General features: G+C 59.8%; 51 protein-coding genes and 4 tRNA genes. 22 read left to right on the top strand and 33 right to left on the bottom strand.

Going from position 1 to position 56,606, the window contains the following annotated elements; translation table 11 throughout:
* The first annotated feature begins 840 nt into the window (after positions 1–840).
* A complete protein-coding gene (locus KGA96_RS24570) occupies positions 841–1,164 on the top strand; it encodes a hypothetical protein (protein ID WP_080925238.1) in 324 nt (107 codons plus the stop codon).
* 175 nt (positions 1,165–1,339) lie between these two features.
* On the top strand, positions 1,340–2,704 hold the full coding sequence (rmuC, locus tag KGA96_RS24565; RefSeq protein ID WP_162252406.1) for a DNA recombination protein RmuC: 1,365 nt from the start codon (positions 1,340–1,342) through the stop codon (positions 2,702–2,704).
* 52 nt (positions 2,705–2,756) lie between these two features.
* Here the strand turns inward: rmuC and KGA96_RS24560 are convergent, their stop codons facing one another.
* Together KGA96_RS24560 and KGA96_RS24555 are read right to left on the bottom strand one after the other, a co-directional pair.
* On the bottom strand, positions 2,757–6,227 hold the full coding sequence (locus tag KGA96_RS24560; protein WP_223467116.1) for a PAS domain-containing hybrid sensor histidine kinase/response regulator: 3,471 nt from the start codon (positions 6,225–6,227) through the stop codon (positions 2,757–2,759).
* Positions 6,228–6,457: 230 nt separating this feature from the next.
* Positions 6,458–6,994, bottom strand: a complete 537-nt coding sequence (locus tag KGA96_RS24555; RefSeq protein ID WP_223467114.1) for a TetR/AcrR family transcriptional regulator — start codon at positions 6,992–6,994, stop codon at positions 6,458–6,460.
* A 148-nt stretch (positions 6,995–7,142) separates the two neighbouring features.
* Here KGA96_RS24555 and KGA96_RS24550 point away from each other — a divergent pair, with 148 nt between their 5' ends.
* The 4 genes from KGA96_RS24550 to KGA96_RS24535 all read left to right on the top strand — a co-directional run bounded on the left by KGA96_RS24550 (position 7,143) and on the right by KGA96_RS24535 (position 11,920).
* Positions 7,143–8,333 carry an MFS transporter gene (locus tag KGA96_RS24550; RefSeq protein WP_046037610.1) on the top strand — a complete coding sequence of 397 codons (1,191 nt, stop codon included), beginning with the start codon at positions 7,143–7,145 and terminating at the stop codon, positions 8,331–8,333.
* A 47-nt stretch (positions 8,334–8,380) separates the two neighbouring features.
* Entirely contained in the window at positions 8,381–8,692 is a 312-nt protein-coding gene (locus tag KGA96_RS24545) for a cupin domain-containing protein (RefSeq protein WP_046037609.1), read from the top strand.
* A 105-nt stretch (positions 8,693–8,797) separates the two neighbouring features.
* Positions 8,798–9,949 (top strand): TDT family transporter, encoded by a 1,152-nt coding sequence (locus KGA96_RS24540; RefSeq protein ID WP_223467112.1) that lies wholly within the window; start codon positions 8,798–8,800, stop codon positions 9,947–9,949.
* A gap of 96 nt (positions 9,950–10,045) precedes the next feature.
* A complete protein-coding gene (locus KGA96_RS24535) occupies positions 10,046–11,920 on the top strand; it encodes an MFS transporter (RefSeq protein ID WP_223467110.1) in 1,875 nt (624 codons plus the stop codon).
* Positions 11,921–12,057: 137 nt separating this feature from the next.
* Here the strand turns inward: KGA96_RS24535 and sugE are convergent, their stop codons facing one another.
* From sugE to rdgC, 3 genes are all read right to left on the bottom strand, one after another.
* Positions 12,058–12,372: a quaternary ammonium compound efflux SMR transporter SugE gene (gene sugE, locus KGA96_RS24530; RefSeq protein WP_007977599.1), complete on the bottom strand. Its 315-nt coding sequence runs from the start codon at positions 12,370–12,372 to the stop codon at positions 12,058–12,060.
* Positions 12,373–12,529: 157 nt separating this feature from the next.
* Entirely contained in the window at positions 12,530–13,495 is a 966-nt protein-coding gene (locus tag KGA96_RS24525; protein WP_223467108.1) for a bile acid:sodium symporter family protein, read from the bottom strand.
* A gap of 144 nt (positions 13,496–13,639) precedes the next feature.
* Entirely contained in the window at positions 13,640–14,560 is a 921-nt protein-coding gene (rdgC, locus tag KGA96_RS24520) for a recombination-associated protein RdgC (RefSeq protein ID WP_110662726.1), read from the bottom strand.
* 159 nt (positions 14,561–14,719) lie between these two features.
* Here rdgC and KGA96_RS24515 point away from each other — a divergent pair.
* From KGA96_RS24515 to KGA96_RS24500, 4 genes are all read left to right on the top strand, one after another.
* A tRNA-Val gene (locus KGA96_RS24515) sits at positions 14,720–14,795 on the top strand.
* 19 nt (positions 14,796–14,814) lie between these two features.
* A tRNA-Asp gene (locus KGA96_RS24510) sits at positions 14,815–14,891 on the top strand.
* Between the two features lie 199 nt (positions 14,892–15,090).
* A tRNA-Val gene (locus KGA96_RS24505) sits at positions 15,091–15,166 on the top strand.
* Positions 15,167–15,185: 19 nt separating this feature from the next.
* Positions 15,186–15,262, top strand: a tRNA-Asp gene (locus KGA96_RS24500).
* 128 nt (positions 15,263–15,390) lie between these two features.
* Here the strand turns inward: KGA96_RS24500 and KGA96_RS24495 are convergent.
* Positions 15,391–16,527 carry a catalase family protein gene (locus KGA96_RS24495; RefSeq protein WP_046037605.1) on the bottom strand — a complete coding sequence of 379 codons (1,137 nt, stop codon included), beginning with the start codon at positions 16,525–16,527 and terminating at the stop codon, positions 15,391–15,393.
* A gap of 28 nt (positions 16,528–16,555) precedes the next feature.
* Positions 16,556–18,358: a di-heme-cytochrome C peroxidase gene (locus tag KGA96_RS24490; protein WP_223515189.1), complete on the bottom strand. Its 1,803-nt coding sequence runs from the start codon at positions 18,356–18,358 to the stop codon at positions 16,556–16,558.
* Between the two features lie 268 nt (positions 18,359–18,626).
* Between KGA96_RS24490 and KGA96_RS24485 the strand changes: the two genes are divergently transcribed.
* From KGA96_RS24485 to KGA96_RS24465, 5 genes are all read left to right on the top strand, one after another.
* On the top strand, positions 18,627–19,343 hold the full coding sequence (locus tag KGA96_RS24485; RefSeq protein WP_046037603.1) for an FKBP-type peptidyl-prolyl cis-trans isomerase: 717 nt from the start codon (positions 18,627–18,629) through the stop codon (positions 19,341–19,343).
* Between the two features lie 293 nt (positions 19,344–19,636).
* Complete coding sequence (locus tag KGA96_RS24480) at positions 19,637–20,092, top strand: YkvA family protein (RefSeq protein ID WP_046037602.1); 456 nt, start codon at positions 19,637–19,639, stop codon at positions 20,090–20,092.
* 114 nt (positions 20,093–20,206) lie between these two features.
* On the top strand, positions 20,207–20,548 hold the full coding sequence (locus KGA96_RS24475; protein WP_046037760.1) for a helix-turn-helix transcriptional regulator: 342 nt from the start codon (positions 20,207–20,209) through the stop codon (positions 20,546–20,548).
* Entirely contained in the window at positions 20,545–20,916 is a 372-nt protein-coding gene (locus KGA96_RS24470; RefSeq protein WP_007898892.1) for a hypothetical protein, read from the top strand. The genes KGA96_RS24475 and KGA96_RS24470 overlap by 4 nt, the downstream gene beginning before the upstream one ends.
* The gene (locus KGA96_RS24465; protein ID WP_046037601.1) at positions 20,917–21,324 is read left to right on the top strand and encodes a hypothetical protein; all 408 of its coding nucleotides are present in this window, start codon (positions 20,917–20,919) and stop codon (positions 21,322–21,324) included.
* A 24-nt stretch (positions 21,325–21,348) separates the two neighbouring features.
* Here the strand turns inward: KGA96_RS24465 and KGA96_RS24460 are convergent, their stop codons facing one another.
* Complete coding sequence (locus KGA96_RS24460; RefSeq protein WP_046037600.1) at positions 21,349–23,139, bottom strand: bifunctional diguanylate cyclase/phosphodiesterase; 1,791 nt, start codon at positions 23,137–23,139, stop codon at positions 21,349–21,351.
* Positions 23,140–23,284: 145 nt separating this feature from the next.
* Positions 23,285–25,366 (bottom strand): carboxy terminal-processing peptidase, encoded by a 2,082-nt coding sequence (locus KGA96_RS24455; RefSeq protein ID WP_185754729.1) that lies wholly within the window; start codon positions 25,364–25,366, stop codon positions 23,285–23,287.
* A 138-nt stretch (positions 25,367–25,504) separates the two neighbouring features.
* On the opposite strand from KGA96_RS24455, the gene KGA96_RS24450 reads away from it, so the two are divergent.
* Entirely contained in the window at positions 25,505–26,467 is a 963-nt protein-coding gene (locus KGA96_RS24450) for a zinc-binding dehydrogenase (RefSeq protein ID WP_223467097.1), read from the top strand.
* 170 nt (positions 26,468–26,637) lie between these two features.
* On the opposite strand, the gene KGA96_RS24445 is transcribed toward KGA96_RS24450, so the two are convergent.
* The 6 genes from KGA96_RS24445 to KGA96_RS24420 form a co-directional block, all read right to left on the bottom strand.
* Positions 26,638–27,291 carry an HAD family hydrolase gene (locus tag KGA96_RS24445; protein WP_223467095.1) on the bottom strand — a complete coding sequence of 218 codons (654 nt, stop codon included), beginning with the start codon at positions 27,289–27,291 and terminating at the stop codon, positions 26,638–26,640.
* Positions 27,292–27,403: 112 nt separating this feature from the next.
* Complete coding sequence (locus tag KGA96_RS24440) at positions 27,404–28,393, bottom strand: ABC transporter ATP-binding protein (protein WP_046037596.1); 990 nt, start codon at positions 28,391–28,393, stop codon at positions 27,404–27,406.
* Positions 28,390–29,190: an ABC transporter permease gene (locus tag KGA96_RS24435; protein WP_046037595.1), complete on the bottom strand. Its 801-nt coding sequence runs from the start codon at positions 29,188–29,190 to the stop codon at positions 28,390–28,392. The genes KGA96_RS24440 and KGA96_RS24435 overlap by 4 nt, the downstream gene beginning before the upstream one ends.
* The gene (locus KGA96_RS24430) at positions 29,177–30,022 is read right to left on the bottom strand and encodes an ABC transporter permease (protein ID WP_046037594.1); all 846 of its coding nucleotides are present in this window, start codon (positions 30,020–30,022) and stop codon (positions 29,177–29,179) included. The genes KGA96_RS24435 and KGA96_RS24430 overlap by 14 nt, the downstream gene beginning before the upstream one ends.
* Positions 30,019–30,825 (bottom strand): alkaline phosphatase family protein, encoded by an 807-nt coding sequence (locus KGA96_RS24425; protein ID WP_046037593.1) that lies wholly within the window; start codon positions 30,823–30,825, stop codon positions 30,019–30,021. Before KGA96_RS24425 ends, KGA96_RS24430 begins: the two co-directional genes overlap by 4 nt.
* A 179-nt stretch (positions 30,826–31,004) precedes the next feature.
* The gene (locus KGA96_RS24420; protein ID WP_046037592.1) at positions 31,005–32,069 is read right to left on the bottom strand and encodes an ABC transporter substrate-binding protein; all 1,065 of its coding nucleotides are present in this window, start codon (positions 32,067–32,069) and stop codon (positions 31,005–31,007) included.
* A 362-nt stretch (positions 32,070–32,431) separates the two neighbouring features.
* Here KGA96_RS24420 and KGA96_RS24415 point away from each other — a divergent pair, with 362 nt between their 5' ends.
* Entirely contained in the window at positions 32,432–33,145 is a 714-nt protein-coding gene (locus KGA96_RS24415) for a UTRA domain-containing protein (protein WP_046037591.1), read from the top strand.
* A 203-nt stretch (positions 33,146–33,348) separates the two neighbouring features.
* Positions 33,349–33,891: a hypothetical protein gene (locus KGA96_RS24410; RefSeq protein ID WP_046037590.1), complete on the top strand. Its 543-nt coding sequence runs from the start codon at positions 33,349–33,351 to the stop codon at positions 33,889–33,891.
* Between the two features lie 45 nt (positions 33,892–33,936).
* Here the strand turns inward: KGA96_RS24410 and KGA96_RS24405 are convergent, their stop codons facing one another.
* The 7 genes from KGA96_RS24405 to minC all read right to left on the bottom strand — a co-directional run bounded on the left by KGA96_RS24405 (position 33,937) and on the right by minC (position 40,834).
* The gene (locus KGA96_RS24405) at positions 33,937–36,051 is read right to left on the bottom strand and encodes a mechanosensitive ion channel family protein (RefSeq protein ID WP_223515186.1); all 2,115 of its coding nucleotides are present in this window, start codon (positions 36,049–36,051) and stop codon (positions 33,937–33,939) included.
* Between the two features lie 126 nt (positions 36,052–36,177).
* Positions 36,178–36,354, bottom strand: a complete 177-nt coding sequence (locus tag KGA96_RS24400) for a hypothetical protein (protein ID WP_008048365.1) — start codon at positions 36,352–36,354, stop codon at positions 36,178–36,180.
* Between the two features lie 266 nt (positions 36,355–36,620).
* Positions 36,621–37,910, bottom strand: coding sequence for a M18 family aminopeptidase (locus KGA96_RS24395; protein WP_007974949.1), 1,290 nt, complete (start codon positions 37,908–37,910; stop codon positions 36,621–36,623).
* 186 nt (positions 37,911–38,096) lie between these two features.
* Complete coding sequence (locus KGA96_RS24390; RefSeq protein WP_046037585.1) at positions 38,097–38,732, bottom strand: RluA family pseudouridine synthase; 636 nt, start codon at positions 38,730–38,732, stop codon at positions 38,097–38,099.
* Between the two features lie 91 nt (positions 38,733–38,823).
* Entirely contained in the window at positions 38,824–39,078 is a 255-nt protein-coding gene (minE, locus tag KGA96_RS24385; protein ID WP_007974947.1) for a cell division topological specificity factor MinE, read from the bottom strand.
* A gap of 3 nt (positions 39,079–39,081) precedes the next feature.
* Entirely contained in the window at positions 39,082–39,894 is an 813-nt protein-coding gene (gene minD, locus KGA96_RS24380) for a septum site-determining protein MinD (RefSeq protein WP_007974946.1), read from the bottom strand.
* Between the two features lie 202 nt (positions 39,895–40,096).
* On the bottom strand, positions 40,097–40,834 hold the full coding sequence (gene minC / locus KGA96_RS24375) for a septum site-determining protein MinC (protein WP_046037759.1): 738 nt from the start codon (positions 40,832–40,834) through the stop codon (positions 40,097–40,099).
* A 118-nt stretch (positions 40,835–40,952) separates the two neighbouring features.
* On the opposite strand from minC, the gene KGA96_RS24370 reads away from it, so the two are divergent.
* Positions 40,953–41,885 (top strand): lipid A biosynthesis lauroyl acyltransferase, encoded by a 933-nt coding sequence (locus tag KGA96_RS24370; protein WP_223467085.1) that lies wholly within the window; start codon positions 40,953–40,955, stop codon positions 41,883–41,885.
* 34 nt (positions 41,886–41,919) lie between these two features.
* Positions 41,920–43,092, top strand: a complete 1,173-nt coding sequence (locus KGA96_RS24365; protein ID WP_223515183.1) for a patatin-like phospholipase family protein — start codon at positions 41,920–41,922, stop codon at positions 43,090–43,092.
* Between the two features lie 132 nt (positions 43,093–43,224).
* Here KGA96_RS24365 and KGA96_RS24360 read toward each other — a convergent pair whose 3' ends face one another.
* From KGA96_RS24360 to puuE, 8 genes are all read right to left on the bottom strand, one after another.
* Positions 43,225–44,010, bottom strand: coding sequence for an outer membrane protein OmpK (locus KGA96_RS24360; protein ID WP_046037576.1), 786 nt, complete (start codon positions 44,008–44,010; stop codon positions 43,225–43,227).
* A 377-nt stretch (positions 44,011–44,387) separates the two neighbouring features.
* Positions 44,388–45,173 (bottom strand): outer membrane protein OmpK, encoded by a 786-nt coding sequence (locus tag KGA96_RS24355; protein ID WP_046037573.1) that lies wholly within the window; start codon positions 45,171–45,173, stop codon positions 44,388–44,390.
* Positions 45,174–45,260: 87 nt separating this feature from the next.
* Complete coding sequence (locus KGA96_RS24350) at positions 45,261–46,619, bottom strand: nucleobase:cation symporter-2 family protein (protein WP_046037571.1); 1,359 nt, start codon at positions 46,617–46,619, stop codon at positions 45,261–45,263.
* 164 nt (positions 46,620–46,783) lie between these two features.
* Positions 46,784–48,085, bottom strand: a complete 1,302-nt coding sequence (locus KGA96_RS24345; protein ID WP_046037569.1) for a urate hydroxylase PuuD — start codon at positions 48,083–48,085, stop codon at positions 46,784–46,786.
* A gap of 50 nt (positions 48,086–48,135) precedes the next feature.
* Positions 48,136–48,639, bottom strand: a complete 504-nt coding sequence (locus KGA96_RS24340; RefSeq protein ID WP_007993087.1) for an ureidoglycolate lyase — start codon at positions 48,637–48,639, stop codon at positions 48,136–48,138.
* A gap of 143 nt (positions 48,640–48,782) precedes the next feature.
* On the bottom strand, positions 48,783–49,778 hold the full coding sequence (alc, locus tag KGA96_RS24335) for an allantoicase (protein WP_046037564.1): 996 nt from the start codon (positions 49,776–49,778) through the stop codon (positions 48,783–48,785).
* A gap of 88 nt (positions 49,779–49,866) precedes the next feature.
* On the bottom strand, positions 49,867–50,382 hold the full coding sequence (uraD, locus tag KGA96_RS24330; protein ID WP_046037561.1) for a 2-oxo-4-hydroxy-4-carboxy-5-ureidoimidazoline decarboxylase: 516 nt from the start codon (positions 50,380–50,382) through the stop codon (positions 49,867–49,869).
* Positions 50,379–51,305, bottom strand: a complete 927-nt coding sequence (gene puuE / locus KGA96_RS24325; protein WP_223515180.1) for an allantoinase PuuE — start codon at positions 51,303–51,305, stop codon at positions 50,379–50,381. Before puuE ends, uraD begins: the two co-directional genes overlap by 4 nt.
* Positions 51,306–51,739: 434 nt before the next feature.
* Between puuE and uraH the strand changes: the two genes are divergently transcribed.
* On the top strand, positions 51,740–52,093 hold the full coding sequence (uraH, locus tag KGA96_RS24320) for a hydroxyisourate hydrolase (RefSeq protein ID WP_007974925.1): 354 nt from the start codon (positions 51,740–51,742) through the stop codon (positions 52,091–52,093).
* Between the two features lie 192 nt (positions 52,094–52,285).
* Here uraH and KGA96_RS24315 read toward each other — a convergent pair whose 3' ends face one another.
* The 3 genes from KGA96_RS24315 to KGA96_RS24305 all read right to left on the bottom strand — a co-directional run bounded on the left by KGA96_RS24315 (position 52,286) and on the right by KGA96_RS24305 (position 55,126).
* Positions 52,286–52,912, bottom strand: coding sequence for a LysE family translocator (locus tag KGA96_RS24315; protein ID WP_046037555.1), 627 nt, complete (start codon positions 52,910–52,912; stop codon positions 52,286–52,288).
* Positions 52,913–52,984: 72 nt separating this feature from the next.
* Complete coding sequence (locus tag KGA96_RS24310) at positions 52,985–54,334, bottom strand: NCS2 family permease (protein WP_008048392.1); 1,350 nt, start codon at positions 54,332–54,334, stop codon at positions 52,985–52,987.
* Between the two features lie 345 nt (positions 54,335–54,679).
* Positions 54,680–55,126, bottom strand: coding sequence for a MarR family winged helix-turn-helix transcriptional regulator (locus KGA96_RS24305; RefSeq protein ID WP_046037543.1), 447 nt, complete (start codon positions 55,124–55,126; stop codon positions 54,680–54,682).
* A gap of 82 nt (positions 55,127–55,208) precedes the next feature.
* Between KGA96_RS24305 and KGA96_RS24300 the strand changes: the two genes are divergently transcribed.
* Positions 55,209–56,375, top strand: coding sequence for a PLP-dependent aminotransferase family protein (locus tag KGA96_RS24300; protein WP_223515177.1), 1,167 nt, complete (start codon positions 55,209–55,211; stop codon positions 56,373–56,375).
* The last annotated feature ends 231 nt before the right edge of the window (positions 56,376–56,606 follow it).

Below are 56,606 nucleotides of genomic sequence, written 5' to 3'. Positions count from 1 at the left end.
AGGCAACACATCAAGGGCAAAGGTTCTGGGCCCGGGGTGAAGATCCTGATCAATTTGCAGGTTGGTTCGAGCAGAGTAGACAGGCGGAGCAACACCCTTTGCTTTCGATTCAAAGGTTGTGTTGGCGCAAGATTTACCTGGAAACCATCGAGGTGGTCGATCCCGCTTGTTCGGTGGAGGCTTCCGTTGGGAAGGCTGACCGGGGGGATTTGTTCGACCAGAATTGACTTTCAGCTTGGTACTAACGCCGCGGATACTAACGGATTGAACTGGCCAATGGAAGTGTGTTAGCGAAAAGAATTTCCCGGTAGGTGCCTGATCGGGCTGTTTTGCCTTCGTAGAGGTGCGTACAAAGCTACGCGGCCCGGGATTGATACGCCCTGTTTCGGGACACAAACCGACCACTGGTCATCGAAGTTTGTAGCAACGCAGCCGTCCAGGCACCGGGTTTGCCAAGGCTTATCCCCAGGCACGACAAAAATATGCGCCGAAAAAGGGCGTCGATATAACCATCGCAAAGGCACTTGTGCACATTAGTTGCGCGGTCTGTCACCCTGCTGTCATCTCACGTTCAAGCGTAATGGCTGCCTGTAACCAAAATTTAAGTCAATGAAAAACATCGCTTTTTTTTACTGGTGAAAAAATCGTCAGTTTGACTGCGAGCCCCATTCCACAGGGCTTTGAGCGGGTTCGAAGGCGGTTGTCCACTGAGTTATCCACAGCTTCTGTGGATTGTCCCGAGCGCTTGCTCTAGGACGGGCGTGCCGGGATATTTTCAGCTTTACCTGTAAGAAAAAGAGAGTAAAGTTGCGCGCCTTCTGATCTGCCCCACAGTGCTTTATGAAGTTTCGCTCAGCCTCTGTTTCCTCTTCCTCCACACCGCCCTCTGTTGCCCCTACCAAGCGCTTTTCCATGCGCGTGGCGGAGTGGCTGTTGGACAGTCCGCATCTGGGCGAAAACCGTAACGTCAAACACATCGCCGGACGTCTGCTCAAGCAACCGGCCCGTGAAGGCGTGGTGGCTGCGCAAAGCCGTCTTGGCCAGTTGATGTGCCGCGAATGCGGGAATGCCCGGGACCGCCGGATCGGTCAGGACCTGTTGCGTCAGGCCGCTCGGGCAGGCGATCACCGCGCTCAACAGGAACTGGGGCTGATCGAAGACTGAGCTGTCCAAGACCGGACCTCTTGGTTAACCTTCAGGCTTTATCCGAATGGCAGGAATGGCTATGGCAATGGACTTGACCAGCATATTGCTGGGTCTGGCAGGGGCAGCGTTGCCGTTGCTGGTATTGGCCTGGCAACTGCAGCGTCGGGCCAGCACCACGCAAGCCGATGTCGCGCTGCTGCAAGAACGTCTGGCCATGGCGCAACTGGCGCAGGACGGCTTGAATGCCCAGCTCGAATCCAGCCGCGATGAAGCGGCTGACCTGACCCAGGCCAACGCCGCCAAACAGGCTGACCTGGCTGCGCTGCGTCGTGAAGTCGAATTGCTGCAGATCGAGCGCGACGACGCCCGGGATGCGGCCCATGCGTGGAATATCGAACGCGCCGGCAAAGAAGCCGAATTGCGCCGTCTGGATGCCCAGGCAGCGTCGCTCAACGCCGAATTGCGCGAGCAACAGGACAGCCATCAGCAGCGCCTCAACGACCTGCAAGGTTCGCGGGACGAGTTGCGCGCGCAGTTCGCCGAGCTGGCGGGGAAAATTTTCGATGAGCGCGAGCAGCGCTTTGCCGAAACCAGCCAGCAGCGTCTGGGGCAGTTGCTCGATCCACTCAAGGAACGCATCCAGTCCTTCGAAAAACGAGTCGAGGAAAGCTATCAGAACGAGGCCCGTGAGCGTTTCTCCTTGGCCAAGGAGCTGGAGCGCCTTCAACAGCTGAATTTGCGCCTGAGCGATGAAGCCACCAACTTGACCCGCGCCTTGAAAGGGCAGAAGACCCAGGGCAATTGGGGCGAACTGATCCTTGAGCGCGTGCTTGAGCATGCAGGGCTGGAGAAGGGCCGCGAGTACCAGACTCAGGTCAATCTCAAGGGACCGGACGGCGAGCGCTTCCAGCCGGACGTGATCATTTATCTGCCGGGCGACAAGCAGGTGGTGGTCGATTCCAAGGTCAGCCTGACGGCCTATCAGCAATACGTCGCGGCCGAAGACGAGGCCATCGGCCAGATCGCCATCAAGCAGCACGTGCTGTCGTTGCGCAATCACGTCAAAGGCTTGGCCGGCAAGGATTACAAGCGCCTCGATGGCTTGCACAGCCTGGATTTCGTGTTGCTCTTCGTGCCGATCGAGGCGGCGTTTTCTGCCGCGTTGCAGGCTGAGCCGACGCTGTTCCAAGAGGCGTTCGATCGCAACATCGTGATCGTCAGCCCCACCACATTGTTGGCGACCCTGCGTGTCATCGACAGCCTGTGGAAGCAGGAGCGCCAGAGCCAGAATGCCCGGGAAATCGCCGAGCGGGCCGGGTGGCTGTACGACAAGTTCGTGCTGTTCATTCAGGATCTGGACGAAGTCGGCAATCGCCTGCAGCAACTGGACAAGGCCTACAGTTCGGCACGCAACAAGCTGACAGAGGGGCGCGGCAACCTGGTCAGTCGCAGTGAACAACTCAAGCTGCTGGGCGCGCGGGCGAGCAAGAGCCTGCCGGCGGACTTGCTGGAGCGGGCGATGACTGATGTGGATGGGTTGGTCGAGTTGCCGGAATAGCCCCGGTCGACTGCTTATTACTGTGGCGAGGGGGCAAGCGTTAGCTGCCGCGCTACAACGGTATGTACCGGCTCAACAACGCCCGCAACGCCGCCGGTTTCACCGGTTTGGCCAGGTAATCCAGCCCCGCGGCATGCACCAGGTCGACCGTCTCTGGCCGGCCATCGGCGCTGATCACCACCCCCGGAACCGGCTCGCCCATTTGCGTGCGCAACCACGCCATCAAATCGGTTCCGGTCTCGCCGTGATCGAGGTGGTAATCCACCAGCGCCAATTGCGGGCGCATGCCTTCGCCGAGCAACGCGGCGCATTCCTCGCGATTGCGCGCGGTCCAGACCTGGCAACCCCAGCGGCTGAGCAGGCTGTTCATGCCGATCAGGATGCTGTCTTCATTGTCGATACACAGCACCTGCGCGCCATTGAGCAATTTGCCATTGAGTTCGGCGACCTTGACCGGTGCTGCGGTTTGCGCCCGGGCCAGCGGCACGCTGACGCTGAACACGCTACCGCGTCCCGGCCAGGAGCGTACGCGCAAGGTATGACCGAGCACGCGACATAGCCCGTCGGCAATCGCCAGCCCCAGGCCGAGGCCTTTTTCGGCCCGTGTCTGGTGGCTGTCGAGGCGCTTGAACTCTTCGAAAATCACCTGCAGTTTATCTTCCGGAATACCTGGCCCACGGTCCCAGACTTCCAGGCACAGTTGGTCCTGGTGTCGGCGAACCCCCAGCAGCACCGGCCCTTTGCCGTAGCGGAAAGCGTTGGTCAGGAAGTTCTGCAGGATCCGCCGCAACAGTTTGATGTCGCTGTCGACCCGCAACGTGCTTGCGCGAACCCGGAACTCCAGTTTTTGTTCTCGCGCCAACACCTTGAACTCTGTACCGAGGGTGTCGAACAGTTCGTTGAGGGCGAATGGCTGGCGATTAGGGTTGATCTTGCCGTTTTCCAGGCGGGAAATGTCCAGCAGGTCGCTGATCAAGTCCTCGGCCGAGCGCAGCGAGCTGTCCAGGTGCCCGACCAGTTTCTGCGCTTCGCCGGACAACCCATCGTCTTGATGGGAGAGGGCGGCGGAGAACAGCCGTGCCGCATTCAACGGTTGCATCAAGTCATGGCTGACGGCTGCGAGGAAACGGGTCTTCGACTGGTTGGCCGCCTCGGCGGTGCCCTTGGCTTCGGTCAGGGCAACGTTGAGCTGCGACAATTCGTGGGTCCGTTCGGTGACCCGTCGCTCCAGGCCTTCGTTGGCTTCGGTCAGCGCCTGCTCTGCTTCGCGGAACGCGGTGATGTCGGTGAAACTCATGACGAAGCCGCCGCCCGGCATCGGGTTGCCGATCAGCTCGATCACCCGACCATTGGGGAACAGGCGCTCGGAGGTATGCGCGCGGCCCTGACGCATCCAGTGCAGGCGACGCGCGACGTGCACTTCGGCTTCGCCGGGGCCACACAGTCCGCGCTCGGCATTGTGGCGAATAATGTCGGCGATGGGCCGGCCGACGCTGATCAGGCCGTCCGGGTAGTTGAACAGCTCCAGGTATCGGCGATTCCAGGCCACCAGCTTCAGCGACTGGTCGACGACGCTGATGCCCTGGGTGATGTTCTCGATGGCGCCTTGCAGCAAGGCACGGTTGAATTGCAGTACCTCCGAGGCTTCGTCGGCGATGCGCACGACGTCCTCCAGTTGCATCTCCCGGCCTTCAATGGCGGCCTTTACCACCGCGCGGGTCGAGGAAGCACCGAGCACGCCGGCCAGCAAGCGTTCGGTATGGGCGATCCATTCACTGTCGGCGTTCTGGTTCGGGTTGAAGCCCTTGCCCTGGCGATAGGCAAAGCGGATAAAGCTTTGACGGGCACGTTCTTCGCCGACGAAGCGTGCCGCCAGTTGCAGCAGGTCGTCGATCTGCACTGAAAGCATCGAGCGTGCGCTGGGGCGAGCGCTGATTTCCTGGCCGATGAAGCGGCCCGCCTGCCAGTGCTCGGAAACCCGGGTGCGCGACAGCACCGAGACCCAGGCGAACAGCGTGAAGTTGCCTGCCAGCGACAGCACCACGCCCTGGGTCAGCGGGGTGATCGGCAGGTTCAGTGGATTGCTGTGCAGCCAGGCCAGCCCCGGGAACGTGCTCAAGGACACACCGAGGCTAAGGGCGGCAATCGGCAGGATCAAGGTGTAGAACCACAGGAAGGTGCCTGCGGCGAGGCCAGCGAAAACACCGCGGCGGTTGGCCTGTTTCCAGTACAGCGCACCGAGCATGGCGGGGGCCAACTGGGTTACGGCGGCGAAGGCGATCTGGCCAATGGTCGCCAGGCTGGCGGTCGAGCCCAGCAGGCGATAACTGACGTAGGCCAGCAGCAGAATGACCACGATACTGACGCGGCGCACCGACAGCATCCACTGGCGGAACACTTCGAACGGGCGCTCGGCGTTGTTGCGACGCAGCAGCCAGGGCAGCAGCATATCGTTGGACACCATGGTCGACAGCGCCACGCTGGCCACGATCACCATGCCGGTGGCCGCCGATGCGCCACCGATAAATGCCAGCAGGGCCAACGCCGGATGCGCCTGGGCCAGGGGCAGGCTGATGACGAACGAGTCCGGCAACACCGAGCTGGGCAGCATCATCTGGCCGGCCAGGGCGATCGGCACGACAAACAAAGCGGCGAGGGCGAGGTAGGCCGGGAATACCCACTTGGCCAGGCGCAGATCCTGAGGGTCGATGTTCTCGACAACGGTCACGTGGAACTGCCGTGGCAGGCAAATGATCGCCATCATCGCCACACCGGTCTGCACCACCATCGACGGCCAGTTGATGGTTTCCTTCCAGTACTGTTCGAGTCGCGGCGCCAACATGGCCTGGTCAAAGAGGTCGTCGAAACCGTCGTACAGGCCGTAGGTCACGAAGGCGCCGACGGCGAGAAACGCGAACAGCTTCACCAATGATTCGAAGGCGATGGCCAGCACCATGCCGCGGTGGTGCTCCGTGGCGTCGAGGTTGCGGGTACCGAAGACTATGGTGAACAGCGCCAGCACCAGCGACACGATCAGCGCGGTGTCCTGGGCACGGGTGCCCATGGCGTCGGCGCCGGCACCGATCAGCAGGTTCACACCGAGCACGATGCCTTTGAGCTGCAGCGCAATGTATGGCAACACACCAACCAGGCAAATCAGCGCCACTACCACCGCCAGCGACTGGGATTTGCCATAGCGCGCGGCGATGAAGTCGGCGATCGAGGTGATGTTTTCCTGTTTGCTGATCATCACCATTTTTTGCAGGACCCACGGCGCGCCGACCAGCAACAGGATCGGCCCGAGGTAGATCGGCAGGAACGACCAGAGCTGTTCGGCGGCCTGGCCCACCGCGCCGAAAAAGGTCCAGCTGGTGCAATAGACCGCCAGCGACAGGCTGTACACCCAGGCCCGCACACGCGGCGGCAAGGGCGCGCTGCGACGGTCGCCATAGAAGGCGATGGCGAACATGATGGCCATATAGGCCAGGGCGACGACGGCAATCAGCCCGGTGGACAGCGACATGGGGACTCCAGACAAAAGGCTCCCGGGCCTCCCGCCCGGACAAACAGTCTCGCACGACCGCCAGCGTTAGTCAGTGTCGACCAAGGTCGTGGCGTGGTGGGGTGTCGCAGGAGGATTTGCAGTGCCTGAACCGGCCCCATCGCGAGCAAGCTCGCTCCCACATTTGCCCTTTGTTCGCCGTCCCCTGTGGGAGCGAGCTTGGTCCGGGCGGCGTTCCGACGATGGGGGCCTCACTGACTGAATGCGAGCTCGATCAACCGGTGCAATTCCTCAACCTCCAGCGGCGCCTCGGAAAACAGGATGCGAAACACCGTTGGCGCGGCGATCAGATTGATCAGGTGATCGACACCGGGCTTGGGCTCATTTGGATAGCGATCCAGAATCGTCTGAAGTTGCCCGCCAATAATGGTCGCGCAATAACTCGGCTTCAGCGCCGCCTGCACGTCGCACAGCATGTTGCGGCCGGGCTCGGAGCTCATCTCGTCCAGGTACTGCTCGGCCCACGCCCGCACGTCACCGTGAAGGCTGCCGGTATTGGCCGGCTCGTTGTCGGGCTGCATGCGGGCGAGGGCGACGTCGGCCAGCAGCGCCGACACATCGCCCCAGCGTCGATAGATGGTGGACGGGGTGACACCCGCGCGCGCCGCAATTTGCGGCACCGTCACGCTGGCGCGGTCCTGTTCCTCGAGGAGTTGGCGCACGGCCGAATGAATCGACTCTTGTACCCGGGCGCTACGGCCACCGGGGCGTAATGTGGGAGCTGTCATCTTGTGTTTCCTGTATTGCACCGGGTCTTGCGGCTGGCACCCGGTCCTGAAAGTCATGTTTCGGACCTTAACACAAAGAATTTGCTTTAAGAGGGATCCAGTAGCACACTCCGCAAAAGCGAAAAGTTAGCTTTTGCGGAGTGTGCCCATGTCCAGTTCTCATTCAAACCGAGCCAGCCTGTGGTTTCTGGCCGTTACCTTGCTCAGTTTCCTGGCGGCCTCCACTGCGCCGACGCCGCTGTATCACCTGTATCAGGAACAGATGCAGTTTTCGGCAGCGACCCTGACCCTGATTTTCGGCGTGTACGCCCTCAGCCTGTTGGCGGCGTTGCTGACGGTCGGCTCGCTGTCGGATTACCTGGGGCGCAAACCGGTGATCTTTACGGCGGTGCTGCTGAACATCCTGGCGATGTTGCTGTTTATCTACGCCGACAGCGTTGCGTGGCTGATCAGTGCCCGGGTCCTGCAAGGGTTTGCCACCGGCATGGCAACCGCCGTGTTGAGTGCAACCTTGCTGGACACCGATCGCCAGCAAGGCCCACTGGTCAATAGCGTCGCGCCCTTGCTCGGCATGGCCCTGGGTGGAATGGGCTGCGGTTTGCTGGCCGAGTTTGCCCCGGCGCCGTTGCACCTGACCTATTGGCTGTTACTTGTTCTGTTCGCGATGCAGGCCGTATTTGTCTGGCGTTTGCCGGAGAGCGTCACGCGCCAGTCCGGAGCTTGGGCATCATTGCGACCCACCCTGCATGTGCCTGTCCAGGCGCGCGCAACGTTGTGGCGGGTGTTGCCGCTCAACACGGCGACCTGGGCGCTGGGCGGATTCTACGCGTCGCTGGCACCTTCACTGGTGCGTACGGCGACCGGTTCAACCTCGAACCTGATTGGCGGGGCGACCGTCGCCGCATTGACGGTGACCGGCGCCCTGATGATTTACACCCTGCGCAATCAGGCGGCGACCAAGGCGCTGCAACTGGGCGCCAGTTCGTTGCCGGCGGGAGTTGTCCTGATTCTACTGGGTGTGCACAGCGCCAGCTTGCCGCTGTTTTTCCTCGGCACGCTGGTCGCCGGTTGTGGCTTCGGCGCCGGTTTCCTCGGGGCGGTGCGCAGTCTGGTGCCGCTGGCCTTGCCCCATGAGCGCGCCGGGTTGATGTCGGCGTATTACGCGCTGAGTTATCTGGCGTTCTGCCTGCCGGCGCTGCTGGCCGGCAACCTGGCGCGGACCTTTGGTCTGGTGGCAACGACCGATGGTTATTGTGCGGTGCTGATGGTGCTGGCCCTCAGTGCAATGGCGGGTTTACTGCGATCACGTTCGGTCAGGGCCTGCGAGGCCAACCGGTAAAATTGAGTTAGCCTTGGCCCCTCTCAGCTCACTCGAAGGATCGGACCATGAAAATCATCCGCAGCAAATCGTTCACTGGCGAGCGTGCCTGGGCCGCGCTGGACATCGCCAGCATGAACGGCATCACCACGCGGCTGCACTGGACCGATCAGCCCTACAAGTGGCACGTCAACGATGGCGAGGAAGTGTTCGTGGTGCTCGATGGCCAGGTGCAGATGCGTTATCGCGAAGATGGGGTGGAGCGGGAAGCTTTGCTGGAGGTCGGTGACATTTTTTATGCCTCGGTTGGCACTGAGCATGTGGCGCATCCGGTAGGGCCGGCTCGGATATTGGTGGTCGAATCGGAAGGAAGTGTCTGATCGCATATAGGCAATATCGATAAGATATAGAGATATTACCCGTTATATAGATATTCTATTCAGATCTAACATGGGCTCTACCTCACGAGAGGACAGGAGTTCGCCATGACATGCGCCAATAGCATCAAGCCCGGAATCAAACCTTTCAGTCACTTGCAACATCCCCGCGAGGTGATCCGCCAGTTCACCCCCAACTGGTTCGCGGCCACCATGGGCACCGGCGTGCTGGCGTTGGCACTGGCGCAATTGCCGGTCGCCATGCCTGCCTTGCACGCCTTTGCCGAAGCCCTCTGGCTGTTCAATATCGCTCTGTTCCTGCTGTTTACGGCGGTATACACGGCGCGTTGGGTACTGTTTTTCGACGAAGCGCGGCGGATTTTCGGCCACTCCACGGTTTCGATGTTTTTCGGCACCATCCCCATGGGCCTGGCGACCATCATCAATGGCTTCCTGGTGTTTGGCCTGCCGCGCTGGGGCGAAGGTGTGATTCACGTCGCCGAGGTGCTGTGGTGGCTGGATGTGGCCATGTCGCTGGCCTGCGGCGTGCTGATTCCCTACATGATGTTCACCCGTCAGGAGCACAGCATCGACCAGATGACAGCGGTCTGGCTGTTGCCGGTGGTCGCGGCAGAAGTGGCGGCCGCCAGCGGGGGGCTGTTGGCGCCGCACTTGGCCGACGCTCATTCGCAACTGGTGGTGCTGGTGACCAGCTACGTGCTCTGGGCGTTTTCCCTGCCGGTGGCCTTCAGCATCCTGACCATTCTGTTGCTGCGCATGGCTCTGCATAAGTTGCCTCACGAAAACATGGCCGCCTCGAGCTGGCTGGCCCTTGGCCCGATCGGCACCGGTGCGCTGGGCATGCTGGTACTGGGCGGCGACGCACCGCTGATTTTCGCGGCCAACGGTATGCCGGGAGTCGGAGAGATTGCTGCAGGACTGGGTCTGGTAGCCGGCATCACCCTGTGGGGTTTCGGCTTGTGGTGGATGCTGATGGCGTTGCTGATCACTGCGCGCTACCTGCGTGCCGGCATTCCCTTCAATCTCGGCTGGTGGGGCTTCACTTTCCCGCTGGGCGTCTATTCTCTGGCGACGTTGAAGCTGGCCAGTACCTTGAACCTGACGTTCTTCAGTGTGTTTGGCTGCGTGCTGGTGGCGTTGCTGGCGGTGATGTGGCTGATCGTCGGCAAGCGCACGGTGCTGGGCGCCTGGCGCGGTGAGCTGTTTGTCTCGCCGTGCATTGCCGGATTGAAGAAATAACCGGCAAAGATTAGGTAAGGTGTGGCCTGGATCGACTTTTGATAATCCAATAAGAATCCAGGCCACTTGCTACCTAACATCAGGGACACATGGAAGATGAGTCACCCCTCACAGTTCACCTTGCTGCGCACCCGGCGCTTCCTGCCGTTCTTCATCACCCAGTCCCTCGGGGCGTTCAACGACAACGTGTTCAAGCAGTCGTTGATCCTCGCCATTTTGTACAAGCTGACCATCGAAGGTGACCGCTCGATCTGGGTCAACCTGTGTGCGCTGCTGTTTATCCTGCCGTTTTTCCTGTTCTCGGCGCTGGCCGGGCAATTCGGGGAAAAGTTCGCCAAGGACGCGTTGATCCGCCTGATCAAGCTTGGGGAAATCGCCATCATGGCGGTCGGCGCCGTCGGCTTCATGTTCGATCACCTGTCGTTGATGCTGGTGGCGCTGTTCGCCATGGGCACCCACTCGGCGCTGTTCGGGCCGGTGAAATACTCGATCCTGCCACAAGCCCTGCATGAAGATGAGCTGGTAGGCGGCAACGGCCTGGTGGAAATGGGCACCTTCCTGGCGATCCTTGCCGGCACCATTGGCGCCGGGGTCATGATGTCTTCGGCGCATTACGCGCCGGTGGTGTCCATGGCGATCATCGGCACTGCCGTGCTCGGCTACCTGGCCAGTCGCAGCATTCCCCGTGCGGCGGCCGCCACGCCGCAAATGCGCCTGAACTGGAACATCTTCAGCCAGTCCTGGGCCACGTTGAAACTGGGCCTGGGGCAAACGCCGGCAGTGTCACGCTCGATTGTCGGTAACTCGTGGTTCTGGTTTGTCGGGGCGATTTACCTGACGCAGATCCCGGCCTATGCCAAGGAATGGATGCACGGCGACGAAACCGTGGTGACGCTGATTCTGACGGTGTTCTCGGTCGGTATCGCATTGGGTTCGCTGCTGTGCGAGAAGCTCTCGGGGCGCAAAGTAGAGATTGGCCTGGTGCCGTTCGGATCGTTCGGCCTGACCGTTTTCGGTCTGCTGCTGTGGTGGCATTCTGGTGGAATCCCGGACAGCGCCACCGGCCATGGCTGGATCGAGATCCTCGGTTTTGGCCACGCCTGGCTGGTGTTGTTCGATATCCTCGGCCTGGGCGTCTTCGGCGGTTTCTACATCGTGCCGCTGTACGCGCTGATCCAGTCTCGTACCGCGGAGAACGAACGGGCGCGGGTGATTGCCGCCAACAACATCCTCAATGCGTTGTTCATGGTGGTGTCGGCGATTGTCTCGATCGTCTTGCTGAGTGTGGCCAAGCTGTCGATCCCGCAGCTGTTCCTGGTGGTGTCGTTGCTGAACATCGGCGTCAACGCCTACATCTTCAAGATCGTCCCCGAGTTCACCATGCGTTTCATGATCTGGCTGCTCAGCCACTCCATGTACCGCGTCGAGCATCGCAATCTGGATTTGATCCCCGATGAAGGCGCGGCGTTGCTGGTGTGCAATCACGTGTCATTCGTCGACGCCTTGCTGATTGGCGGCGCGGTACGTCGGCCGATTCGCTTTGTCATGTACTACAAAATCTACAACCTGCCGGTGCTGAACTTCATCTTCCGTACCGCGGGGACGATTCCGATAGCTGGGCGCCAGGAAGATATCCAGATATATGAACAAGCCTTCACGCGAATTGCCCGGTATCTGAAGGACGGTGAGCTGGTGTGCATCTTCCCCGAGGGTAAATTGACCGCCGATGGCGAGATCAATGAGTTCAGGGGCGGGTTGACGCGGATTCTCGAAGAGACGCCGGTGCCGGTGATTCCGCTGGCCTTGCAGGGGTTGTGGGGGAGTTTCTTCAGCCGCGATCCGGGTAAGGGGCTGTTTCATCGCCTGTGGTCGCGGGTGACATTGGTTGCAGGGCCGGCGGTGGCGGTTGAAGTGGCGGAGCCGGCGAAGTTGCAGGCGTTGGTGGGGGAGTTGCGCGGGGCTGTCAGATAGCGGTTGTTTGCGCGAGCCGCTTCGCGAGCAGGCTCGCTCCTACAGGTTTTGTGTTGTGCCACACAGTAGGCACGCCTTCAATCCCTGTGGGAGCGAGCTTGTCTCCGGGCGGCGATCCGACGATGGCGGTCTGAAAGTTAAGCGCTGACCTTCAGGCCAACAAGCCCGGAAATGATCAACGCCACACTCGCCAACCGCACCAGCGCCATGGATTCGCCAAACAGGATGATCCCGGCGATCACCGTGCCAACGGCTCCGACCCCGGTCCAGATCGCATAGGCCGTACCCAGCGGCAATTCCTTCATTGCAAGGCCGAGCAAGCCAAGGCTGATAGCCATGGCTGCAACGGTCAACACAGTGGGGAGCGGGCGGGTGAAGCCGTCGGTGTACTTGAGGCCGACGGCCCAGCCGACTTCGAACAGGCCGGCGAAAAACAGAATGATCCAGGACATGAATACCTCCATCGTCTGACGGGGTCGTCCCCTGATTAATGACTCGATCGAGCCGCGAGGTCGTCCTCGCGTTGCGCAATATAGTGCCCAGCATTAACCCAGGGATCAAGTTTTCAGATCAAGATCGCGGATCAAGATCGCGGATCAAGATCGCGAGTCAGTCACTGACCTGTTGCGCCGCCATTTCCCGATCCTGTTTCTCGCTCATGCGGCGGAAATACGTGGAGAGCAATGCTCCGGAAATGTTGTGCCAGACACTGAACAACGCACTTGGCACCGCCGCCAGCGGCGAGAAGTGCGCACTCGCCAACGCGGCACCCAATCCGGAGTTCTGCATGCCGACTTCCAGGGCCAGGGACTTGCGCTGGGCCAGTGGCAGCTTGAACAGGCGCCCGGTGAAGTATCCCAGCAGGTAGCCGAAGCTGTTGTGCAGCATGACCACGGCCATGATCAACAGGCCGGACTCGGCAATCTTCGCCTGGCTGGCGGCGACGACTGCCGTGACGATGATCACGATGCTGACCACCGACACCAGCGGCAACACGTCCACGGCGTGGCGAACCTTGTCGCCGAACACCCGTTGGGCAACCACCCCCAGCACGATTGGCAACAGCACCACTTGCAGGATCGACCAGAACAACTCCATGAACGACACCGGCAACCAGGCCGAGGCCAGCAGCCAGATCAGGGCTGGAGTCAGCAGCGGGGCGAGGAGGGTGGTGACGGCGGCGATGGCCACCGACAGCGCCAGGTCGCCACGGGCCAGCCAGGTCATCACGTTCGACGAGGTGCCGCTCGGGCAGCAGCCAACCAGAATCACGCCGACGGCGATTTCCGGCGGCAAGTGGAACGCTTGGCAGAGCAACCACGCCACGCCGGGCATGATCACGAAATGTGCAACCACGCCCAGGGCCACGCGCCATGGATGGCGAGCGACTTCGGCGAAGTCTTCGAGTTTGAGGGTCAGGCCCATGCCGAACATCACCAGCCCCAGCAAGGGCACGATGGCGCTCTTGAGGCCGAGGAACCATGCGGGCTGCAGAAACGCCACGACAGCGAAAATCAGTACCCAGTAAGCGAAGGTATTGCCGACAAAACGACTCAATGCAGCCAGTGCGCGCATGGTCCGATCCTTGTTTTTAGACACGCTACATAAAACTGTGGGAGCGAGCTTGCTCGCAATGAGGGACTACCATTCAACAGGGATGTTGACTGACATTCCGCTATCGCGAGCAAGCTCGCTCCCACAGGGTATTCATCGACTGATTCAGATCCCCTGCGGAGTCTCTTCGCCACCCAGCGCTTCAACCAGCGCCGGCAGGAAGTCGCCGAAGGTCAGCATCATCAGGGTGAAGCTGGCGTCCAGCTGGCCCAGGGCTTCCTCGCCGCCGTCCTGTTCCGCCTGGTCTTGCAGCAGGTCTTCGAACTTCAGGCGCTTGACCACCATTTTGTCGTCGAGGACGAACGACAGTTTGTCCTGCCAGGCCAGGGACAGTTGAGTGACCACTTTGCCGGTGCTCAGGTGCAGCTGGATTTCTTCGCTGGTCAGGTCCTGGCGCTTGCAACGCACGATGCCGCCGTCTTCGTGGGTGTCGCGCAGTTCGCACTCGTCCAATACAAAGAAATCGTCCGCGGCTTTCTGGGTGGTGACCCACTCGGTCATGGTCGCGGTCGGGGACATCTTCACGGTCAGTGGACGCACCGGCAGGGTGCCGATTACTTCACGCAATGTGGACAGCAAGTCTTCGGCGCGTTTCGGGCTGGCCGAGTTGACCAGGATCAGGCCCTGTTTCGGCGCGATGGCGGCGAAGGTCGACGAGCGGCGAATAAAGGCGCGGGGCAGGAAGGCCTGGATGATTTCATCCTTGATCTGATCGCGTTCCTTCTTATAGACCTTGCGCATTTGCTCGGCTTCGATCTCTTCGACCTTTTCCTTGACCGCGTCACGAACGACGCTGCCCGGCAAAATACGTTCTTCCTTGCGCGCGGACACCAGCAGGAAGTCACCGCTGACGTGTACCAGTGGCGCATCTTCGCCTTTGCCGAACGGCGCGACGAAACCGTAGGTGGTCAACTCCTGGCTTGCACATGGGCGCGCCAGTTTGGTGGCCAGTGCAGTTTCCAACGCCTCGGCATCAACAGGCAGATCTTGGGTCAGGCGATAGATAAGCAGGTTTTTGAACCACATGGGGTGAGTCTCTCCTTTATACAAAGGGGGGCATTATTGTCTTCGCCGTGCCATAGGCCAACCTTTCTCTAAGCCTTTGGAAGGGCTGAGAAAATTATTTTAAAAAGTGCTTGCCAGAGGTTGGGTCGCTCCGTAGAATGCGCGCCACACCGAAGCGAAGGGTGATTAGCTCAGCTGGGAGAGCGTCTGCCTTACAAGCAGAATGTCGGCGGTTCGATCCCGTCATCACCCACCATTCGTTTTCAGTGTTACGCGCAGCGGTAGTTCAGTCGGTTAGAATACCGGCCTGTCACGCCGGGGGTCGCGGGTTCGAGTCCCGTCCGCTGCGCCATATTCGGTAACCTGGAACACTGAACGCCAGGTCACCACGGAAAAGCCCGCTTAGGCGGGTTTTTTTCTGCCTCAAGTTTGACTGTTGTTCCTGTGGGTTGCATCGTTTCACCGGTTTTTAGATTTTTTTGAAAAAAACTTCAAATAAATCAACACTTTATAAAAACCTGTGGCATAATGTGCCCCGCAACGAAGGTAAAGGGTGATTAGCTCAGCTGGGAGAGCGTCTGCCTTACAAGCAGAATGTCGGCGGTTCGATCCCGTCATCACCCACCACTTACTTTCAACGCTACGCGCAGCGGTAGTTCAGTCGGTTAGAATACCGGCCTGTCACGCCGGGGGTCGCGGGTTCGAGTCCCGTCCGCTGCGCCATATTCGGTAACCTGGAACACTGAACGCCAGGTCACCACAGAAAGCCCGCCTAGTGCGGGCTTTTTGCTGTCTGGCGTTTGGCCAGTCCATAAAGCGATCCGAGGATCGCTTTTTTTGTGCCTGCCCGATTATTGCTCGGCGTTGCGCCTGTGGCGGTAGTCGCTGACGGCTTCATACACTGCCTTGCGCAGGCGATTGATCCCGCCGATGGGGCGGTGCGCCTCGATGCCGAACCAGGGATTGAACGACTGGTTGTCGCATTGCAGGTTCAGCGCCGGTGTATCGAAGTCCTGCGCCGGCACATTGATCCGCGCCACCGTCTCGAAGGGCGCATCGCTCTCGCGCCACTCAATGCTGGTGTCTTCGATCGGCATGTACTTGTTGGCGTCCTGTCGCTGGATCTGCAAGGCGAAACACGCAGGCACCCGGTCGGTCGACAGCTGTTGGTTCAGCGCATTGCGCAGAAAGTTCGGCAGCTTGCGATTCTGTTCCGGCAGGTTGTAGGCCGGGCAGCTCTCCGGATCAGGCATGACCCGGAACTTCGCATTGGCTTCACCGAATTTGTAGGGTGAAACCGAAAAGTACGTCGTCTGGGTCGGGCTCGACGGGGCAGGGGCCAGTGTCGCCAGGGCAATGAACAGGTGGCGAACCTGCCAGGCGCGTGGATCCCAACCAGGGAAGAAGGCCATTACCTTTTTACCGTCGGCCTGGGCGGCGACGTTCTGACGATACTCGGCGACATTACTGACAAAGAAATTCGGGTGGCTGAACATCACAAAGTCCTGTTCGCCTCGCCCCTGCTGGTCGCTCAACAGTTGCTTGCCCGGTACATCGAACAGTTTGATCGCCATGCCCCGGGCGTCACGGATGCTGTCGAACTGCGGGTAGGCATTGCCGTTGGACAGGCGCATCGTCGCTTGCCAGGTTTTGCCCGGTTCACTGAATACGCCCTGGCGCAGTTCGTCTGGCAGTTCCGGCAGCACCTGAACCTCGGCCTTCACACAGCCGTGGGCCTTGGCATGGGCGTCGCGCAGGTAGCGGGTGCTTTCACGGTGCTGATCGACGATGCGCACAGCGGTCTGGATGATGTCCCGGGTCATCGCGGCTTCGTCGTCCGCAATCAACTCCTGCGCCGAGACCGGCCCGCGATGCTGCCAGGCAAACCAGGCGCTGGCCAGGGCCCAGCCCAGCACGCCGAGACCCAGTAGCCACAGCAACAGCCTGGCGAGAAAGGCGCCCAGGCGCAGCCAGAGTGTTATCAGCATGGAAAAGTCCCCCTGACTGATGCTGTGATCATGGCAATTGTGCTTCCAGCGGGCCGCCCAGCACTTTCAGGTATTCCAGCAGTGCCCAGCGCTCTTGCGGCTGTAACCCGCGGCCGATCACGCCATTGCCGAGTTTGCCGGCGCGGAATTCATGGCCACTGTTGTGGTTGCCGGTTATTCGCGTGTCGAACAGAAAACCGTTGGTAAAGGCTTCGGTTCGGTAACCCAAGTGTCCCGGGTCATATTCGAAGGTGCCTTTATAGAAGGTGGTCGCACGCTCATCCTGAGGCGACAGCAATTGATAAATGCTCGGGATCGAACCGTTGTGCAGGAACGGCGCTGTCGCCCATACACCCGCCAATGGTCTGGCCTTGTAGGAACGTAATTCGCGCACACCGATCGGCAGGCCGAAACCGTCCATTTCAGGACGCTCGGCAGGGGTGACGTTGGCGTCTTGATAGGCGCGGTCCCGGACAAATGCGGTGACGTAGGCCAGCCCCTTGGCCACGGATATCTTGCTCAGGTCCAGTGGTTCGTCGGGTTTTGGCTCGACATCGAGTTTTTCCAGTTCCGCCTGCTTCCATTGCAGCGCTGTCAGGTCGAAGCGGTGGTCGGCGATGTTGTTGGCCGCGCCGGGGTCGGTGCCGATGTAATCCACCGGGAGCATTTTCAGGTGCTGGACGTATCGCCCTTCGCCCTGGCTGGTGCGCGGTACATGACAACCGGCGCAGTTTTCGGCGAACAAGGCGCGGCCCTTGGCTGCCAGGGGCTTGTCGACCGTGCCCAACAGGTCTTCCGGCCAGGCCGGAGGCGAAAGTCGTTGCAGGGTTTGTTCGATCAGGTGCAGATCGCGCACGCGGACACTGGAGGGATAGCGGGCATCACCCGTCAGCGGCTGGCCGTTCTTGTCGAAGAAGTTCAGCGTGGCGCCGACGCCCAACGCCTCGCCGATGTTGCGGGCCATGGGTTGCTTCGCCGAGCCGTTCCACTGCACCCATTCGAACGTCCACATGTCCCACAACTGCGGATAATCGACCGGGGCATTGGCCACGCGGTAGTTGTCGGGGGAAATCGCATCACCGAAGCTGGCGTTGGCGATGCGCCCGAAGGCGTCTGTGCGCCCCGGGCCTTCCTCGGTCGGATAGAGCCCGCGATGGGTGTCGTTCCAGGCCACTTTGAGGAAGGTATCCAGTGAAGATTTGAAATCTATGCGCAACTGATGGTGGCGCGTCTCGTAGTCCTGGCCGAGCACATTGCGTGCAAAGCGCTCGAATTTCCACGGGTTGTAGTAAGTGGAGGCGAGGCTGGCCACCAGAGCCTGTCCGAAACTGCCGCCTTTGAGCGTAGGAACACTGGACGGCAGCACATGCTGTGCCGAGCCGCCGTCGATACGCACGGCCTGACCCTTGAAACGCAGTTCACCGGTGTGGCAGGCCGCGCAGGTGATATCCAGAAACACATCCGGGCTCCCCGCATTCTGGTGCCGGGTAAAGCCTGCGGGGAGGTTGCCGGGGTTGTTCGGTGTCGGCTTCTGGCCGGGGTCCACCAGGAAACCGAAGCGGGCGAGGTATTCGGGGGCGGCGAAGCGTTGTTGCGAGAAGGGCAGTTCGAGGGCGGTGAACCAGTCGTAGTGCAAGCCTTTGACCTGAGTACCCTGGGGTGTGAAGTAATAGGTCTCGCGATCGGCGGCGCTCCATTGCTCCAGGTAATGCACCTGTTGCGCAGGCGACCAGGCCGGCAGTTTCGGGTTGGCGACGTAGTAAAGAACCACGGCCAGGACCAGTCCGAGCAGTACTGCGATGAGAGCCAGCAAGCGAAAGAAGAGGCGCAAGATAAACATCCTTGTCGAATTATCATGCGTTTATGCCCGAGTACCCAGGGTGCGGCAAGAGGCCATTACGCCAGATGCTGTAGTTCCGGAATCCGCCTGCGTCGGCGCAAAGTGAAAGAAGCTTCATCAGCCGAATTGTGAAAAGCGTTTAAACACCTGAACTTATCAATTGATTCCGGCTCTCATGCCGGTAGCCATTGGTCGTGGCGGCCTGATAAGCTCGCGGCTTTACTCGATTGCCCTTTAGGCGCATGAACAAGGAAATAGCATGAAACAGCATCGGTTGGCGGCGGCGGTAGCCCTGGTTGGCCTGGTACTCGCGGGTTGTGATTCGCAGACCAGCGTAGAGCTGAAAACTCCGGCGCAAAAAGCTTCCTACGGCATTGGCCTGAACATGGGCAAGAGCCTGGCTCAGGAAGGCATGGATGACCTGGATTCCAAGGCTGTAGCCCAGGGCATCGAAGACGCCGTCGGCAAGAAAGAGCAGAAGCTCAAAGACGAAGAGTTGGTCGAGGCGTTCGCCGCACTGCAAAAGCGTGCCGAAGAGCGCATGGCCAAGATGAGCGAAGAGTCGGCCGCTGCCGGCAAGAAATTCCTCGAAGAAAACGCCAAGAAAGCCGGCGTGACCACCACCGCTTCGGGCTTGCAGTACGAAGTCGTGCAGAAAGCCGATGGCCCTCAGCCAAAGCCGACTGACGTAGTGACCGTTCACTACACCGGCAAGCTGACCAACGGCACCGTATTCGACAGTTCCGTCGAGCGCGGCAGCCCGATCGATCTGCCGGTCAGCGGTGTGATCCCGGGTTGGGTCGAAGGCCTGCAACTGATGCACGTTGGCGAGAAGTACAAGCTGTACATCCCTGCTGACCTGGCTTACGGCGCTCAGAGCCCGAGCCCGGCGATTCCAGCCAACTCGGTGCTGGTATTCGACCTGGAACTGCTGGCCATCAAGGATCCGGCAAAAGAAGACGCCGCTGCCAAGTAACCAGCGCCTGCTTCGATAACAACGCCTCGCTCATGCGGGGCGTTGTTGCATCTGGCGTTCGGCACGGGTAAACAAAACGAACAGACGCTCTAGGCCGGAGTCTTAGGCATAGTAGCGTCGGCGGTAGCCGCACAAGACCGCCAAGTCAATGAAATTATGGGTTTTTTTTTGATGAGTAAAAAACGCCCGATCTGAACGCAGGCCTTGTAAAACGGGGCTTGCAGCGGTGAAAAGTAGCTCTGTTCACAAGGTTATCCACAATTTGTGTGGATAACATTTCAACGGGAGGAATGATGAAAGCACCCTGGAGTTTCGCTCGTTTCCTGCCACTGGCCGGTCGCCTGCTGGCACGGGGTCGATTGCCGACCCTGTTGTTCGCGGTCGCCAGTAAAGGCGCAAGCCAGGGCAACCGGTTGGGCAAGATCAAGGACGACTTGAAGCTGTTGCAGGCACTCTGCCTGGCTTACTGGCGTGGTGAGTATCGCGCCATAAGCCCCAAGGCGCTGGTTTCGGTGGTCGCGGGCCTGATGTACTTCCTCAGCCCGGTGGATGCGATCCCGGATTTCATTCCAGTGTTTGGCATGTTCGATGACATCGCGGTACTTGCGTGGCTGATGAAAGTACTCGACGACGAGCTCAATGCTTTCCGCGCCTGGCGCAAACGGCAGGTGCCGGAGAAACTCGCGGTGGTCGAGCGTCTGCCTGCTACCCCCGAGCAACTTCAGCTTCAAGGCCCGAAAAAACACTGAGTCGATTTTGACCTGTTCACAGATTGATGTCCCGCGCGACCTTGGCCGCTGTTAGGATTACACTTCTAGGGAAAAGTGCTGACTCGCTAAGTGTTGTTGTCCTACGGGGTAGTAATGGATATTCAGATAATTACACGCGAAGGCGAGCCCGAATATGCGGTTCTGCCATGGGCTCAGTATCAGGCGTTACTGAAAGCAGCGGGTATCAAGGAGCAAGCGTCGCCTCAAGCCACGAAGCCTCAGGCGACAACACCAGACGCGATTCTTCCGGGTCTGGATCAACTACGCAGTTTGCGCGAGGGGAAGGGCATCGCCATCGAGGCGCTGGCCCGCACGGTAGGCATCAGCCCGTCTTACCTGGCCATGATCGAAAGTGGCGAGCGTCTGCCCGACGCTGCGATTCGCCGTAGCCTGGCCTGGGAGTTGACGGTGCCAGGGTGGAGGGATGAATCGTGAGCGTACGCATCAGTCGTCAACACTGGGACGGATTGCTGGGCGAACTGGATCAGGCGCGTCGACAGCGCCATCTGTTGACGTATAGGGCATTGCTCGAACGTTTGCAGCTGCCGACCCCGGCCATGCAGACCCTGACAGCGGCCCTTGAGCATCTGGCGGCCCTGGACGCCAGGGCGGAGCAGCCATTGCGCAGTTCACTGGTGATCAGTCAGGGCGCCAGCCGCCTGCCGCGCACCGGATTCTTTGAATGTGTCGAGCGTCTCGGGCGTTTTTCCGGGCCGTCGGACGGCGTTGCCGCCGCGTCCTGGCATGCTTCGGAAGTGGTGCGGGTGTTCGAGTACGAATACCCGGAATCGGCCGAGGCCTGAGTGTTCTTGCAACTCAAGGCGCGGGCCGGTTACTGGCTCGCGCGCCGATTGTTTCACTGGTCATGGTTTGTCCGTCAGCCACGAGGCTGGCGCTGGCTCGAAGGCCAGTTCGCACGCATGGCCAACCTGGGCAATGTCGGCGCCCAGAGCTTCTATGGGCATATCCTGGCGTTTCGCGGCGTCGGCCTCGGTGCTCGTGAGGAGGGCGTGCGTTTGTTGCGCCTGGCGGCGTTGGCGGGCGATGGCAAGGCGGCGTATCAAGTGGGCGTGATTACCCTGGCCGGGACGGCGAGCAAGGCACCGGATCCGGTCGAAGCGGCACGGTTCTGGGAGATCGCGGCGAAGGCCGGCCATCCGTTGGCGCCGATCAAACTTGAAGAGCTGAAGTCTTCCTCGGCGCCTCGTTGATTGGAGTGAAGTCGGAAAGCTCCCTTATCGTTGCCCGGAAACGAGCACCTCATCAACAGTCGAAACCACCAGGCTATCAATCACATGCACGCTATAGCCTTGCACATTCTTCGCATGGTGCTTGGCCTGTGATGCCATCTCGGCCAACTGGCTCGCATCGAGTTGCTCACAGGCCTGTGGGTGCAGATGCACCACGCCGATCGACAACGACAACAACGCAAACTCCTGGCGCTGACCCTGGCGATTGGGTGCGATGAAGCAGCCGGCTTCCAGGTGTTCGCTGCGGTAGAAACGCCGGCACTGGCTCTGGAAGTCGTCGAGCAACTGGTTCAACCGTTTGCGCCAGTCTTCCGGGCCAAGCACCAGCAGGAAATCATCGCCGCCGATGTGGCCGACGAAGTCTCGGGACGGGTCGACACGGTCGTTCAGGCATTGCGCCAGGCACAGCAGGACTTCGTCGCCGCGACCATAGCCGTAGATGTCGTTGAAGGGTTTGAAGCTATCAATGTCCACGTAACAGATCACCGATTCTCGTCGCTGTTGCAGCAGCCGCGTCAGGCATTGCTGGATCGGCACGTTGCCCGGAAGCAAGGTCAGCGGGTTGGCGTAGCGGGCCTGCTGGATCTTCAGCTCAGTGATCAGCTTGAGCACGTCGATCACCCGGCCCAATCCCAGATAACCGCCGTTGAGGGTGATGATGAAATCTTCTTCGATGCGCTGGCGGGCACGGCTGGTGATCAGGCGGCTGACCTGTTGCAGCGACTGGCTCAGCTCGACGGCGAGGAAGTCATCGTTCATCAGGCGGCTGATGGGCTTGCGGGCGAACAGGTCGGTGGCAAAAGGCTTGAGCAGGGCGTCGGAGAGCGAATGACGATGGACGATGCCGCAGGGCTGACCCTGTTCATCCAGGACTGCCAGCGAGTTCAGGTTGGCCTGGCGGCGAAAGGCTTCGAGCACCGTGGCGGTCGGGGTGTCCCGGTTCACCGCGGGTAGTTCGTTGAGCAGGGCGCTGAGGTCGCTGCCGTCTTCGCTCAGTACAACGGCGGTGCTGTTCTGTCGGGGCATCAAAGCCCGGGCATCCCGTGGCGGGTGTTCCTGGGGGCGGCAAAGCAGATAGCCCTGCACCAGGTCCACGCCCATTTCGGTCAGCACCGTGAGTTCTTCGGCCAGCTCGATACCTTCGGCGATGACTTGCGCCCGCGAGGCCTTGGCGATTTGCAGGATCGAGCCGACGAACTCGCGCTTGAGCGCATCCTGATGAATGCCATCAATGAAATGCCGGTCGATTTTCACGTAATCGGGCCGCAACTCGGACCACAAGCGCAAACTCGAATATCCCGCTCCCAGATCATCCAGCGCAATCGAAAACCCCATCGCCCGATAGTGATGCAGGGCGGTTTGCAGCAGCTGGAAATCGTCTGTTGGCGTCTGTTCCGTGAGCTCGATGACCACCTGGCTCGGCGGGATGCCGAAGTCCTGCAGCAATTGCAGGGTGCGCCCCGGTTGATGGGCCGCTTCGAGCAGGGACTCCGGGGACACGTTAAGGAACAACATGCCAGGCAGTTGTTGCTCATTGAAGCGTCGGCAAGCGCTTTCGCGGCAGGCAATTTCCAGCTCGCTCAGGCGACCGGCCTGGCGGGCGACGGCGAACAGGGCGACAGGGGAGTGCAGAGGGCTGTTGGAGGGGCCGCGACTGAGGGCTTCGTAACCGAGGATGCGTCGTTCAGAGAGGCTGATGATCGGTTGGAACAGACTGTGTAAACCGCTTTGACTCAGGATCGAGCTCAAGGCACTCAGCTGTTCGGTTGTGGTCATGGCGATCTCTGGCAATAAAAAAAGGACCGGGCGTGCCCTTGGTAAAAAGAGCACGCCCGGTCCTTTATTTCACGACAGAATGATGACTGTTTGATGACGCTACAGGGGCGTCAGCATTAAATTGCCATCAGTTGTTTGCACAAACTCAGTGCTTGGCCACTGCCGTGTTGAGTTTCAGGTAGTCCAGCAGAATCCGCCCTGTTTCGCTGAGGTAGGCGTCGTCTTCCGGTTTGGTCTTGTCTTCCTCGGCCGCAATGGCGTCCTCGTCTTCTTTCTTCAGCTCTTTGAGCGGTTCTTCGCCCTTGGCCTTGCGACGGATGTTTTCCATGGCCAGCTGTTTGGCTTCGATGTCAGCGTGCTGGGCACGACGGTCGAATTCATTGAGGCTGACGGTTTTCTCGGCCATCAGTTTCTGCGCCAGGGCCAGTTTGTCGCGGATGAACACGAACTCCGCGTCTTTGGCCGTACGCACGTCATGCTCGGACTGGAGCTGCGAAATGTACGGCTTGAACGGGTCGACCGAAGGCTTGATTGCCGCCTTGATGGTGTCCCACGGCATGGCTTCCGGCAGGGCGCTTTCACCGATTTCCTTGGTGTCGATGATCGACGGGTAATCGATGTCCGGCAAGACGCCCTGATGCTGGGTGCTCTGCCCGGAAACCCGGTAGAACTTGGCCAGGGTCAGTTTCAGTTCGCCATGGTTGAGCGGCTGAATGGTCTGCACGGTGCCTTTGCCGAAGGTCTGGCCGCCGATGATCAGTGCGCGATGGTAGTCCTGCATGGCGCCGGCAAAAATCTCCGAAGCCGAGGCGGACAGGCGGTTGACCAGCAACGCCATCGGGCCCTTGTAGAACGCGCCCGGGTTTTCATCTTCCAGGACATCGACCCGGCCATCGGCGTTACGCACGAGCACGGTCGGACCTTTGTCGATGAACAGGCTTGTCAGTTCGGTAGCCTCTTGCAAGGAGCCGCCGCCGTTGTTGCGCAAGTCGATGACCACGCCGTCGACTTTATCTTTCTGCAACTCGGTCAGCAGCTTCTTGACGTCGCGGGTGGTGCTCTTGTAATCCGGGTCGCCGGCACGGAAGGCCTTGAAGTCCAGATAGAACGCCGGGATCTCGATGACGCCGAGCTTGTAGTCCTTGCCGTCCTGCTTGAGGTTCAAGACCGATTTCTTCACGGCCTGATCTTCGAGCTTCACCGCTTCACGGGTGATCGGCACGATCTTGGTGGTCTGGTCGTTCGGGGCATTGCTGGCCGGGATGACTTCCAGGCGCACCACGGTGCCCTTCGGACCACGGATCAGCTTGACCACTTCGTCCAGGCGCCAGCCCACGACGTCGACCATTTCCTTGTTGCCCTGGGCAACACCGATGATCTTGTCGGCCGGTGCGACCTGCTTGGTCTTGTCCGCCGGCCCCGCCGGCACCAGGCGCACGACTTTCACCTGGTCGTTATCGCTCTGCAACACGGCACCGATGCCCTCGAGGGACAGGCTCATGTTGATGTCGAAGTTCTCCGCGTTATCCGGCGACAGATAGTTGGTGTGCGGGTCGTAGGACATGGCGAAGGTGTTGATGTACGCCTGGAAGATGTCTTCCGAGCGGGTCTGGTCCAGGCGCGCCAACTGATTCTTGTAGCGCTTGGTCAGGGTTTCCTGGATCTGCTTGGAATCCTTGCCGGCGATCTTCTGACGCAGGACTTCGTCCTTGACGCGTTTGCGCCACAGGTCGTCGAGTTCTGCGGTGGATTTGAGCCAAGGGGCGTCCTTGCGATCGATCAGCAAGGTTTCCTTGGTGGTGAAGTCGATCTTGTCGACACCCTTGTTCAACTCGGCAAGGGCGAAGTCCAGACGCGCCTTGACGCGGTCCAGGTAGCGCTTGTAGATGGTGAACCCGGCGTTCAGGTCGCCGCTCTTGAGGAAATCGTCGAACTGCGTCTTCCACTTGTCGAATTCGGCAATGTCGCTGGCCATGAAGTAGCTGCGCGACGGATCCAGCAGCTTGAGGTAGCTGTCGTAGATGATTACCGAGCGTGCGTCATCGAGTGGCGGCTTGCTGTAGTGGTGGCGCTTGAGCAACTCCACGACGTTCAGGCTGGCGATCACTTCGTCACGATCGGGTTGAAGCTTGTCCCAGCTATTGGCTGCGAATGTATTGCCCGACATCGGCAGCAAGCCGATACCGATGAACAAGGCGAGGGCAGTGCTGGGGAACAGATGCTTCATGCTGATTCGACGCGGGGACAATTGATAACGCATATTAGGCCGTCTTTGAAGTCGCCGGCTCTTTGGGAGCCGGTCGCATAATGCAAAAAGCCCGGCGCTATAGCTTCGGGCTCAGTCCAGACTCACTATGGAGGCACTGTGAAAGCATTGCAAGGCGTTGACGGTCAAGTGGTGTGGGTTGATGAGCCGAGTCCTACATGCGATGTAGGGCAAGTTCGCATCCGAGTGTCGGCAGCGGGTCTCAATCGCGCCGATTTATTGCAGAAAGCCGGTCTTTACCCGCCACCACCGGGGGCCAGTCAAGTGCTTGGTCTAGAGTGCTCGGGGGTCATCAGCGAGGTTGGCGCCGGGTCCTCCTGGCAGGTTGGCGATCGGGTGTGCGCCTTGCTGGCCGGGGGCGGGATGGCCGAAGAGGTGGTAGTCGACGGGCGGCATGTGCTGGCGGTTCCCGACGGAGTGTCACTGGTCGAGGCGGCGGCATTGCCTGAAGTTTATGCAACAGTCTGGTTGAATTTGTTTCAACTGGCTGCGCTCAAACCGGGTCAGAAAGTGCTTCTGCATGCCGGGGCAAGTGGAATTGGTTCAGCGGCCATTCAGCTGTGCAAGGCCTTTGGTAACCCCTGTTGGGTCAGCGTCGGCTCCGCCGAGCGGTTGGCGTACTGCGAAGCGCTGGGCGCCCAAGGCGGGGTGGTGCGTAACAGTGACCTGGAGAGTCTGCAGGATCTGGGGCCGTTCGACGTGATTCTCGACCCGGTGGGCGGCAATTACGCGGCGTTGAACCTCAAGTTGCTGGCGCAGGACGGCCGTTGGGTGTTGATCGGTCTGATGGGCGGCCGTGAGGCCAAACTCGACCTGGCCCAGGTGCTGGCCAAGCGCGTGCAGTTGCTGGGCTCGACCCTACGCAGCCGGGATGATCAGTTCAAGGCGGATCTGTTCAGTGATTTGAGCCAGCACGTGTGGCCGTTGTTTGCCGAGGGGCGATTGAGCCCGCAACTGGCCAGGACATTCCCGATCAAGGATGCCGAGGCGGCGTTTGCCGAGCTGGCGAGTAATACCGTGGCGGGGAAGGTGGTGTTGGTGATTGATGAAAGCCTGAGCTGACAACACTGAACCTGTGGGAGCCATTGTGGCGAGGGAGCTTGCTCCCGCTCGGTTGCGAAGCAGCCGCAAAACCTGAAAACCGGTTTTGCCTGACTAGCCACAGTGACTGATTTTAGGGCCGCTTCGCGGCCCAGCGGGAGCAAGCTCCCTCGCCACAGGGGAGATCCGCACTATTTCCAGTCGTGGATCGGCCAGCCCGCCTTTTCAGCCTGCTCGCGCAACACCGGATCCGGGTTGACCACATGTGGAAAATCCACCTTCAGCAACAGCGGCAGGTCATTGCGTGAGTCGGAATAGAAGCTCGCGCCTTCGAGGTTTTCCTCCTCTGCATCCAGCCACTCCAGCAAGCGGGTGATCTTGCCTTCGCGGTAGGTCAGGGTGCCAACGGTATGGCCGGTGTAAGCGCCATGGGCCACTTCCAGTTCGATGCCGAGAATCTCGTCGATGCCCAGGCGCTCGGCGATGGGGGCGACCAGATGGGTGCCCGAGGCCGAGATCACCAGTATCCGGTCGCCGGCCTTGCGGTGCGCCGCGATGGCTTTGGTGGCGTCACTGAAAATGATCGGCTCGATGTAGTCCTCCACCCACGGACCAACCAGGTGCGCGACTTCTTCAGGCGTACGACCAATCAACGGTTCCAGGCTGAAGGCCATGTAGTCCTCCATGGCCAGATGGCCCCTGCCGTAGGCATCCATCAACTCCTTGTCGCGACGCAGGAACGATTCGCCATCGACCCAGCCGAGGCGGACCATTTGCTCGCTCCACAGTGAGGCGCAGTCGCCGTGGATCAGGGTTTCGTCCAGATCAAAAATTGCCAGGGCCATCGGGTTCTCTCTGAGAACAGCTGCAAGCTTCAAGCTGCAAGCTGCAAGAATTGGATTTAGGTGGTCAGCAGTCTACAACTTGAAGCTTGCAGCTTGAAACTTGCAGCTGCCTTCAAGCTACCTCACACAGGGCCGTCGGATCGATGGAAAGCGCCAGGCGCTGACCATCGGGATGCAGGTCGGCCGCCGAGCGGTTCAGCACATCCACCACCAATTCCACGCCCCGGGCTTCGACCCGGTAGCGAATCACGTTGCCCAGCAGGCTGTGGCTGCGTATCTGTGCGTCCAGTTCGCCGTTAAGGCTCAGTTCGATGGCTTCCGGGCGAATGGCGATGCGCTTGCTGATCGGACGCTGCAACAGCTTCGAAGCGCTGTCGGCATCCAGCAGGTTGTAGTTGCCGATGAAACCGGCGGCGAACACATCCACCGGTGCGGTGTAGAGGGTTTCGGCGTCGCCGCTTTGTACGATTTTTCCCTGATTCATCAGGAAAATCCGGTCAGACATGGTCAGGGCTTCTTCCTGATCGTGTGTGACGAAAATCGTGGTCAGGCCCAGTTCGCGCTGGATCTGACGAATCTGTTCACGCAGATGCTTGCGAATCCGCGCGTCGAGGGCCGACAACGGCTCATCCAGCAACAACAGGCGTGGCCGGGTCACCAGGGAGCGGGCGAGGGCGACGCGCTGGCACTGGCCTCCCGAAAGCTGATGCGGGTAGCGCGCGGCAAAATCATTGAGTTCCACCAGTTTCAGCACTTCGGCGACGCGTTTGCGGCTGTCGTCGGCATTGACCTTTTGCATGCGCAGGCCGAAGGCGACGTTTTGCTCTACGGTCATGTTGGGGAACAGCGCATAGCTCTGGAACACCATGCCGATCCCGCGTTTCTGCGGGCTCACCGGCACGATGTCCTGGCCGTCGAGCAGGATCTTGCCGCCATCCACCGAGGTCAGGCCGGCGATGCAGCGCAGCAGGGTGGATTTGCCGCAACCGGACGGGCCGAGCAGGGTGACGAATTCACCTTTCTGGATTTCGCAATTGATGTCGCTGAATACCGTGGTGCCCGCGAAGCTTTTCTGAAGATGTTGGACGCTGACATAGCTCATTCGCTTTTGTCCCTGTTCAAGATATTGGCAATCCAGGTCAGAACCAGCACAAAGAAGAAGTAGGAAATCACCAGCGCACTGGTGAAATGGCCGCTGCTGTTGCGCATGTTGTTGAGATAGACCTGCAGGGTTTCGTAGCGGGTACCGACCAGAATGTTGGCGAACACGAACTCACCGAACAGGAACGAGAACGACAGCAGCAACGCCACCATCAGTCCTTTGCGCAGGTTCGGCAGTACCACCAGGAAGGCGGCTTGCCAGGTGCTGGCGCCGAGCAACTGGGCGGCGTCCATCAGGTCGCGCAGGTTGATCGCCTGCAGGTTGTTGGTGATCGCCCGGTACATGAACGGCAGCGCCACGGTGAAGTAGCAACCGATCAGGATCCACGGCGTCCCGACCATGGCGAACGGTCCGGAACCGTAGAGCTGCAACAGCCCCACCGACGACACCACCGGCGGCACGGCGAAGGGCAGCAGGATCAGGATGTTCATCAGCGCGTCGAGTTTCGGGAAGTGGTAATGCACCACGAACAGCAGCGGCAGAATCAGCACCACCGAAAGAATCAGCGAGCCAACGCAGACCAGCAGCGATTGCCCGAACGCATTCAGGAAGCGCGGATCGCTCCACAGCTGGATGTACCACTTGAGGGTGAAACCGCTGGGCAGGACGGTCGCCGACCAACTGCTGGCGATCGAGTAGATCAGCGTGCCGGCCAGCGGCAACAGCAGGATGGCAAACAGCAGGTACACCACGACGCGGTGATAGACACCGGTGGGCCCCAGTTCAGCGCGAGACATGGTAGCTCCTCTTCAACAGCAACTGATGCACGATGGTCACCAGGGTCATCAAGGCCACCAGCACCACGGCCAGGGCGCTGGCCAGGTTCGGGTCCAGGGAAATGTCACCGGACACCATCGCCGCGATGCGGATCGTCAGCACGTTGAAGTTGCCGGTGGTCAAGGCGTACACCGTGGCGTAGGCACCGAGGGCGTTGGCCAGCAGGATCACAAAGGTGCCCAACAGTGCCGGCGTCAACACCGGCAAGCCGATGTGTCGCCAGTACTGCCAGCCGTCGGCGCCGAGTAGCGCAGCGGACTCGCGCCAGTCTTCGCGCAGCGCATCGAACGCTGGGTACAGCAGCAGCACGCCGAGGGGAATCTGGAAGTAGGTGTAGAGAATGATCAGCCCGGTTTTCGAGTACAGGTTGAAGTCCTGAATGATTCCGGCCTGCTTGAGCATGATGGTGAAGCTGCCGTTGAAGCCGAGCAAAATGATGAACGCGAAGGCCAGGGGCACACCGGCGAAGTTGCTGGTCATGTTGGCGAAGGCGTTGACGAAGTTGCGCAGTTTCGAATCGACCCGGCGCAGGGAGTAGGCGCCCAGTATCGCGATGACGATTCCGAACACGCTGGACCAGAAGCTGATCTCAAGGCTGTACTGGATGGCCTGCAGGTAAAACTTCGAGCTGAAGATTTTGCTGAAATTGGCGAGGCCCCAGCCGAACTCTTCCGACTGCAGGCTGTTGATCATCACCCAGGTCAGCGGTGCGATCTCGAACACGATGAAGAACAGCGCGAACGGGACCAGGCATAAGACTGCCAGCCATTTGCTGCGGGTCATGGAACTCATTTCAACAGCTCCCGGCAGACCGGTTTGTCGTGGGGCACGCCGAGCAGCTGGCAGACGGTGCCGCAGATCTCGGTCTGTTTCGGGGCGGCACTGGCGTCGAGGCTGAACGCGTCACCGAGAACGAACAGCGGCACTTCACGTTCTTCCGGCAGCAGGCCGTTGTGGGAGCGGTCGTTGTTCATGCCGTGGTCGGCGGTGACCAGCACCTGATAGCCGGCATCGAGCCAGCCTTGCAGGTAGTCGGCCAGGATGATGTCGGCCGAGCGGGCGCTGTTGCGGTACTGCGGGGTGTCGAGGCCGTGCTTGTGCCCAGCGTCGTCGATGTTCATCGGGTGGATCAGCAAAAAGTTCGGCGTGTGGCGCAGGCGCAGGTTTTCGGCGTCGGCGAACAGGTGCGAATCCGGGTAGTGATCGCTCCAGTAGAAATGCCCGTGCTGGATCGGCAGTTGCGGGTCATTGGTGTGACGATCCCGGGCCGCCACGAAGGGCGAACGGTTGTACAGTTCGCTGACCCAGTGATAAGCCGCCGCCGCAGTCACGAGACCGGCGTCGGTGGCGTAGTGATAGATGCTGCGCTGGTTGGACAGGCGCGAAACGTTGTTGTGGACAATACCGCTGTCGATGGGCGGAACGCCGGTCAGGATACATTCGTACAGCGGGCGGGACAGGGCTGGCAACTCGCACTCCAGTTTGTAGAGTGCGGCACGTCCTGCACCGGCATAAGCCTGCAGATGCCCCATAGCGTGGCGGGCGACCTCGTAGTTGAGGCCGTCGAGCACGACAAGGATGACGTTGTGCTTCATAGGGGCGATGACTCCGTGAAACAGATGATTCAAGTACGCAATCAATCCCTTGTGGGAGCGAGCCTGCTCGCGAAGGCTGAGGAACAGTCACATCGTTGTCGACTGTCAGTCCGCCATCGCGAGCAGGCTCGCTCCCACATTTGGATCTCCATCAGATCCCGAAATGGGGATCTAGCCGGTTACTGCATATTGATGATGACTTCTTCCTGCCACTTCTGAGGAAGGGCCTTGGAGGTCTTTTCCCAGGCATCCGCGTCCTTGATCGGCGTGACCTTCTTGTACTGCTCGTTAGGCAGCAGCTTGGCCTGCACCTCGGCTGGCAGGGTCAGGTGTTCGGCACGGATCGGACGGGCATTGCCTTTGGCCAGGTTGATCTGGCCGGCGTCGCTGAAGATGTATTCCCGGGCCAGCTTGGCGGCGTTCGGGTTTTTCGCATACTTGTTGATGATGGTGGTGTAGCCGGAGATCACCGAGCCATCGGACGGGATCAGCACCACGTAGTCATCCGGGTTGGCCATCTTGGCCTTGTAGCTCAGGCCGTTGAAGTCCCAGACCACGCCGACTTCGATTTCGCCTTTTTCCATGGTGGCGATCGTCGGGTTGGACATCGACAGGCGACCTTGCTTGGCGATGTCGGCGAACAGATCCAGGGCAGGCTTGAGGTTTTTCTCGTCGCCACCGTTGGCCAGTGCCGCAGCCAGCACGCCGTTGGCGGCCTGGGCCGCGGTGCTCACGTCACCGATGGAAACCTTGTATTTACCGCCCTTGAGGTCAGCCCACTTGGTTGGGGCGTCGGAACCGTGCAGCAACTTCTTGTTGACGATGAAAGCGATGGTGCCGGTGTAGGCCAGTGCCCAGTTGCCGTCCTTGTCCTTGGCCCAGGCTGGAACCTGATCCCAGGTCGAAGGCTTGTAGGGCTGGACCACGCCTTGCTTGACCGCGATCGGGCCGAACGCTGCACCCACGTCGCCGATGTCGGCGCTGGCGTTGTCTTTTTCCGCGGCGAACTTGGCGATCTCCTGGGCGGAGCTCATGTCGGTGTCGATGTGCTTGAGGCCGTACTTGTCGCTCAGGTCTTTCCAGGTGCCGGCCCAGTTGGCCCAGTCATTGGGCATACCGACGCTGTTGACGGCGCCTTCCGCTTTTGCAGCGGCTTCCAGGGTTTTCAGATCATCGGCCGCCATGGCGGCGGTACACATTGCGATGGTCGAGCCTAACAGTGATGCCAGGAAAAGCTTTTTCATTCCGAAGCTCCTTGGGTCGTGTTCAACGCTACGATTGCGGTTCGTGTTGGTCTAGGTCAGCAATACCTGAGCCAATTTAAGGGGGCTGGATGACACTTTGATGTCGTTCGTCGCCCGGAATGACTTTTTGTTCAGCGGTATCGCGACTGGCCTGCTAAGCGTAGACCATGGTCAAGGCCCCGGAGGGCAGGGACTTGGCCGATGAATTGCAGGTTGTTGAGGCCAGAGAATGGCGACCGTTGGGCGGCTTTGTCACATCTCGGTCATCTGCGCTGCCTACGCTTGCAGACTATTGAATGAGCCGGTTTACGCTGTGGTTCTGCCCTGAAATGGTGCTGGTCTAGTCCAGAAAGGAAACGTTGATGCGTGAAGAGGCAACAAAAGCGGTAACAGCCATCGGCCAGGTGCTTCAGGAGCAGATCGACCACGGACTGTTGACCCCCGGCAGCAAATTGCCGGCCGAGCGCAAGCTCAGTGAATTGTTCGGCACAACGCGGATCACTTTGCGTGAGGCGCTGTTGCAGTTGGAATCACACGGGCAGATTTATCGTGAGGAGCGTCGCGGCTGGTTCGTCTCGCCGCCACGCCTGGCCTACAACCTCATGCAACGCAGCCACTTTCACGCGATGGTCAGCGCCCAGGGGCGGGTGCCGTCCACCGAGGTGATTTCGGCGCGATTGCAACCGGCATCGGCGGCGGTGTGTGCCTGGTTGCAATTGCCGGCGCTGTCGAGCGTGATCCAGATCTGCCGCTCACGGCGAATTGATGGGCGGCTGGTGCTGTATGTAGAGCACTATCTCAACCCGCAGTACTTTCCGGGGATTCTCGATTTCGATTTGAATCAGTCGATCACCGAGTTGTATGCGCGGCATTACGACCTGCACTACGGGCGGGTGCGCTTCGAGATTGTGCCCACGGCGTTGTCGGTGGAAGCGGCGGCGGCGTTGAAAGTTTCGGTGGGCAGCCCGGGCCTGCAGATTGCCCGGGTGAACTATGACCAGCATGAACGCTTGATCGACTGTGATCTGGAGTTCTGGCGGCATGATGCGATTCATGTGGGGGTTGATGTAAGTTGATTTTAGTTTAAGTAATAAATGGTTTTTCTTGGTGGTAAGTCGTTGGTTGTTATGTTTGTGCTTAGAGATTTTTCCTGTGTGATATACATATAGTGATAATTATTGGTTTTATATTGGCTGGCGTCTTTTTAGGGTCGCTGTATATTTGCTGTGGGTGTGCCGGTCGGCGCACTAATGGAGTTGTTAGAGAATAAGGATATAGTATGTATAACAGTACAGGGTTGTCGTTTATCGCGACTATGAAAATCCACGGGCGATCGGTGATTGTAGAGTCTGAACGTCTTCTGACACGTTCCTTGCCATCGGTTCCAACCAAGTTGCATTTTCAGTTTTTTTCCGGTCACTACATGATTTCGGTGGTGGATGGGGAATATGCCGGAAAAGATATTGATTCGCCGGACTCGGGATATCTTCAGGTGTCGGACAGTTCAAATGTTTTTGATTTGATGAGTGCCGAAAGTCGTGTCGTGACGTTGAATGATTTTTCTGAAGATGTACAATATATATACCTGCGCACTATTGATTGGTATCGGGTGCAGCAGGAATTCGCCGGTGAAGATGCATTTGATGATCAAGATGTGGAATATAATTTTATTCTAGCGGTGCCGAGGTTAGACAAGAAAGGCAACGGCACCTATTTGGCGATGGAGGAAGGGGCTTGGAGATACCGCCGCCTCGATGCTCCTGATACAACCATCTATGCGCCAATTGAGTTAACGATTGAAAAACGAGGTGTTGCACGATAATTATCGCAGCAACAGCAGCCCTGGTTTCAGGGCTGCTACTCACTGTTATTGCTGTTGTTCGCCCGTGTTTATGCCTGGGGTAACCACCTGCACACTCATCCGCGGCATAGCCAGATCCATCCCGGCTTCATCCATGTGCCGTTTGAGTGACAGGTTGAACGCTCGCGACACTTCCCACTGCTTGATCGGCGCGGTCTTGAAACGGGCGCGAAGGATGGCGTTGCCCGACTCGAAACTTTCCACCCCCTGGAACTCCAGCGGCGACCAGATATTGCGTCGCTGCAGCGGATCGGTGCGCATTTTCTGGCCGACTTCGCGCATCAGTTTGATGGCGTTGTCGATGTCCATGTTGGCCGGCACCGCTACCCGGAAGATCGCGTAGCCGAATTCCCGGGAGTAGTTCTTGATGCTTTTGATTTCACTGAACGGAATGGTGTGGACGATGCCGTCGATGTCCCGCAGGCGCACGGTGCGGATGGTCAGGCCTTCGACTGTGCCGAGGTGGCCGCCGACATCCACGTAGTCGTCGATGGCCAGGGAGTCTTCGATGATGATGAACAACCCGGTAATCAGGTCGGCTACCAGCGATTGTGCACCAAAACCGATGGCCAGACCGATCACACCGGCACCGGCCAGCAAGGGCGTGACGTTCATGCCCATGTTCGCCAGGGCGACAATCAGCGCGACGATAAAAATCGCTATGAACAGCACATTGCGGATCAGCGGCATCATCGTCTGCGCGCGGGCGTTGGCCAGGCCTTTGCGCGAGCGGGTCAGAGCATGATGCACGGCCGTGTCGCTGAGAATCCAGATCAGCCAGGCGAACAGCAGCGTGCCGGCGAGGCTGAACAGTTTGACGCTGACTTCGTGGCCATCACCTTCGGTAAAGCGGATCAACGACATGCCCCAGACTCGCAGACCGAGTTCGATGAAAGCCAGCCACACCAACAGATGGACGATGGTGTAGAAGAAGTTTTTCAGCCGTTCCGAATACACGGCGTAACGCCGTATGCCTTGCTGGGGTTTGAGGGCGTGGCGGCGTACCAGGCCGTTGATGACCATGCACAGCACCAGCAAGACGGTACAGATCAGCGACTGGCGCAGGGCGGTGCTGGTGTCGCCAGCAGAAATGAACGTTGCGAAGAGCGAGATGGCCACCAGCACCAGCGCCGGCACGTACCAGAAGGTGCCGAGAATCGACAGGGTGTCGTTGAGGGCGCGGCGGGTCAGGCGACGGGACAGCGGCTGATTGCGGATCAGGTGGGCGATCGGCCGGCGGAAGCGCAGGATGAAGCGCCCCGTGGAGAGCGCGGCCAGGACATTGGCAACGGTCGCGGCGGTGTGGGCCAGATGGCTGCCGAGGCTGTTGACCAGTTGCGGATCGCTCAGGGCTTCGCCAAACGCGGCGAAGCTGCCGATCAGCCACAGCGGCCGAAACGCCTGGTGCCGCAGGATGTACAAGGCGCAGTGACGGTGTGGGCCGTCGAGCAGGGAAAAGGCAATCACGCAGATGGCCGAGAAGCAGGTGCCGACCACCAGTGCATAGGCCAGCACCATCGCCAGGCTCTTGCCCAGGGACGAGGGCAGGGCGTAGCTCATGTAGACCGTGATCACCAGGGCGATCAGCCATGGTCCGAGTTTGCGCAGCGCAAAACGCAACATGTCCAGGGCCCGGGGATGCTGCGGTAGTTCTTCGGTCAGGCCGAAACGCATCCGCACGCGGTGGCTGATCCAGATCAGGGTGGCGGCCAGCAGGCTCCAGACCATCAGGATCATGGCGAAGGCGAACAGCATGGGCAGCCATTCATTGGCCGGCAGCGCCAGCGCCACCAGTTCTTCCCTGGCCTGATCGAACTCACTGGACCAGCGTGTGAGGGGACTGTCGTCGCCGGAAAACTTCTTCTCGAAATTGGCCAGGGTTCCGCCAATCAGGCCCAGCACACCTTCTTCGGTAATCGGCTGGGCCTGTTTGGTGGTGTCACGGAGCTTTTTCAGGTCGGCCAGCAGCTTGCTGCGTTGCTGGTCGTTTTCCAGTGACTTGATCACTTCGTCCAGGGATTGCCCCAGCGGTACCTGTGCTTCGGGCTGCGCCTTGGCCTGGTTGTTGAGCAGGCCTGGCAGGCCGGCCGCTTGGGCAGGCGCTACTGATAGCAGCGTCATCAGGCAGACAAGGACAATACACGGGAGGGCAAAAAGACGAGCGAACACTAGGCGGTCAACCTCGCAGGGAGCGGATCGACCGAGTGTACGAGCCCATCAAAATCAATGCGAGCCAAGGGCGATGAATTATTCGTTGAGTTTGGCGAGGATCTTGATCACCACGGTCGCGAGAATGGTCAGCATGCCGATCCACATGGCAAACACGCCGGCATTTTTATCGCGAAAGTTGAAGCCGACGGCCAGCAGGAGCATCCCGGCAAGAATCGGAATCAGCATGGCGTGGAAGGTAGACATCGAAATCATGGAGACAGCCTTGTCGAAGGGATACTTGAAGTCTAGGCCGCTTTTGATGCGGCCGGTGTGATATGTATCAGAAGTGAGTCATGGATGCTGCATGGTCAGCGAGCTTTTGTGGCGAGGGGGCTTGTCGGAACGCCGCACCGCCCCGTTCGACCGCGAAGCGGTCGCAAATCTGCCAATGTAGTCTGTCTGACAGAAATGCTTGGGGCTGCTGCGCAGCCCAACGGGGGCAAGCCCCCTCGCCACATGAGTCCCTCATTGCATCAGATTTACGGCAACTCGCGGCACGCGTAGAACGCGCTCAATACCTTGACCAGATGCGCCAGGTCATGGCTGCCGCACAGTTCGCGGATCGAGTGCATGGCGAACGTCGGCAGGCCGATGTCCACGGTGCGCACGCCCAGGTGGCTGGCGGTGATCGGGCCGATGGTCGAACCACAGCCCATGTCGCTGCGCACCACGAAGCTTTGCACCGGCACTTCTTCAGCCATGCACAGGTGACGGAAGAACCCGGCGGTTTCGCTGTTGGTGGCGTAGCGCTGGTTGCTGTTGACCTTGATCACCGGGCCGGCGTTGAGTTTCGGACCGTGGTTGGCGTCGTGTTTGTCGGCGTAGTTCGGATGCACGCCGTGGGCGTTGTCAGCCGAAACCAGCAGGGATTTCTGAATGGTGCGTACGAATTCATCACCTTCAGGCAGCAGGCGACGCAAGGTTTGCTCAAGCATCGGGCCGTCGGCACCGCAGGCCGAGCAGGAACCGACTTCTTCGTGGTCGTTGCAGACCAGCACGCAGGTTTCGTCGGTGTCGGCGGTTAGCAGCGCTTGCAGGCCGGCGTAGCACGACAGCAGGTTGTCCAGACGCGCACCGGCGATGAAGTCGCCATGCAGGCCAATGACCGCAGCGCTTTGGGTGTCGTAGAAGCTCAACTCGTAATCGAGCACCACGTCAGCGTTCAGGCCGTGTTCGCGGGCCAGTTGATCGGTGAGCACCGCGCGGAAGTCCACGCGCTCGTCACCGGCAAACTGCGCGAGGATCGGCGGCAGTTCGGTCTGGGCGTTGATGGCCCAGCCCATGTTGGCTTCACGGTTGAGGTGAATCGCCAGGTTCGGAATGATCGCAACGGGAGCCTTGAAGTCGATCAACTGGCTTTCGACCTTGCCGTCGCGACGGAAGGTTACGCGGCCGGCCAGGGACAGGTCACGGTCGAACCATGGCGCCAGTAGAGCGCCGCCATAGACTTCGACACCCAGTTGCCAGAAACCCTGGCGTTGCAGCTCCGGTTGCGGCTTGACCCGCAGGCACGGGCTGTCGGTGTGGGCGCCGACCAGGCGAATGCCACCGTGCAACGGTGAATGGCGGCCCATCTTGATCGCGACAATCGAAGAGTCATTACGGGTGACGTAGTAGCGACCGTTGGCTTCGGTGTTCCACGGCTCACGCTCGTCGAGACGTTGATAGCCCGCCGCTTCCAGGCGCTGAACAAGGCTGGCGGTGGCATGGAACGGGGTAGGGGAGGCCTTGAGGAAATCGATCAGGCCTTGGTTCAACTCTTCGCGCATAAAGTAGCTCCAGACAGCAGTGGCGCCAGTTTAACGTATTGGCTTGGTAAATGGCGTCGCACTGAATGGTGTACAGAGTCCCTGTGGGAGCGAGCTTGCTCGCGATAGCGGAGTATCAGCCAGCACTAATGCTGGATGTGCCGGCCAGATCGCGAGCAAGCTCGCTCCCACAGGATTGAAGTACGTCTAAAACGGTGCCGGGCACTCGAAGCGCAGGCGCTCGCCACTTTGCGGGTGGGTGAAGCTGAGCATGCTCGCGTGCAGGCACAGGCGCGGCCAGGCCGCCAAAGCCTGTTCATGGGCATAAAGCCCGTCACCCAGCAGCGGATGGCCAATCGAGAGCATGTGCACGCGCAACTGGTGGGAGCGGCCGGTGATCGGTGTCAGTTCGACGCGGCACCAGTCGCCACAACGTTCGAGCACTCGCCAGAAGGTCAGCGCATGTTTGCCGAATTCATGGTCGACCACGTGGCGCGGCTTGGTCGGCGGGTCGTAGCGCAAGGGCAGGTCGATGCTGCCGCTGTCCAGTTCCGGCTGACCCCAGCACAGGGCTGTGTAGGCCTTTTCGGTTTCGCGGTCGTGAAATTGCCTAGACAGCTCGCGATGGGTGTCCGGGTCGCGGGCTAGCAGGATGATGCCGGAAGTCTCCCAGTCCAGCCGGTGGACAATTCGCGCTTCCGGGTAGCCGTTTTCCTGCAGGCGGGTAATCAGGCAGTCCTTGTTGTCATCGGCCCGGCCAGGGACAGAGAGCAACAGGGTCGGTTTGTTCACCACCAGTACGGCGGCATCCTGATGGATGATGTGGATGTTGGACAACGGCATTAAAACAGCCTCGTAACAAACGCCAACGGCGGCTCAGGTCCCTTCCGGTTGCAGAAGGGACCTGAGCCGCCGTGGCTCCTGGCGGATCGACTCAGCGATCTGGCAGGGTGATATTGAGTTCCAGAATCGAGCAACTGCCCTGGCTTTCCAGTGCGACATGCACGTCATCGGACCCGATATTGACGTACTTGCGGATCACCTCGACCAGTTCCTTCTGCAAGGCCGGCAGGTAGTCCGGGGTACTGCGTTGGCCGCGTTCGTGCGCCACGATGATCTGTAGACGCTCTTTCGCTACCGACGCGGTGCTTTGCTTTTTGTTGGCACGAAAGAAGTCAAAAAGGTTCATTGCTTAGTTGCCTCCAAACAGGCGCTCGAAGAATCCCTTCTTCTGTACATCGAGGAATCGATGATCCACGGTCTTGCCCAGCAGGCGATCTACGGTATCGCTGTAGGCCTGGCCGGCATCGCTCTGGTCGTCGAGAATCACCGGAACACCCTGGTTGGATGCCTTGAGCACCGCCTGGGATTCAGGGATCACGCCGAGCAGGGTCACCGAAAGGATCTCCTTGACGTCTTCTACGCCGAGCATTTCGCCTTTGCTCACACGTTCCGGGTGATAACGGGTAATCAGCAGGTGTTCCTTGATCGGGTCTTCGCCGCGTTCGGCACGACGGGACTTGCTGGCCAGCAGGCCGAGCATGCGATCGGAGTCACGTACCGAGGAGACTTCCGGGTTGGTCACGACGATCGCTTCATCGGCGAAGTACATGGCCAGGTGGGCGCCTTTCTCGATGCCTGCCGGGGAGTCGCAGACCACGAACTCAAAGTCTTCCTTGAGTTGCATCAGGACTTTTTCCACGCCTTCGACGGTCAGCGCGTCTTTATCTCGGGTCTGGCTGGCGGCCAGCACGTAGAGGTTTTCCAGGCGCTTGTCTTTGATCAGGGCCTGTTGCAGGTTGGCTTCGCCGTTCACCACGTTGACGAAGTCATACACCACGCGGCGCTCGCAACCCATGATCAGGTCGAGGTTACGCAAGCCCACGTCGAAGTCGACGATCACTGTTTTGTGGCCGCGCAGAGCGAGGCCGGTACCGATAGCGGCGCTGGTGGTGGTCTTACCCACACCACCCTTGCCGGATGTAACCACGAGAATCTTGGCCAAGGTGTTTCACCCCTAAGGAAAAAGGACTTTTCAGTCCCTGAAAAACATCTCCTGAAAAACTACTGCAGTCGGACAGCCTTGGCTGGAATCCGGTTTAGAGCGGCGCTTACCCCCGGTAAACACTGCTTTCGGCCTTTTTCCTACTTCGTTTGAGCCGTTTTCGCTACGTTTTAGAGATGCTTGGAAAATGCGGCAGTATCCGTTAAAGCCGAATGATGTTCAACACGTCGCCGGACAGGCTGACCTGCACACCCGAACCCCATAGAGGGTCGCGGCGCAGATCTTCGGAAACCTTGTAATGCCCGGCGATGGAAATCAGTTCAGCACTCATTTGCTGACAGAAAATCCGCGCCTTGGTGTCGCCCTTGACGCCGGCCAACACGCGACCACGCATCGGGCCGTATACATGGATGTTGCCATCGGCGAGAAGTTCCGCCCCCGGGCTGACCGAGGAGATCACCACCAGATCGCAGCCCTGGGCATAAATCTGCTGGCCACCGCGTACCGGCGAGGTGATGATTTTCGTCGGCTTGATGGTCGGCTCGGGTGGTTTTTCCGGTTTTTTCTTCGGTTCGCCTTCGGTCAGGTCCAGTGGACGCTCCCGGGCGCCGGACGGTGGCAGCACCGGCAGGTCGACCGCGATGGCGGCGGCAATGTCTTCGATGCGGCTGGCGCGGATCGCCAGGGTACGCAGGCCATGCTGGCGGCAGACGCGCATCAGCCCGGGCAGATCGACCGCGCCTTCATTGGCCGGGAGTTTGTCCAGGGCCAGTACCAGTGGCGCGTTGCTGAAGAAGTTTGGCGCCTGGGCGACCTTGGCGGCCAGTTGCCGATCAAGGCTTTCGAGGTCGTTACGGGCCAGTTCCAGCACCGTAATGGCCAGCATGCTGCCCTTCAACTGGAACACGGGATCTTGGTCTAGCGGTTCGGTTTGGCTCATGGTCGGCATACAACGACTTGTCACTAAAAGTGCCGAGACTTATAACGAGAACGCCCGCGGGCCGCAAGCCGGGTCGAACGATGTAGAATGCGCGGCCATTGTCATTCCGGAAGCATTAATGGACCGCCCGCGTTTTCGAAAAGCATTTCTATCTCCACGTTTCTGGCCGCTGTGGTGTGGCCTGGGGCTGTTGTGGCTGATCGTCCAGTTGCCGTATCCGGCACTGCTGTGGGTCGGTCGTGTCCTGGGTTCTTTGATGTATCGGGTCGCCGGCGACAGACGGCGCATTGCCAAGCGCAATCTGGAGCTGTGTTTTCCGGAAAAAACCGCCGCCGAACGCAAACGCCTGCTCAAGGAGAACTTCGCCTCCACCGGCATCGCTTTCTTTGAGATGGCGATGAGCTGGTGGTGGTCGCGCAAGCGCCTGGCGAGTCTCGCTCATATCGAAGGGCTGGAGCATTTGCAGCAGGCCCAGCGTGAGGGCAAGGGCGTGATCCTGATGGCCCTGCACTTCACGACGCTGGAAATCGGCGCGGCGTTGCTCGGTCAGCAGCACACCATCGACGGCATGTACCGCGAGCACAAGAATCCGCTGTTCGACTACATCCAGCGCCAGGGCCGCGAGCGGCACAACCTCGATTCGCTGGCGGTGGAACGCGAAGACGTACGCGGCATGCTCAAATTGCTGCGCTCGGGCCGGGCGATCTGGTACGCACCGGATCAGGACTACGGCGCCAAGCAAAGCATCTTCGTGCCGCTGTTCGGCATTCAGGCCGCGACCGTCACCGCCACGAGCAAGTTTGCTCGGCTGGGCAAGGCGTTGGTGGTGCCGTTCACCCAGGAGCGTCTGGCGGACGGCAGCGGCTATCGCCTGGTGATCCATGCGCCGCTCGAAGGCTTCCCCGGCGAAACCGAAGAAGAGGACTGCCTGCGCATCAACCAATGGATCGAAAGCGTTCTGCGCGAGCATCCCGAGCAATACCTGTGGGCCCACCGCCGCTTCAAGAGCCGTCCACCGGGCGAGCCCAAGCTGTACGCCAAGCGCGGTTGAGTAACCGTTTTCCCAAGCACCATGGAGTGTTGCGATGAGTCCAGTTGAACCGGTAACAGGGTTGATTCTTTCCGGTGGCGGGGCTCGGGCGGCCTATCAGGTCGGGGTGCTGGCGGCGATTGCCGAATTGCTGCCGCCGGGGGCCCGCAATCCGTTTCCGGTGATCGTCGGCACCTCGGCGGGCGCGATCAACGCCGTCAGCCTCGCCAGCGGTGCGATGGATTTTCGTAACGCCATCGAACGCCTGACGGCCTTCTGGCAGGGCTTTCGCAGTCATCTGGTATTGCGCAGCGACTGGCCCGGGGTGATCCGCCAGGCCAGCCGCTTCGTCAGCCACAGTTTGCTCGGCATCGGCAGGCACATGCCGGTGGCGCTGCTCAACAGTTCTCCGCTGCGGGATCTGCTCAACGACAAGCTGCATATGGGCGGCATCGCCGAAGCGATCGCACAGCAACAGTTGCATGCGGTGGCGGTCACCGCATTCGGTTATGAGTCCGGCCAGGCAGTCACCTTCTATCAGGGCGGCGGCAAGATCGATGCCTGGTTGCGCCATCGACGCATCGGCGTTCCCACCCAACTGTCGGTTGAACATCTACTCGCCAGTTCGGCGATTCCGCTGCTATTTGCCCCGGTGAAAATCGGCGAAGAGTATTTCGGTGATGGCGCGGTGCGTCAGTCGGCGCCGATCAGCCCTGCGTTGCATCTGGGCGCCAGTCGGGTGCTGGTGGTGGGCGTCAGCGGCAACCCCCGTGGAGTCGACCCGCAACAACCCTTGCCGCGCAGCTATACCGGTCAGCAGCCGACTCTGGCGCAGATCGGTGGGCACATGCTCAACAGTACGTTCATTGACAGCCTGGAAAGCGACATCGAGTTGTTGCAGCGCCTGAACCAGTTCAGTCACCTGATGCCCGACGGTACACCCATCCGTGCTTTGGGCGTGGCGCCGGTGGACGTATTGGTGATTTCACCGAGCCAGCCGATCGACGAGATTGCCGCGCGCCATCGCCAGGAATTGCCGGCGGCATTGCGCCTGTTTCTGCGCGGGCCGGGTGCGACCAAGACCAGCGGGGCGGGGGTGCTGAGTTATCTGCTGTTCGAGGCGGGGTATTGCAGCGAATTGATCGAACTGGGGCGACGGGATGCGTTGGCCAAGCGCGGGGAGTTGTGCCGGTTTCTGGGGTTGGCAGAGCCTGTCATCCCCGTTTGAGATTTGTGGTGCAGCCAATCGCGGGCAAGCCCGCTCCCACAGGTAGTTTCGTCGTAAGTAAAATTTGAATTCGACGACAGTCACTGTGGGAGCGGGCTTGCCCGCGAAGGCGTCTTTACAGACGTCGCCGGATCAGAAGTGAACCTTGACCAGGAAGCTGGTCACGCTCTGATCGGTCTTGAAGCCCTGGCTGTCTTCGATACCGTACTTGTTTTTCCAGTAGTCATACTCGACACCGACGTACAGCTGCTTGGCACCCAGATTCAACGCCTTGCCCAGGTCGTATTTGACCTGCGGATTGAAGTGCAGGTTGGCGTGGTATTCGCCTTTTTTGTTCACGTCGTTGTCGACGACCCAGTCCATGAAGCCGTCGATCAGCACGTCCGAGCCGCCCACCGGGATGGTGTAGGACCAGACTGGCGTGACCTGCCAGATGTTGTCGCCCGGGCGGTCGCCTTCGGTGTGGCGGTTGTAGAAGTTCAACTGGAAGTAGTCGAAGCCCGGGATGGCCAGGTCAAAACCAGGGCCGATCAGGTAGGACTCGGTATCGTCTTCACCGAACTCGTAGGTCATGGCCAGCAGGACGTCCTTGATCGGGCCGAACTCGAACTTCTGGTCGAAGATCTTGTTGAACGACAGGCGCGGACTGAGCTCGCCGTAGTGGCTGTTCTTGCCCGCGAAGGCGTCTTCCTTGCCGTTGTAGAAGATCTTGTCGATGAAAAAGAAGTTGTCGCCGTATTTCCAACCGTCGGCGTGTTCAAAGGTCACCGTCTGCTGGATGCGCGGGTTGACCTGGAAGTCCTTGCCATAGAGGTAGCTCAGGCTGTTGTTCTGCCATTGCAGCAAGTCGCCGGCCATGGCCTGACCCCCCGCCAGCAATGATCCCGCCAGCATCAGGCTAGTGCACGTACGTTTCATTCGGTTGCTCCCAAAAAGTAGGTGGTTCCACGTTGTTTTTTTAAAGTCGGCGCTCTGGTGTGGCGCCTGTTTCTGTAGCGGTAAAAAATCATCCATTCGGTCAGCTTTAGTGCTGTTAGCAAGAGCTGAGCCAAGGCTTTCAAAAAGCAAAAAAACTCCCGTTCGGCGGCTCAAGAGCGGTCGATTGAGAGGGGTTTTGGAGTGCCTTGGTGCCTGCCAGTGCCGGGATAAGTTGGCTTTCTGGTCAGGTTTTACATCCGGGCTTTTTTTTAAACCGGATTCGGGCGGCCGCGGAGAATACTGACTCCTCGGCCAGGTCTCAAGTGCTCCGCAACGGCGCACCGACGACAGGTTTGAGGCACGGTTGCGGGGCAGCATTAGAAGTGCACCTTTACCAGCAGGCTGGCGGTGTTTTCATTGGTATTGAAACGGGAGCTGTCCTGGACGCCGTATTTGTCCTTCCAGTAGCTGTATTCGGTGCCGACATACACCTGTTTCTCGCGCCAGCCCAGGGCTTTGCCCAGGTCGTATTTGATCTGCGGGTTGAAGTGCAGGTTGGCGTGATAGGTGCCGCGGGCGTTCTGGTCGTTATCCACCACCCAGTCGATGTAGCCGTCGATCAACAGGTTCGAGTTGCCCAGTGGCAGGGTGTAGGACCAGGCCGGACTGATTTGCCAGACATCATCGCCAGGGCGCGAACCTTCGGTCTGGCGGTAATAGAAGTTCAGGGTGAAAAAGTTGAAGCCCGGTACCGCGAGGTCGAAACCGGGGCCAATCAGGTAGGCCTCGGTGTCGTCTTCGCCGTTCTCGTAGGTCATGGCCAGCAGCACGTCCTTGATCGGGCCGAATTCGAAACGGCGGTCGAGGATTTTGCCGAAGGAGAGGCGTGGGCTGAATTCGCCGTAATAGGCGTGAGCCCCTTTGTTGCGGTCTTGCTCGCCGTTGTACCAGGTGCTGTCGATGAACATGAAGTTGTCGCCGTACTTCCAGCGGTCGGCGTGTTCGAAGGTGATCGTCTGCTGGATCGCCGGGTTGATCGCGAAGTTCTTGCCGTACAGGTAGCTCAGGCTGTTGGTCTGCCACAGCAGTAGATCGCCGGCCATGGCTTGACTCGCGGCCAGCAGGCCACCACTCAACAACACGTTGGTTTGTGTCCGAATCATCTGTTGCTCCCTCTTGTTTTTATTTTTGAGGCGCAGGTTGTGGCCAGGGGGCTGGCCACAGGCAGGCCCCCTTGGTTATCCGTCAGATCAATGAGTGTGAGCGTGGCAGTCGTTAATGGCCGCGCGTTCGGCGCCACCAAGGATGTTGAACAGCAGGTTCAGCGTCAGCGCGCTGAGGGTGGCCATGGCGATGCCACTGTGGGTGATCGGGCTTATCCACACGGGCAGGTGGGCGAAAAACTCCGGGCGTACAACCGGGATCAGGCCCATGCCGATGCTCACCGCCACCAGCAACTGGTTGCGACGGTCACCGATGTCGGCTTCCTGGAGAATCTTGATCCCGGTGGCGGCGACCATGCCGAACATCGCAATCGCTGCGCCGCCCAGTACTGCCGGAGGAATCGACGCTACCAGGAATGCGGCCTTTGGCAGCAGGCTCAGGACGATCAGCAAACCGCCGGCAACGATGGTCACCGAACGACAGCGCACGCCGGTCATCTGCACCAGGCCGATGTTCTGGGCGAAGGATGAGTGGGTGAAGGTGTTGAAGAATCCGGCGAAGAACGAGGCGCCGGCATCGCACAACAAGCCGCGACGCAGCATCCGTGGGCAGACTTCCTGGCCGGTGATCTTGCCCAGCGCCAGAAACATTCCGGTGGACTCGACGAAAATGATCACCACCACCAGGCACATCGACAGGATCGGCGCGAGTTCGAATTTCGGCATGCCGAAGTGCAGCGGCGTGACGAATTGCAGCCATGGCGCCTGAGCCATGCCACTGAGGTCGACCATGCCGAGCAGGCCGCAGAGTACATAGCCCAGGCACATGCCGATCAGCACGGAAATATTGACCCAGAAGCCGCGCATGAAACGGTGCACCAGCAAGATGGTGCCCAGTACCAGTGCGGCGATGGTCAGGTAGATCGGTGAACCGAATTGAGCGGCGCTGGTACCGCCACCGGCCCAGTTGACGGCCACGGGGAACAGCGACAAACCGATCGAGGTGATGACCGTACCGGTCACCAGCGGCGGGAAGAAGCGCACGACCTTGGACATGAACGGGGCGATGATCATGCCAAAGAACCCGGCGGCAATGGTCGCGCCGAAGATCCCTTGCAGGCCGATACCGGGCATGCCGGCCATGGCGACCATGCTGCCGACGGCGGCGAAACTGGCGCCCATCATCACCGGCATGCGAATGCCCATGGGGCCGATGCCGAGGGACTGGACGATGGTGGCGATACCCGCAACCAGCAGGTCGGCGTTGATCAGGAAGGCGATTTCTTCACGACTCAGGCCAGCGGCCTGTCCGATGATCAGCGGTACCGCGATGGCACCACCGTACATCAGCAGAACATGTTGCAAACCGACCAGGATCAGTTGCAAGAGGGGCAAACGCTGAATGGCGGGTGCGTCGGGGATGCGCGCTTCGGATAGCTCGGACATGCAACACCTCGGATCTTTTTATTCTTGTGATTTACAGCTGCAGTGCTACTGGCAGCTGTATTCGAATCAGGTGGGCCGCTTTGCGGCCATTCGCGGGCAAGCCCGCTCCCACACAGGCCATGCAAAACCTGTGGGAGCGAGCCTGCTTGCGAAGCTTTTAACGATTAATTGGTCTGGGCTCCCTGCACAATCCAGGCACCGATCAGGTCACGTTCCTGCTGGGTCATCTGCGTGATATTGCCCAGTGGCATGATCTGGCTGGTGACGGCTTGCGCCTGAATCCGCGGTGCGTTCTGGCGGATCTGTTCGGGGGTGTCAAACATCACACCGGCAGGGGCCGCACTGAACAGCGGGCTGGTCGGCTTGGCCGAGTGGCAAACCGCGCAACGTTCCTGAATCACGCTGTGCACTTTGTCAAAGCCAGGGCCGGCGTTGGACGCTTGCGCCGGTGCGGCGGCAGGCGCTTCTGCAGGTTTGGCTTCAGCCGGTTTCAAACCACCGCCCACTGCTGTTTCCGGCAGCGGCTGGTATTCGATCTTGGCGGGTGCCTTGGCCACTTCCGGGCTGTTCAACGGCGCAGGGCCGGTGACGTAAGCCAGGCTGATCATGCCGACGGCTGCCACAGGCAGGGTCCAGGCAAACTTGTGGCTGTCGTGACGGGTGTTGAAGTAGTGACGCACCAACACTGCCAGTACCGCGATCCCGGCCAGGATCAACCAGTTGTACTGGCTGCCGTAGGTGCTCGGGAAGTGGTTGCTGATCATGATGAACAGCACTGGCAAGGTGAAGTAGTTGTTGTGACGTGAACGCAGCAGGCCTTTGGCCGGCAATGCCGGATCGGGCGTGCGGTTCTCGGCAATCGCCGCTACCAGTGCGCGTTGCGCCGGCATGATGATGCGGAACACGTTGCCGACCATGATGGTGCCGATGATCGCGCCAACGTGCAGGTACGCACCCCGACCGCTGAACACCTTGCTGAAGCCGTAGGCCGCGCCGATGATCAGGACGAACAGGATTCCGCCGAGCAGGGCAGGGCGTTTGCCCAGGGCCGAGTCGCACAGGAAGGAGTAGATGAACCAGCCGATGAACAGCGAGCCGATACCGATGGCTACGCCTTCAGGACCGCTCAGGGAGCTGCCCGGAGCCAGCAGGTAGAGCGTCGGGTTGGAGTAGAACACCACGCACAGCAGCGCGATACCCGACATCCACGTGAAGTAGGCTTCCCATTTGAACCAGTGCAGGTTGTCCGGCATGGTCGGTGGAGCCAGTTTGTATTTTTCCAGGTGGTAGATACCGCCACCGTGGATTGCCCACAAATCGCCAGCCAGACCGTTTTTCGGGTTGACCCGGTTGAGGTTGTTTTCCAGCCATACGAAATAGAACGACGCACCGATCCAGGCCACGCCAGTAATCATGTGAACCCAGCGCACGCTCAGGTTCAGCCATTCCAACAGATGTGCTTCCACAGTCTTTACCTCTCGCCTGTCACTCTGTTGTCGAGTGATCAGACCTTCTCTTATTGGTGGGGGGCGAGGATCAAACGCTCATCCTCTTTGAAAAAATGCTCATCGCAGTTATTGCCTGTGCCACTGCGATCAACCACCAGGAAGTCATCCCGCTTTTCGATCGTCAGCACCGGGTGGTGCCAAACGCCGCGATGGTAATTAATGCCCTGCCTGCCGTTGGTGACGAAGGCGCGGACCAAGCCTGATACAGGTTCATCGCCAAGTGGCGCGACCACGATCAGAAAGGGGTTGCCGAGCAGCGGAATGAAAGCCTGGCTGCCCAGCGGATGACGCTCCAGCATGCTGACGGTCAGCGGCATGTCCTGCGCGTCGGCGCGGAAGATGCTGATGATCGCGTTGTCCTCTGGCTTTGCGGTTTCGACCACAGCCAGTTTATGGAAGCGCATGGTCGAACCGTTGTTGATCATGAAGTGATCGCTGCCGTCGGTTTCGATCACGTCACCGAAAGGGGCGAAGGCTTCTTTGGTCAGCGGTTCAATCGTTAATGTGCGCATGCTGTTCTTATCCGAATTCTGTGTTGTTGGTACTGCAGTTGTGGCGAGGGAGCTTGCTCCCGCTGGACTGCGCAGCAGTCCCATTCTTTGGGGGCCGCTTCGCGACCCAGCGGGAGCAAGCTCCCTCGCCACAGGTTCAGCGCTTACTTGGCGACCTTGCCCAGAACACGCAGGCGGCTCACACCACCATCCGGGAACACGTTCAGGCGGATGTGGGTGATCGGGCCCAGTGCCTTGATCTGCTCGGCGAAGGTGTGTTCGGCGTGCATTTCCAGCTTCTGGCTTGGCAGCAGTTCGCGCCAGAACAGCGACTGGGTTTCGATCTGGCTGTCGGTACCGCCCTTCACGAACGCGCCCTGGATCGAGCAGCTGTCCGGGTAGTTGCCCTTGAAGTGCAGGGTGTCGACGATGACTTTCTCGACTTCGCCGGCATGGCCCAGCGCGACGATGACCCAGTCATTGCCCGGGGTACGACGACGTGCGGTTTCCCAGCCATCGCCCATGTTGATGCCACGGCCCGGGTTGAGGATGTTGCTCATGCGACCGAAGTGTTCATCGGAGCAGGCGAGGGCGCGGCCACCGTTGAGGGCAGCGGCCAGGTCGACTTGCTCGTTGTCGCCGGTAGCCGACCAGTCACGGAACGGCACGCCGTACACGCGCAGACGGGCCACGCCGCCATCCGGGTAGATGTTGAAGCGCAGGTGGCTGAAGGCCTGGTCGTTGCTGATTTCGTGGTAGTGGTGGCTGTTGCCTTGCAGCTCGACGGCGGACAGCACTTCAACCCACTGGGTGTTTTCGTTCGGCTCGCCTTCGGCCAGGAAGCAGGCTTCCAGGGACGCCGACGGCGGGAAGTTGCCGGTGAAGAATGAAGTGTCGATGTCGACGCCCTTGATCGAACCCGGCACGCCCAGGCGGATCACGGCGCTGTCGAAGCCTTCGAAGCGCTTGCGGCGCGATTCCCAGCCGTCCATCCACTTGCCGTTGTCATCGAACACGCCCTCCTTCCATACGGCCGGGGTCGGTTGGAACAGACGGTTGGCGTCTGCGAACCAGTCATCGGTGACCGAGATGATTTTGGTGCCCAGGCGGGCATCGGCCAGGTTGACGAACTTCTCGAAAGGTACGGCGTAAGCTTTCATTCTTCTTGTCTGCCTTTAAATAAGTGGCTTGGGATGCTTGCAGGGCCCTAGGTGTTTTCTGCGTTTAAGAACACTCGGGTCAGGCTTGCTATAGGGTCAGTAATCGGAACAGGGCGATCTTGTTGATCTCCGCCAGCGCGCATTTGAATTCGGTATCGACCGGGTTGTGGATGCGCGTTTCGAACGCTGCGAGGATCTGATGCCGGTTGCTGCCTTTTACCGCCATGATGAAGGGAAACTTGAACTTGGCCTTGTAGGCGTCGTTCAGCTCGGTGAAGCGCTGGAACTCTTCGGCCGTGCATTGGTGAATACCCGCGCCAGACTGTTCTTCAGTGCTGGCCGCGGTAAGCTGGCCCTGGACGGCCGCACGGCCTGCCAGGTCCGGGTGAGCGTTGATCAGTGCAAGCTGGCTTGCATGATCGGCGCTCAACAGGATGTCGCTCATGCGCTGGTGCAAGGTCTCGATCTGGTCGATCGAAGCGTCCTGGCCCAGGTCGTAGGCCTTCTCGGCTACCCATGGCGAATGTTCGTAGATGTCGGCGAAAGCGGCGACGAAGGCGTCGCGGCCGAGGGCCGAAGGTTTGACGGTTTGAAAGGTGCTCATTTGCCAGCCCCTGTGTACGGGTGGGTTTCGTGCCAGTGGCGTGCGATGTCGACGCGACGGCTGAACCACACCTGTTCATGACTTTTAGCGTATTCGATAAAGCGCTTGAGCGATGCCAGGCGCGCCGGACGGCCGATCAAGCGGCAGTGCAGGCCGATCGACAGCATTTTCGGTGCCTCGGCGCCTTCGGCGTAGAGCACATCGAACGCGTCTTTCAGGTATTCGAAGAAGTCGTCGCCCTTGTTGAAGCCCTGGACCTGAGTGAAGCGCATGTCGTTGGTGTCCAGGGTGTACGGGATCACCAGGTGCGGCTTGCCGGTCGGGTTGTTCGGTTCCCAGTAGGGCAGGTCGTCGTCGTAGGTGTCGCAGTCGTAGAGGAAACCACCTTCTTCCATCACCAGGCGACGGGTGTTCGGGCCGGTGCGGCCGGTGTACCAGCCCAGCGGGCGTTCGCCTGTGATTTCGGTGAGGATGCGGATCGCTTCGAGCATGTGCTCGCGTTCCTGGGTTTCATCCATGTACTGGTAGTCGATCCAGCGATAGCCGTGGCTGCAGATCTCGTGGCCGGCATCGACCATGGCGCGGATCACGTCCGGGTGACGCTGGGCGGCCATGGCCACGGCGAAGATGGTCAGCGGGATGTCGAATTCCTTGAACAGTTTCAGGATCCGCCACACGCCGGCACGGCTGCCATACTCGTAGAGGGATTCCATGCTCATGTTGCGCGCGCCTTGCAGCGGCTGGGCAGAAACCATTTCCGAGAGGAACGCTTCGGATTCTTTGTCGCCGTGCAGGATGTTGCGTTCGCCGCCTTCTTCGTAATTGAGTACGAACGACAGGGCGATTCGGGCATTGCCCGGCCAGTGTGGGTGAGGAGGGTTACTGCCGTAACCGACCAGGTCGCGTGGGTAGTCAGCGCTCACTGCAGGCTTCCTTCTTATTCGATGATGACGGTTGGTGTGACGCAGCTGAAAATTGGATGGCAGGCTTGCGTCACAGCGATGGGCTGATTGTATACAACTTTATATTCACTTTGTAAGCCTGATTTTTCGCATTTTTCACCGACTGTCATCTTTTACTGCTATTGGCGTGAGCCTGCAAGAAATCTGCCTGACTGGTCAATTATTGATTGAGGGGCTCATAGGTTGTGCGGTTCGGCGGGAAATCGACGGTAAATATGCAGATGGCAGGGGTAATGCGAAAAATGTCGTTTTTATTGTGTACAATTTTTTTGAAAAGTGTCTTAATCGGTCGCTCGCCGCAGCTTTTCGTGCTCCGAATCGGTGCGGTCTCCTTTTCAACTGACTTCGGGAGGCGCGAAGTCTGACTGCTCCACGCAGGCAGGCGCGCAGAATCAATGGGACGTTTGACTACACACGTTTTGGACGCAGCACACGGTTGCCCGGGCAGCTCGATCAAGGTCGAGTTGTACCGCGTTGAAGGTTCGCACCTGGAATTGGTCGCCAGCGCGATAACCAACAGCGATGGCCGTGTCGATGCACCGCTGCTGCAAGGCGATGACTACCGCACCGGGGTCTATCAGGTTCAGTTTCATGCCGGCGATTACTACCGCGCCCGTGGCGTCAAGCTGCCGGAGCCGGCCTTCCTGGATGTCGTGGTGCTGCGTTTTGGCATCTCCGCCGAGCAGGATCACTACCATGTGCCGTTGTTGATTTCGCCTTACAGCTACTCCACCTATCGCGGCAGCTGATCCCCCAAACAGCAGCTGCACCCTGGAAGCGACTGCGCATATAGCTTCTTTGGTCTTTCGCCCGCTCACACTGCGGGCTTTTTTTCGTCTGGAGAAATGTGGCGCCTGTGCCGACGCCATCGCGAGCAGGCTCACTCCTACAGGAGTGCGCGTTCCAATGTAGGAGTGAGCCTGCTCGCGATGCTTTTGCTTTTAGCGGCTCAGCAGGGACGCTGCACCCGCGCCACTGAACAACCCTGCACTGATCCGGTTAAACCAGCTCTGGCCCTTGCCGCTGCGCAGATACCGCGCCGCACCATGGGCGCCGAGGCCATAGGCCAATTTGCACAGCAGGTCGAGCACGGTCCAGGTCGCGATCATCACCAGAAGTTGTGGCAGGAACGGCTGTTCGGCACTCAGGAACTGCGGCAGGAAAGCGGCGAAGAACAGGATGTCCTTCGGGTTGCTGGCGCCCAGCATGAACGCACGCCCGAACAGTGCACGAAAGCGAGGCACCGGAGCGGCTTGTGGCACTTCAGCGCCATGGGAAGGCAGGCGCGATTGCTGCCAGCTCTGCCAGGCGAGGTAGAACAGGTAAAGGGCGCCAAGAATCTTCAGGGCGCTGAACAGCTGTTCCGACGCCAGCAACAACGCACCCAGGCCCAGTGCCGAAGCACTCAGCAGGCAGATCGATGCGGACACTCCGCCGAGGAAGGCCGGGTAAGAGCGGCGCAGGCCGTAATTCAGACTGTTGCTGATCATCAGCAACGACAGCGGCCCCGGGATCAGGATCACTATCAGCGCAGCGCCGCTGAACAGCAGCCAGGTTTCCAGACTCATCACTTTCCTCCATTTGCACAAAAGCCCCACCCGACGGGGTGAGGCTGTTTTCAAGCAGGTCCCGCGTAAGGCTTACAGGAAGATGAACTTGGCGATGAAGATCGCGCAGAGCACCCACAGGCTCACGGAAATTTCCTTGTACTTGCCAGTACCGGCCTTCAGCGCCACGTAGGTGATGAAGCCCAACGCGATGCCGTCAGCGACCGAGAAGGTCAGCGGCATCATGATTGCGGTGACAATCGCCGGGATGCTGTCGGTCGCTTCGTCCCATTCGATGTGGGCCATGCCGCCCATCATCAGCATCGCTACATAAATCAGTGCACCTGCGGTTGCATAGGCAGGAATCATCCCGGCCAGCGGTGCAAAGAACATGGCTGCAATAAATAGCACACCTACGGTCACTGCGGTAAGACCAGTCCGACCACCCGCTGCAACACCGGCAGCACTTTCCACGTAGCTGGTGACTGGCGGAACGCCGACGACCGCACCGAATACGCTGGAAGCACTGTCGGCTTTCATGGCGCGGGAGAGGTTTTCGATGCGGCCGTCAGCACCGACCAGGTTGGCGCGCTGGGCAACACCCATCAAGGTACCGGCGGTGTCGAACATATGTACGAAGAGGAACGCCAGCACCACGCTGATCATGCTGACGTTGAACACGCCGGCGACGTTCATGGCCATGAAGGTAGGGGCGAGGCTCGGTGGAGCCGACATGATGCCCTCGTAGTGCACCAGGCCCAGACCCCAGCCAGCGAGAGTCACGGTGATGATGCTGATGAGGATCGCGCCGAACACCTTGTGATAGCTGAGGATGGAGATCATCAGGAAGCACACGGCGGCGAGCAGCGGGCCGGGTTCGCGCAGGGAGCCGAGCTTGATCAGGGTCGCCGGGCTATCGACGACGATACCCGCGGTTTTCAGGCCGATCAGCCCCAGGAACAGACCCACGCCGGCGCCCATGGCGAAGCGCAGGCTGACCGGGATGCTGTTGAGCAGCCATTCGCGGATCCGCGAGAAGGTCAGGATCATGAACAACACACCGGACACAAACACCGCGCCGAGGGCGGTTTCCCAGTTGTAGCCCATGGTGCCGACCACGGTGTAGGTGAAGAAGGCGTTCAGCCCCATGCCTGGCGCCAGGCCGACTGGCCAGTTGGCATACAGGCCCATCAACAGGCAACCGAGTGCCGCGGCGATGCAGGTGGCGACGAATGCCGCACCGTGATCGATCCCGGCGTCGGCCATGATGTTGGGGTTGACGAAAATGATGTACGCCATGGTGATGAAGGTTGTCAGACCGGCAATCAGCTCGGTCTTCACCGTGGTGCCGTGCAAGCTGAGTTTAAACAGACGTTCCAGCAAGCCATTGCGTAATGGCGGCGAGAGATCCAGCGTCGATGCTTCGGATTTGCGGCTTTCCACAGCGAATACTCCTCAAGAGTTTTATTGTTATTTCCAGGGCAGGACCCATGAGGGTGGCAGCGGCCCTTTGAGGTACTTGCGAATTTGTTGACCGCTTGGTCAGGAACTCGCACGAAGTGGATTATGCTTTTGTATACAAAGAAAGCAAATAATGTTTTTGATTTTGTTTACGAAAAGTTTGGCTTTAGAGATATATCGCCTGTTCCGACGCCTTCGCGAGCAAGCCCGCTCCCACAGGAAGCGGCGGATCTGCGCATATTTTTTGACCGAATCGAAACCTGTGGGAGCGGGCTTGCTCGCGAAGAGGCCGGATCAGTCAGCATCAAAATCAGCAGGCAGAATGATTCAATCGGTATGCGCCTGGCTTTCCCCCAACGCCAGATTCACCGCCAGCCACCCATTCACCGCCGTCTCCCCGGCCTCGGCAAACACCCGCTCCAGCAATTTCACCTGCTCGCGCCGCAGCATCTGTTCAAACCGCGCACCTTCGGCGGTCAACTCCAGCAGGCGCTTACGCTTGTCGGTTTCGGACGCGACGCTGTCGACCAGATGCATCTCCAACAATTGCCGCAGCGGCATGTTCAGCGCCTGCTTGCTCACACCGAGCAACGCCAGCAGTTCCTTTACGCTCAGGTTCGGATAGCGGGCGATGAAAAACACGATGCGCTGATGCACCCGACTCAGGCCTCGACGTTCGAGCATTTCATCGGCCTTGGCGGTGAAGGCCTGGTAGCCGAAGAAAAACGCTTCCATGGCCTGCTGCTGGGAAAGCGGGTTTTTAAGGTCAAGCATATTGACGTATCCGTTCGGGGAGGCGTAATTTCGGTCAACAAGTTTGACTCATTTTCCACATGCCTCGCTACCGGTGATCCCCATGGCTTTTTCCGAACGTGTCTCACGCCTTAAAAGCTCTTTGATCCGTGAAATCCTCGCCGCGGCCCAGCGCCCGCAGATGATGTCGTTTGCCGGCGGCCTGCCGGCCGAAGCCATGTTGCCGAAGGTCGATTGGGCCGAGATGCCAGTTTCCATGGGGCAATACGGCATGAGCGAAGGCGAGCCGGCACTACGCGAAGCGCTAGCCGCCGAGGCGCGAGCGTTGGGAGTGGCGTGTGAGGCAAGCCAAGTGCTGGTGGTCAGCGGCTCACAGCAGACCCTCGACCTGGCAGCCAAGCTGTACATCGACAAGGGCACCGAAGTCCTGCTCGAAGCGCCGACTTATCTGGCGGCGTTGCAGATTTTCCAGCTGTTCGGCGCCGATTGCCTGACCGTGCCGCTGGAGGCCGACGGCCCGAACCTGACGGAGCTACGCGCTCGTCTGGAGCAACACCGTCCGGCCTTCATCTACCTGATCCCGACCTTCCAGAATCCATCGGCGGTGCGTTACAGCGAAGCCAAACGCGACGCGGTGGCGGCGTTGCTCGATGAGTTCGGTGTGACACTGATTGAAGACGAGCCTTACCGCGAACTGACCTTCGACGGTGGCAGCGCCACGCCGATTGTCAGCCGCTTGAAGAAGGCCAGTTGGATCTATACCGGGACCGTGTCGAAAACCCTGCTGCCGGGGTTGCGTGTCGGCTACCTGATTGCCAGTCCGGACCTGTTTCCCCATCTGTTGAAACTCAAGCAATCGGCGGATTTGCACACCAATCGTGTCGGTCAATGGCAGGCACTGCAATGGATCGGCACCGAGAAATATCAGCAGCACCGTAGTGAGTTGCGCGATTTTTATCGGGGGCGCCGGGATGCGTTCCAGGCTGCGCTGGAAATTCACTTCTCGGATCTGGCGGACTGGAACGTGCCGCAGGGCGGGCTGTTTTTCTGGTTGAAACTCAAGCAGCCGCAGGACACCCGCACCTTGCTCAATGCCGCTTTGGCCAACGACGTGGCGTTCATGCCGGGCGAACCGTTCTTCCCCGAGCCGGATAACCATCCAGGGTATCTGCGGTTGAACTTCAGCCACATTGATCCGGCGCGGCTGGATGAAGGGCTCAAGCGGTTGGCGGCGGTGGTGCGACAGGCACAGGTGGCGCAAGCAGCCTGAAAACAAATAAACCGGCGCAAGGGCCTAATGCCGATCAGTTAAGCCTCATTGCTTGACCTTTGGCCGCAAGAAATCAAAATCCGATGCCTGAATAGGCATCGGATTTTTTTATGCGTCTGGCTCGGGCACTGGAACTGACCCACAACTTCGTCTCGACTCCCAATTCCCTCGAGGGATTGGACTCGTTGCTTGATCCATCGCTGGTCGAACAGGCCTTGGAACAAGCCGGTG

The organism is Pseudomonas sp. GL-R-26 (genome assembly GCF_019947365.1).
Classification (GTDB): domain Bacteria; phylum Pseudomonadota; class Gammaproteobacteria; order Pseudomonadales; family Pseudomonadaceae; genus Aquipseudomonas.
Note: the sequence above shows the minus strand (reverse complement) of the source record. Positions and strands in the feature narration are given on the sequence as shown.

What these genes read in the sequence shown, in the direction of transcription:
- KGA96_RS24570 (WP_080925238.1), top strand. Translation starts at nt 841, where the DNA reads ATGAAGTTTCGCTCAGCCTCTGTTTCCTCTTCCTCCACACCGCCCTCT.
- KGA96_RS24560 (WP_223467116.1), bottom strand. Translation starts at nt 6,227, where the DNA reads ATGTCGCTGTCCACCGGGCTGATTGCCGTCGTCGCCCTGGCCTATATG.
- KGA96_RS24555 (WP_223467114.1), bottom strand. Translation starts at nt 6,994, where the DNA reads ATGACAGCTCCCACATTACGCCCCGGTGGCCGTAGCGCCCGGGTACAA.
- KGA96_RS24550 (WP_046037610.1), top strand. Translation starts at nt 7,143, where the DNA reads ATGTCCAGTTCTCATTCAAACCGAGCCAGCCTGTGGTTTCTGGCCGTT.
- KGA96_RS24545 (WP_046037609.1), top strand. Translation starts at nt 8,381, where the DNA reads ATGAAAATCATCCGCAGCAAATCGTTCACTGGCGAGCGTGCCTGGGCC.
- KGA96_RS24540 (WP_223467112.1), top strand. Translation starts at nt 8,798, where the DNA reads ATGACATGCGCCAATAGCATCAAGCCCGGAATCAAACCTTTCAGTCAC.
- KGA96_RS24535 (WP_223467110.1), top strand. Translation starts at nt 10,046, where the DNA reads ATGAGTCACCCCTCACAGTTCACCTTGCTGCGCACCCGGCGCTTCCTG.
- sugE (WP_007977599.1), bottom strand. Translation starts at nt 12,372, where the DNA reads ATGTCCTGGATCATTCTGTTTTTCGCCGGCCTGTTCGAAGTCGGCTGG.
- KGA96_RS24525 (WP_223467108.1), bottom strand. Translation starts at nt 13,495, where the DNA reads ATGCGCGCACTGGCTGCATTGAGTCGTTTTGTCGGCAATACCTTCGCT.
- rdgC (WP_110662726.1), bottom strand. Translation starts at nt 14,560, where the DNA reads ATGTGGTTCAAAAACCTGCTTATCTATCGCCTGACCCAAGATCTGCCT.
- KGA96_RS24495 (WP_046037605.1), bottom strand. Translation starts at nt 16,527, where the DNA reads ATGCTGATAACACTCTGGCTGCGCCTGGGCGCCTTTCTCGCCAGGCTG.
- KGA96_RS24485 (WP_046037603.1), top strand. Translation starts at nt 18,627, where the DNA reads ATGAAACAGCATCGGTTGGCGGCGGCGGTAGCCCTGGTTGGCCTGGTA.
- KGA96_RS24480 (WP_046037602.1), top strand. Translation starts at nt 19,637, where the DNA reads ATGAAAGCACCCTGGAGTTTCGCTCGTTTCCTGCCACTGGCCGGTCGC.
- KGA96_RS24475 (WP_046037760.1), top strand. Translation starts at nt 20,207, where the DNA reads ATGGATATTCAGATAATTACACGCGAAGGCGAGCCCGAATATGCGGTT.
- KGA96_RS24460 (WP_046037600.1), bottom strand. Translation starts at nt 23,139, where the DNA reads ATGACCACAACCGAACAGCTGAGTGCCTTGAGCTCGATCCTGAGTCAA.
- KGA96_RS24455 (WP_185754729.1), bottom strand. Translation starts at nt 25,366, where the DNA reads ATGAAGCATCTGTTCCCCAGCACTGCCCTCGCCTTGTTCATCGGTATC.
- KGA96_RS24445 (WP_223467095.1), bottom strand. Translation starts at nt 27,291, where the DNA reads ATGGCCCTGGCAATTTTTGATCTGGACGAAACCCTGATCCACGGCGAC.
- KGA96_RS24440 (WP_046037596.1), bottom strand. Translation starts at nt 28,393, where the DNA reads ATGAGCTATGTCAGCGTCCAACATCTTCAGAAAAGCTTCGCGGGCACC.
- KGA96_RS24435 (WP_046037595.1), bottom strand. Translation starts at nt 29,190, where the DNA reads ATGTCTCGCGCTGAACTGGGGCCCACCGGTGTCTATCACCGCGTCGTG.
- KGA96_RS24430 (WP_046037594.1), bottom strand. Translation starts at nt 30,022, where the DNA reads ATGAGTTCCATGACCCGCAGCAAATGGCTGGCAGTCTTATGCCTGGTC.
- KGA96_RS24425 (WP_046037593.1), bottom strand. Translation starts at nt 30,825, where the DNA reads ATGAAGCACAACGTCATCCTTGTCGTGCTCGACGGCCTCAACTACGAG.
- KGA96_RS24420 (WP_046037592.1), bottom strand. Translation starts at nt 32,069, where the DNA reads ATGAAAAAGCTTTTCCTGGCATCACTGTTAGGCTCGACCATCGCAATG.
- KGA96_RS24415 (WP_046037591.1), top strand. Translation starts at nt 32,432, where the DNA reads ATGCGTGAAGAGGCAACAAAAGCGGTAACAGCCATCGGCCAGGTGCTT.
- KGA96_RS24410 (WP_046037590.1), top strand. Translation starts at nt 33,349, where the DNA reads ATGTATAACAGTACAGGGTTGTCGTTTATCGCGACTATGAAAATCCAC.
- KGA96_RS24405 (WP_223515186.1), bottom strand. Translation starts at nt 36,051, where the DNA reads ATGACGCTGCTATCAGTAGCGCCTGCCCAAGCGGCCGGCCTGCCAGGC.
- KGA96_RS24400 (WP_008048365.1), bottom strand. Translation starts at nt 36,354, where the DNA reads ATGATTTCGATGTCTACCTTCCACGCCATGCTGATTCCGATTCTTGCC.
- KGA96_RS24395 (WP_007974949.1), bottom strand. Translation starts at nt 37,910, where the DNA reads ATGCGCGAAGAGTTGAACCAAGGCCTGATCGATTTCCTCAAGGCCTCC.
- KGA96_RS24390 (WP_046037585.1), bottom strand. Translation starts at nt 38,732, where the DNA reads ATGCCGTTGTCCAACATCCACATCATCCATCAGGATGCCGCCGTACTG.
- minE (WP_007974947.1), bottom strand. Translation starts at nt 39,078, where the DNA reads ATGAACCTTTTTGACTTCTTTCGTGCCAACAAAAAGCAAAGCACCGCG.
- minC (WP_046037759.1), bottom strand. Translation starts at nt 40,834, where the DNA reads ATGAGCCAAACCGAACCGCTAGACCAAGATCCCGTGTTCCAGTTGAAG.
- KGA96_RS24370 (WP_223467085.1), top strand. Translation starts at nt 40,953, where the DNA reads ATGGACCGCCCGCGTTTTCGAAAAGCATTTCTATCTCCACGTTTCTGG.
- KGA96_RS24365 (WP_223515183.1), top strand. Translation starts at nt 41,920, where the DNA reads ATGAGTCCAGTTGAACCGGTAACAGGGTTGATTCTTTCCGGTGGCGGG.
- KGA96_RS24360 (WP_046037576.1), bottom strand. Translation starts at nt 44,010, where the DNA reads ATGAAACGTACGTGCACTAGCCTGATGCTGGCGGGATCATTGCTGGCG.
- KGA96_RS24355 (WP_046037573.1), bottom strand. Translation starts at nt 45,173, where the DNA reads ATGATTCGGACACAAACCAACGTGTTGTTGAGTGGTGGCCTGCTGGCC.
- KGA96_RS24350 (WP_046037571.1), bottom strand. Translation starts at nt 46,619, where the DNA reads ATGTCCGAGCTATCCGAAGCGCGCATCCCCGACGCACCCGCCATTCAG.
- KGA96_RS24340 (WP_007993087.1), bottom strand. Translation starts at nt 48,639, where the DNA reads ATGCGCACATTAACGATTGAACCGCTGACCAAAGAAGCCTTCGCCCCT.
- alc (WP_046037564.1), bottom strand. Translation starts at nt 49,778, where the DNA reads ATGAAAGCTTACGCCGTACCTTTCGAGAAGTTCGTCAACCTGGCCGAT.
- uraD (WP_046037561.1), bottom strand. Translation starts at nt 50,382, where the DNA reads ATGAGCACCTTTCAAACCGTCAAACCTTCGGCCCTCGGCCGCGACGCC.
- uraH (WP_007974925.1), top strand. Translation starts at nt 51,740, where the DNA reads ATGGGACGTTTGACTACACACGTTTTGGACGCAGCACACGGTTGCCCG.
- KGA96_RS24315 (WP_046037555.1), bottom strand. Translation starts at nt 52,912, where the DNA reads ATGAGTCTGGAAACCTGGCTGCTGTTCAGCGGCGCTGCGCTGATAGTG.
- KGA96_RS24305 (WP_046037543.1), bottom strand. Translation starts at nt 55,126, where the DNA reads ATGCTTGACCTTAAAAACCCGCTTTCCCAGCAGCAGGCCATGGAAGCG.
- KGA96_RS24300 (WP_223515177.1), top strand. Translation starts at nt 55,209, where the DNA reads ATGGCTTTTTCCGAACGTGTCTCACGCCTTAAAAGCTCTTTGATCCGT.